This window comes from Enterobacter vonholyi, from assembly GCF_040834095.1.
GTDB classification, from domain to species: domain Bacteria; phylum Pseudomonadota; class Gammaproteobacteria; order Enterobacterales; family Enterobacteriaceae; genus Enterobacter; species Enterobacter vonholyi.
Window position 1 is genome coordinate 1,487,250 of record NZ_CP162152.1, and the last position, 57,671, is coordinate 1,544,920.

A 57,671-nucleotide genomic window follows, 5' to 3' on the forward strand; every position below is an offset into this window, starting at 1 on the left:
GCGTAATCGCCTTGCTCAACAATACGACCGTTCTCCATGACCCAGATCTGGTCCCATTCGGCAATGCCTTCCAGCTGGTGGGTGACCATCAGCGTGGTTTGCTTCCGGGAGGCAGCGTTCAGGGCCTCCATTACGCGCTGCTCGCTGTGGGCATCCAGGCTTGCTGCGGGCTCGTCCAGCAGCATCAGCTGGCATGGGTTAAGCAGCGCTCGGGCAACGGCCACGCGCTGCGCCTGCCCGACCGACAGCCCGGCGGACTGATCGCCGACCACGGTATCCACCCCTTTCGGCAGCAGAGGCAGAAATTCGCTGACCCAGGCGCGGTCGAGAACCGATTGCAGCTCATCTTCACGCGCGTCCGGGCGGGCCAGAAGCACGTTTTCACGCAGCGTAGAAGCCGGGAGCTGCGGGTTTTGTCCTACCCAACTGAGCTGTTTACGCCAGGCGTCAGGCTCGAGGTTGCGCAGTTCGGTTTTGTTGATCCGCAGTGAACCCGTGTAGGCCATAAAACCGGATAGCGCGTTCAGTAGAGAGCTTTTCCCGGAACCGCTGGTGCCAACGAGCACCACGCGTTGTCCGGCAGGTAAGGTAAAGTTCAGCGGACCGGCGAGGACTTTGCCTTCGGGCGACAGAATGGAAAAGTCCTGCGCTTCAATCGTCACCGGATCTTTAGAATTCAGCGTTACGTCACCCCGCTCCGGGTGGGCCAGCGGCGTTTCCAGAAACATTTTCAGGCTATCGGCGGCGCCAACCGCCTGCGCTTTGGCGTGATAGAAGGTTCCCAGATCGCGAAGCGGCTGGAAAAATTCCGGCGCCAGGATCAGCGCCAGGAAACCGGCAGAAAGGGTCACCGCCGTGCCGTAATGGCCAAAATCCAGCGCGCCAAGGTAGGAGAAGCCGAAGTAGACCGCCACGAGGGCAATCGACAGAGAGGTAAAGAATTCCAGTACGCCGGAAGATAAGAAGGCGAGGCGTAAGACTTCCATGGTGCGCTGACGGAAGTCCTGTGACGCCTTGCGAATATTTTCGGTTTCCGCTTCACCGCGGCCAAAAATGCGCAATGTCTCCATGCCGCGAAGACGATCGAGGAAATGGCCACTCAGGCGACCCAATGCCAGGAAGTTACGGCGGTTGGCATCCGCTGCCCCCATCCCGACCAGCGCCATAAACAGTGGGATCAGCGGGGCGGTTCCCATCAGAATCAGCGCCGCCATCCAGTTCACCGGGAAGATAGCGATAACGATCAGCAGCGGAACGAAGACGGCAAGGGCCATCTGCGGCAGATAGCGCGCGTAATAGTCGTGCATATCGTCAATCTGCTCAAGGATCAGCGTCGCCCAGCTACCGGCCGGTTTACCCTGGATCCAGGCGGGCCCGGCTTCCTGAAGCCTGTCGAGCACCTGACGGCGGATCTCGTAACGGATGTGCTGTCCGGCGTGAAAACCGACGCGCTCACGCAGCCATACCACCCAGGCGCGCAGAACAAAAATCAGGATCAGGACAATAAAGGGCAGCAGGAGCGCTTCGCGCGGGATGTTCTCCATGATCATGTGATTTAGAATGCGGGCCAGCAGCCATGCCTGGGCAACAATCAACAGACCGCTAACGAACCCCAAAAGGCGGGAAATCGTAAGCCAGCGGCGGGAAATAACGCTTTGCTGTTTCAGCCAGCGTGTTAACTCTTGTTGACGGGTTTTTTCCATTGCGTACTTTGCAGGTGACGTTATTAGAAGTTGGGCAGCGCAATGTTACAACGGGGAGACAATAAAGGCGACTTATCGCCGCCTTTATTTACGTTTGTTACTGACTTGTAAAGATTATTTACCTTGTTCAGCCAGTCCATCGAGGTAGCGTTCAGCGTCCAGCGCGGCCATACAGCCGGTGCCCGCAGAAGTAATCGCCTGACGATAAATATGGTCCATCACGTCGCCGGCCGCGAACACACCCGGGATGCTGGTCTGGGTCGCATTACCGTGAATGCCGGACTGCACTTTGATGTAGCCGTTTTCCAGCTCCAGCTGACCGTCGAAGATCGCGGTGTTCGGACTGTGACCGATCGCCACAAACAGGCCCGCCACTTCCAGCGTTTCAACGTTATCAGTGTTCTGGGTATCACGGATACGCAGACCGGCAACGCCCATCTGGTCTCCCGTCACCTCTTCCAGGGTACGGTTGGTATGCAGCACGATGTTGCCACTTGCTACTTTATCCATCAGACGTTTGATCAGGATCTTCTCCGCGCGGAAGGTTTCGCGACGGTGGATCAGGTGCACCTCAGAGGCAATGTTTGCCAGATAGAGCGCTTCTTCCACTGCGGTGTTGCCGCCGCCGATGACCGCGACTTTCTGATTACGGTAGAAGAAACCGTCGCAGGTTGCGCAGGCAGAGACGCCGCGGCCTTTGAACGCTTCTTCGGATGGCAGACCGAGGTAACGGGCAGAAGCACCCGTGGCGATGATCAGCGCGTCGCAGGTGTATTCGCCGCTGTCGCCCGTCAGGCGGAACGGACGGTTCTGCAGATCGACCTTGTTGATGTGGTCGAACAGAATTTCGGTTTCGAATTTAGCGGCATGCTCGTGCATACGTTCCATCAGCAGCGGCCCGGTCAGGTCGTTCGGGTCCCCTGGCCAGTTTTCCACTTCGGTGGTGGTGGTCAGCTGACCGCCTTTTTCCATACCGGTAATGAGTACCGGGTGCAGGTTAGCGCGTGCAGCATAGACCGCTGCGGTATATCCCGCAGGTCCAGAACCAAGGATTAGCAGCTTACTGTGTTTGGCCGTGCCCATGAGATCCCCATTGTTGTTGGCAGACATTTGGCTGGATTGTAGGGAATTTGTTGCCGTAAAAAAAGAGCGCAGCAATTTTGATATCAATCTGTGTAATAGCCATGGACGATGAATAGCGCGCGATAACCTCACGCTTTCTCGATAAAAGCGGTCGTTTCTAAGGCAATAAAATGAGGATTAATACCCTGCCGTAATGAATATCCGGCATGTTGTACTAAAAAACGATGTTTTGCTTTGACAATCCCCTGCGCTTTTGCGAAAACATTCAAGGAAGAAAAAAAACCGCGTTAACCGTATGCCGCATAGGCATGCACGTAAATGCCATTTTTACCGGGTCAGTGAAATCTACGCATGGCGTGGACAGACGCCATACGTGATGTCGGTGACAGCCTTTGGGCAACGGTCTTCTTACCAACAGAACCCGAATCCGCATCGCGTCTATTACATAATCAGGCGATGTGATGACTAACGGGTACAGGCTCTGAACAGTGATGTGCACAGGGTCCAGGCAGGAGTAGGGAAGGAATACAGAGAGACAATAATAATGGTAGATAGCAAGAAGCGCCCTGGCAAAGATCTCGACCGTATCGATCGTAACATTCTTAATGAATTGCAAAAGGATGGGCGTATTTCCAACGTCGAGCTTTCAAAACGTGTGGGACTTTCCCCGACGCCGTGCCTTGAGCGTGTGCGCCGACTGGAAAGACAGGGTTTCATTCAGGGCTACACTGCTCTGTTGAACCCGCATTATCTGGATGCCTCACTTCTGGTATTTGTTGAGATTACTCTGAATCGTGGTGCGCCGGATGTGTTTGAACAATTCAACGCCGCTGTACAAAAACTTGAAGAAATTCAAGAGTGTCATCTGGTGTCCGGTGATTTCGACTACCTGTTGAAAACCCGAGTGCCTGATATGTCCGCCTACCGTAAGCTGCTGGGGGAAACCCTGCTGCGTCTGCCAGGCGTGAACGACACCCGTACATATGTGGTGATGGAAGAGGTCAAACAGAGCAATCGTCTGGTTATTAAGACGCGCTAACACGGAACAGGTGCAAAATCAGCTTAGTTTGATTACACTCCTGTTAATCCATACAGCAACAGTGCCGGGGAGTCCCGGCGCTGTTGTCCGTTTTAGCAAAAAGGCAGGATATGCCTGATACCTGGAGAGCCTTTTTTGAGCCAGGAATACACTGAAGACAAAGAAGTCACACTATCGAAGCTAAGCAGCGGACGTCGTCTCCTCGAGGCTTTGCTGATTGTTATTGCCCTTTTTGCCGTCTGGCTGATGGCAGCCTTATTCAGTTTCAATCCTTCAGATCCCAGCTGGTCACAAACTGCATGGCATGAGCCTATCCATAATTTAGGCGGTGTCCCTGGTGCCTGGCTGGCGGATACGCTGTTTTTCATTTTCGGTGTGATGGCCTACACCCTCCCCGTTATTATCATTGGCGGCTGCTGGTTTGCGTGGCGTCATCGTCAGAACGATGATTACATCGACTATTTCGCCGTGTCGCTGCGCCTGATTGGCGCGCTGGCGCTGATCCTTACTTCGTGCGGGCTGGCGGCAATCAATGCGGATGATATCTGGTACTTCGCCTCTGGTGGTGTAATCGGCAGCTTACTCAGTTCTGCGCTACAGCCGATGCTGCACAGCAGCGGCGGCACGCTGGCGCTGCTGTGCATTTGGGCGGCCGGGCTAACGCTGTTTACTGGCTGGTCATGGGTGAGCATTGCCGAGAAAATTGGTAGTTTTATCCTCACCATTCTGACCTTCGCCAGCAACCGTACCCGCCGTGACGATACGTGGGTTGATGAAGACGAGTACGAAGATGAAGAGGAAGATGACGCGCCTGTGCAGCGTCGCGAATCTCGTCGTGCGCGTATTCTGCGCGGCGCGCTGGCGCGTCGTCAGCGTGTTGCTGAGAAATTTGCCAACCCGCTAGGTCGTAAAACCGATGCGGCGCTCTTCTCCGGTAAACGCATGGATGAAGACGAGCAGGTGGCGTATCGCGCTGCGGGTGTCGCAGTCGATCCTGACGATGTGCTCTTCTCTGGCAGCCGGGCCACACCCGGGGACTTTGACGAATACGACCCGCTGTTAAACGGTCATTCGGTCACTGAACCGGTTGCGGCAGCCGCAGCCGCGACAACCGCAGCGCAGGCGTATGCCGCGCCTGTCGACGCCGTGATGCCATCCGCGCCGGTTTCGCCGCCGGAATCCGTTATTCAGCAACCTCAGGTTGACTGGCAGACTGCTCCCGGTGTTCACACGCCGGAGCCCGTTATCGCGCCTGAACCAGAGAGCTATGTCCCTGTGCAGCAGGAGCAGTGGCAGCAGCCATATCAGCCGCCGCAGCCTGCGTATGAACCGCAAGATTACCCTCACTTTGAACAGCCTGTGGCCCAACCGTATCAGGAGTATGTGCCTGAACCGGTTGAACCTGTGCAGCCTCATGTAGCGCCGCAGCCTGAACCTGAAATCGTGGAAGAGGTGAAGCCAGCCCGTCCACCGCTGTACTATTTTGAAGAAGTCGAAGAGCGCCGCGCGCGTGAACGCGAACAGCTGGCCGCCTGGTATCAGCCTGTGCCTGAACCGGTGCAGGAGCCGGTGACGAAAGCGCCTTCTGTCCCAGTTCCACCGGTCGACTCGACACCTGTAGTTGCACCCGTAGCGGAAAGCGTGAAGCAGGCTACCGAGGCCGCTGCCGTGGCTGCACCTGTCTTTAGCCTGGCAACAGGGGGCGCGCCACGTCCTCAGGTGAAGGAGGGGATTGGTCCGCAACTGCCTCGTCCTAACCGCGTTCGCGTACCAACCCGTCGTGAACTTGCCTCTTATGGTATCAAGCTGCCTTCCCAGCGCATGGCGGAAGAGAAAGCGCGCGAGCCTGAGTACGAGGATGACGCCGATGAGATGCAGCAGGACGAGCTGGCCCGCCAGTTCGCCGCGCAGCAGAATCAACGCTACGGTGAAGAATATCAGCACGATGAACCTGTGCCTGAAGACGAAGATGACGCTGCAGAAGCGGAATTAGCGCGCCAGTTCGCCGCCACCCAGCAGCAGCGTTATTCCGGTGAACAACCGGCTGGTGCAAATCCGTTCTCACTGTCTGATTTTGAATTCTCGCCGATGAAGGATCTGGTGGATGATGGCCCGAGCGAGCCTTTATTTACCCCGAGCGTGATGCCGGAAGTTGAGCCTGTGCGCCAGCAGCCAGCACCACAGGCCTATGCACAGCCGCAACAACCTGTTCATCAGCCGTATGCGCAGCCGCAGCAGCCCGTTCAGCAGCCATATGCGCAACCGCAACAACCAGTTCAGCAACCGCAGCCGCCGCAGTTCCAGCAGCCTGCGCCTCAGCAGCAAGAGAGCCTGATTCACCCGCTGCTGATGCGTAACGGTGACAGCCGTCCGCTGCAGCGTCCAAGCACGCCGCTGCCTTCTCTGGATCTGTTAACGCCGCCGCCGTCGGAAGTGGAACCCGTCGATACCTTCGCGCTGGAGCAGATGGCGCGTCTGGTGGAAGCCCGTCTGGCCGACTTCCGTATCAAGGCTGACGTGGTGAACTACTCGCCGGGCCCTGTTATCACCCGTTTTGAACTGAACCTGGCGCCAGGCGTTAAAGCCGCGCGTATTTCTAACCTGTCCCGCGACCTGGCGCGTTCCTTGTCGACCGTTGCGGTACGTGTGGTGGAAGTGATACCGGGCAAACCTTACGTTGGTCTTGAGCTGCCGAACAAGAAACGTCAGACCGTCTACCTGCGTGAAGTGCTGGATAACACCAAATTCCGCGATAACCCATCCCCGCTGACCGTGGTGCTGGGTAAAGATATCGCTGGCGATCCGGTGGTGGCAGACCTCGCAAAAATGCCTCACCTGCTGGTCGCGGGTACTACCGGTTCCGGTAAGTCTGTCGGTGTGAACGCCATGATCCTCAGCATGCTCTATAAAGCGCAGCCGGAAGATGTGCGTTTCATCATGATCGACCCGAAAATGCTCGAACTGTCGGTCTATGAAGGTATTCCTCATCTTCTGACCGAAGTGGTCACCGACATGAAAGACGCCGCCAACGCCCTGCGCTGGAGCGTCAATGAGATGGAGCGTCGCTATAAGCTGATGTCGGCGTTGGGCGTACGTAATCTGGCCGGTTATAACGAGAAAATCGCCCAGGCTGTGCGTATGGGACGTCCGATCCCGGATCCTTACTGGAAGCCGGGTGACAGCATGGATGCCCAGCATCCGGTGCTGGAAAAACTGCCTTATATCGTCGTGCTGGTCGATGAATTCGCTGACCTGATGATGACCGTTGGTAAGAAAGTGGAAGAGTTGATTGCCCGTCTGGCGCAGAAAGCGCGTGCGGCTGGTATTCACCTTGTGCTGGCGACCCAGCGTCCTTCCGTGGACGTTATCACTGGTCTTATCAAAGCGAACATTCCGACGCGTATCGCCTTTACCGTATCAAGTAAAATTGATTCCCGTACCATTCTTGATCAGGGCGGCGCAGAGTCGCTGCTGGGAATGGGGGACATGCTCTATTCCGGCCCGAACTCCACTTCTCCGGTGCGTGTTCACGGTGCGTTTGTCCGCGACGAGGAAGTTCACGCTGTCGTGCAGGACTGGAAAGCGCGCGGTCGTCCACAATATATTGACGGCATTACCAGCGATACGGAAAGCGAAGGCGGCGGCGGTGGCTTCGACGGTGGTGAAGAGCTGGATCCGCTATTCGATCAGGCGGTTAACTTCGTTACCGAAAAACGCAAAGCGTCCATCTCAGGCGTGCAGCGTCAATTCCGCATCGGCTATAACCGCGCAGCGCGTATCATCGAGCAGATGGAAGCGCAGGGCATTGTGAGCGAGCAGGGGCATAACGGTAACCGCGAGGTGCTGGCGCCGCCGCCGTTTGATTAACCTTCAGCGTATGCAAAGAAGGGTAAATCAGCCAAAATTAAGCATTTTCTTCTGTCGCCTGCCTTCGGGCAGGTCCAGAATAGAAGACGGAAATCCCATATCGGGAAGACGTATTTTAAGGAATAACAATGAAAAAAATCGCCATCGCCTGTGCATTACTCACCAGTTTTGTTGCCAGCAGCGTCTGGGCTGATGCAGCCAGCGACCTTAAAAGCCGACTGGATAAAGTAAGCAGCTTCCACGCCAGCTTCACGCAAAAAGTGACGGACGGCAGCGGCAACGCGGTGCAGGAAGGCCAGGGAGATTTGTGGGTAAAACGCCCAAATCTGTTCAACTGGCACATGACCCAGCCGGATGAGAGCATCCTGGTGTCTGACGGTAAAACCTTATGGTTCTACAACCCGTTCGTTGAGCAGGCTACTGTGACCTGGCTGAAAGATGCCACCAGCAATACGCCGTTTATGCTGATTGCCCGTAACCAGGCCAGCGACTGGCAGCAGTACAATATTAAACAGACGGGTGACGAGTTTGTCCTGACGCCGAAAGGCAGCAACGGCAACCTGAAGCAGTTCACCATTAACGTGAGCACCAACGGTACCATTAATCAGTTCGGCGCGGTTGAGCAGGACGATCAGCGCAGCAGCTACCAGCTTAAATCTCAGCAGAACGGTGCCGTTGATGCATCGAAATTCACCTTTACCCCGCCGAAGGGCGTGACGGTGGACGACCAACGCAATAAGTAAGAGGCGTGAGTGGGCAATCTGTCGCTCGATTTTTCAGATAACGCGTTTCAACCTCTGGCCGCCCGTATGCGGCCAGAAAATTTAGCGCAGTACATCGGCCAGCAGCACCTGCTGGCTGCCGGTAAGCCATTGCCACGCGCCATTGAGGCCGGGCATCTTCACTCCATGATTCTCTGGGGGCCCCCTGGCACCGGCAAGACCACGCTTGCAGAAGTGATCGCCCGCTATGCCAACGCGGACGTTGAACGCATCTCGGCGGTGACCTCCGGCGTGAAGGAGATCCGTGAGGCGATCGAGCGTGCGCGGCAGAACCGCAATGCCGGGCGGCGCACCATCCTCTTCGTGGACGAAGTCCACCGCTTCAACAAAAGCCAGCAGGATGCCTTCCTGCCGCATATTGAAGACGGCACGATCTTCTTCATCGGCGCGACCACCGAGAATCCGTCGTTTGAACTGAACTCGGCGCTACTCTCCCGCGCGCGCGTTTATCTGCTCAAATCGCTGACTACCGAGGATATTGAAAAGGTTCTCACCCAGGCGATGGACGACAAAGCGCGCGGCTACGGCGGGCAGGATATCGTTCTGCCCGACGACACGCGTCGTGCGATCGCGGAGCTGGTCAACGGCGATGCGCGTCGGGCGCTGAATACGCTGGAAATGATGGCCGATATGGCCGAAGTCGACGATGCCGGGAAGCGGGTGCTTAAACCGGAATTGCTCACCGAAATTGCCGGGGAACGCAGCGCCCGTTTCGACAATAAAGGCGACCGTTTTTACGACCTGATCTCGGCGCTGCATAAGTCGGTACGCGGCAGCGCGCCGGATGCGGCGCTTTACTGGTACGCGCGCATTATCACTGCGGGCGGCGATCCGCTATATGTCGCGCGCCGCTGTCTGGCGATTGCGTCTGAAGATGTTGGCAATGCCGATCCTCGCGCTATGCAGGTTGCGCTGTCGGCCTGGGACTGCTTCACCCGCGTTGGACCAGCGGAGGGCGAACGTGCCATCGCGCAGGCGATTGTTTATCTGGCCTGCGCGCCGAAAAGCAACGCGGTTTATACCGCGTTTAAAGCGGCGATGTCGGATGCGCGTGAACGTCCGGACTACGATGTTCCGGTTCATTTGCGTAATGCACCGACCAAACTGATGAAAGAGATGGGGTATGGGCAGGAGTACCGCTACGCTCATGATGAACCCAATGCCTACGCCGCAGGGGAGGAATATTTCCCGCAGGAGATGGCACAAACGCGCTATTATCGCCCCACAAACAGAGGTCTTGAAGGCAAGATTGGTGAAAAGCTCACCTGGCTCGCCGGACAGGATCAAAATAGCCCTATAAAACGCTACCGTTAGTTCAATCGTTGCGGTAATGTTGGCGTAGTATCCTTGTGGCCGCAGGCTGTGGTCACATTTTCCTATTTTAATTCGATAAGCACAGGATAAGCATGCTCGATCCCAATCTGCTGCGTAATGAGCCAGACGCAGTCGCTGAAAAACTGGCACGCCGGGGCTTTAAGCTGGATGTAGATAAGCTACGCGCTCTTGAAGAGCGTCGTAAAGTACTGCAGGTACAAACTGAAAATCTGCAGGCAGAGCGTAACTCTCGATCGAAATCCATCGGCCAGGCGAAAGCGCGCGGGGAAGATATTGAGCCATTACGCCTGGAAGTGAACAAACTGGGCGAAGAACTGGATCAGGCGAAAGCTGAGCTGGACGTTCTTCAGGCCGAGATTCGTGATATTGCCCTGGCTATCCCGAATATTCCTGACGACAGCGTGCCTGTCGGCAAAGATGAAAACGACAACGTTGAAGTGAAGCGCTGGGGTACGCCTCGTGAGTTTGACTTCGAAGTACGCGATCACGTGACGCTGGGCGAAATGCACGCGGGCCTGGACTTTGCGGCAGCGGTTAAGCTGACAGGTTCTCGCTTCGTGGTGATGAAAGGCCAGATTGCCCATCTGCACCGCGCGCTGGCGCAGTTCATGCTGGATCTGCACACAGAGCAGCATGGCTACAGCGAAACCTACGTGCCGTATCTGGTCAACCACGATACGCTGTACGGTACGGGCCAGCTGCCGAAATTTGCCGGCGACCTGTTCCATACCCGCCCGCTGGACGAAGAAGCAGACAGCAGCAACTACGCGCTGATCCCAACCGCGGAAGTGCCGCTGACTAACCTCGTGCGTGATGAGATCATCGACGAAGACGATCTGCCGATCAAACTGACGGCACATTCACCGTGCTTCCGTTCTGAAGCCGGTTCTTACGGTCGCGACACGCGCGGTCTGATCCGTATGCACCAGTTCGACAAAGTTGAGATGGTGCAGATCGTTCGTCCAGAAGAATCCATGGACGCGCTGGAAGAGATGACCGGCCACGCGGAGAAGGTGCTGGAGCTGCTGGGTCTGCCGTACCGTCGTATGGCTCTGTGTACCGGTGATATGGGCTTTGGCGCCTGCAAAACCTTCGATCTGGAAGTGTGGGTGCCTGCGCAGAACACCTACCGTGAAATCTCCTCCTGCTCTAACGTCTGGGATTTCCAGGCGCGCCGCATGCAGGCACGCTGCCGCAGCAAATCTGACAAGAAAACCCGTCTGGTACATACCCTGAACGGTTCTGGTCTGGCTGTGGGTCGTACCCTGGTTGCCGTGCTGGAAAACTATCAGCAGGCAGACGGTCGTATCGAGATCCCTGAAGTGCTGCGTCCATACATGAAAGGCCAGCAGTACATCGGTTAATATTTGTCTCAAAACAAAAAAGCGCCTCAGGGCGCTTTTTTTATGCTTATGAATTGATACGACGCAATACCCCCTCCCTCTAAAGTAGTAATACTCCTCCGAATGAAAGTCAGCATAAAACGCTGATAACGAAAATATTCGTTATATATAAAACTACATAGCGGTTTGCGCCGCCTCTCTTTTCTTTGTGAGCAACCAAAGTGAGTCTCTATGAAAATCAACGCGCCTGAAGCATTAATGGCTGCCGAGGTCACTCGCCGTGGTTTGATGAAAACCACGGCCATAGGCGGCCTGGCCGTAGCCAGCAGTGCCTTCACGCTCCCCTTTACCCGACTGGCGTCGGCGGCTGATGCTCTGTCTCCGGCCACTTCCCCGGAAAAAGTGGTGTGGAGTGCCTGTACCGTCAACTGCGGTAGCCGTTGTCCGCTGCGTATGCATGTGGTGGATGGTGAAATTAAATATGTCGAAACCGACAATACCGGGGACGATAACTACGAAGGGTTACATCAGGTCCGTGCCTGCCTGCGCGGTCGCTCCATGCGTCGTCGCGTCTATAATCCTGACCGCCTGAAATACCCGATGAAGCGCGTCGGTAAGCGTGGGGAAGGGAAGTTCGAGCGGATTAGCTGGGATGAAGCCTACGATATCATTGCCACTAACATGCAGCGTTTGATTAAAGAGTACGGCAACGAATCCATCTACCTGAACTACGGTACCGGGACGCTTGGCGGCACGCTGACCCGTTCCTGGCCACCGGGTAAAACGCTGGTGGCGCGCCTGATGAACTGCTGCGGCGGTTATCTCAATCACTATGGTGACTACTCATCGGCGCAGATTGCTGCTGGCCTGAACTACACCTATGGCGGCTGGGCGGACGGAAACAGCCCGTCTGATATCGAAAATAGTAAGCTGGTGGTGCTGTTCGGCAATAACCCGGGTGAAACCCGCATGAGCGGCGGTGGGGTAACCTACTACCTCGAACAGGCCCGCGCCAAATCCAATGCCCGCATGATCATCATCGACCCACGCTACACCGACACCGGCGCCGGACGTGAAGACGAGTGGATTCCCATTCGTCCGGGGACCGACGCGGCGCTGGTCTCCGCCCTGGCGTGGGTGATGATCACAGAGAATCTTGTCGATCAGCCTTTCCTGGATAAATACTGCGTCGGCTATGACGAGAAAACTCTGCCAGCCAGCGCGCCGGCAAACGGTCACTACAAGGCGTATATTCTCGGACAGGGCAGCGACGGCGTGGCGAAAACGCCGGAGTGGGCGTCCACCATCACCGGCATCCCGGCTGAGCGTATCGTTCAGCTGGCGCGTGAAATTGGTTCAGCCAAACCGGCCTATATCAGCCAGGGCTGGGGTCCGCAGCGTCATGCGAACGGCGAAATCGCGACCCGTGCCATCTCCATGCTCTCCATTCTGACCGGCAACGTCGGCATTCACGGCGGTAACACCGGCGCGCGTGAAGGTTCATATGAAGTGCCGTTCGAACGTATGCCGACGCTGGATAACCCGGTTCAGACCAGCATCTCCATGTTTATGTGGACCGATGCGATTGAACGCGGCCCGGAAATGACCGCCCTGCGCGACGGCGTGCGCGGCAAGGACAAGCTGGACGTGCCGATCAAGATGATCTGGAACTATGCCGGTAACTGCCTCATCAACCAGCATTCAGAAATCAACCGTACCCATGAAATCCTGCAGGATGACAAGAAGTGCGAGATGATTGTGGTGATCGACTGCCACATGACCTCTTCGGCGAAATATGCCGATATCCTGCTGCCGGACTGCACCGCCTCTGAGCAGATGGATTTCGCGCTGGATGCATCCTGCGGCAACATGTCCTACGTGATTTTTACCGACCAGGCGATTAAACCGCGCTTTGAGTGCAAAACCATTTATGAGATGACCTCCGAGCTGGCGAAACGTCTTGGCGTTGAGCAGCAGTTTACCGAGGGGCGGACTCAGGAAGGGTGGATGCGCCATCTGCATGAACTCTCCCGTAAGGCCATTCCTGACCTGCCGGACTTTGACACCTTCCGCAAGCAGGGGATGTACAAACAGCGCGATCCGGAAGGGCACCACGTGGCGTACAAAGCGTTCCGTGAAGATCCGCAGGCGAACCCGCTGACCACGGCGTCGGGCAAAATCGAAATCTATTCCGAAGAGTTGGCAAAAATTGCGTCAACCTGGGAACTGCCGGAAGGGGACGTTATCGATCCACTGCCGATCTACACGCCGGGCTTTGAAAACTACAACGATCCGCTGACGGCGAAATTCCCGCTGCAGCTGACTGGCTTCCACTACAAAGCGCGTGTTCACTCTACCTACGGTAACGTCGACGTGCTGAAAGCCGCCTGCCGACAGGAGATGTGGATCAACCCGATGGATGCCAAAGCGCGAGGTATCAGCAATGGGGATCGCGTGCGGATCTTCAACGGTCGCGGCGAGGTTCACATTGAAGCCAAAGTGACGCCGCGCATGATGCCAGGCGTAGTGGCGCTGGGTGAAGGTGCCTGGTATAGCCCTGATGCAAACCGCATCGACCAGGCTGGCAGTATTAACGTACTGACCACGCAGCGTCCGTCGCCGCTGGCGAAAGGCAACCCATCCCACACAAACCTTGTCCAGGTTGAAAAGGTTTAAGGAGTAACCGATGACAACTCAGTATGGATTTTTTATTGATTCCAGCCGTTGCACCGGGTGCAAAACCTGCGAGCTGGCCTGCAAAGATTACAAAGATCTGACGCCGGACGTGAGCTTCCGTCGCATCTACGAATACGCCGGGGGCGACTGGCAGGAAGATAACGGCGTCTGGCATCAGAACGTCTTTGCGTATTACCTGTCGATTGCCTGTAACCACTGTGAAGATCCTGCCTGCACGAAGGTTTGTCCGAGCGGAGCGATGCACAAGCGCGAAGACGGCTTTGTGGTGGTGGATGAAGATGTCTGCATAGGCTGTCGCTACTGCCATATGGCCTGTCCGTACGGCGCGCCGCAGTACAATGCCGCCAAAGGTCATATGACCAAATGCGACGGTTGCCACACCCGCGTAGCGGACGGCAAAAAGCCGATTTGCGTCGAGTCCTGCCCGCTGCGCGCGCTGGACTTCGGTCCGATTGAAGAGCTGCGTCAAAAACACGGTCAGCTCGCTGCCGTGGCGCCGCTGCCGTCTGCGCACTTCACGAAGCCGAGTATTGTGATTAAACCTAACGCCAACAGCCGTCCTACAGGTGATACCACCGGCTACCTGGCAAATCCGAAGGAGGTGTGAGATGGGAAGTGGATGGCATGAATGGCCGCTGATGATCTTCACGGTCTTTGGTCAGTGCGTGGCGGGTGGTTTCATTGTGCTCGCGCTGGCGCTGTTGAAAGGTCGCCTTAATGCTGAACAGCAGCAGCGTTTAGTGTTGAGCATGTTTGGCCTGTGGGTGCTGATGGGGATTGGGTTTATCGCCTCTACGCTTCACCTGGGTTCGCCTATGCGCGCGTTTAACTCCCTGAACCGCGTGGGTGCCTCATCCCTCAGTAACGAGATTGCCAGCGGAGCAATTTTCTTTGTCGTCGGTGGGCTGGGCTGGCTGCTGGCCGCCATGAAAAAATTGCCTGCGGGTCTGCGCAGCCTGTGGCTAATCGTGACCATGGTGTTGGGCGTGGTGTTCGTGTGGATGATGGTGCGCGTCTATAACACCATCGATACCGTTCCAACCTGGTACAGCGTCTGGACGCCAATGAGCTTCTTCCTGACGATGTTTATCGGCGGACCGCTGCTGGGCTACCTGCTGCTGCGCGTGGCGGGCGTAGACGGGTGGGCAATGCGTTTGTTGCCCGCTGTTTCGCTGCTGGCGCTGGTGGTGAGTGCGATGGTCGCCCTGATGCAGGGAGCAGAACTGGCAACCATTCACAGCTCTATCCAGCAGGCTTCTGCCCTGGTACCGGACTACGGTGCTCTGATGGCCTGGCGCATCGTTCTGCTGGTCGCCGCGTTGGTATTCTGGATTGCTCCTCAGCTCAAAGGTTATCAGCCCGCGCTGCCGCTGCTGTCACTGGCTTTTGTGCTGGTACTGGCGGGTGAACTGATTGGTCGCGGCGTGTTCTACGGGTTGCATATGACTGTAGGTATGGCTATCGCAAGTTAACGTTGTATTTGGTTATATCAAGCCGGGCCTGAGTGCCCGGCTTTTTCTTTTTTCGATCATGAAATTTTTCGACTGTCGTTTTGTTTTAATTTTGCCCATTAATAAATGAAAACAGAGACATAATTAATATCTATAGCAGGCGTGGCATTAGCAGGATAAGTTTTTTAAATCGACAGGGAACATATTGTGCGAGGCGGCTAAATCAGTGGATTGACTTTGTTTTTGCCAGTGGCATGATGCGCACGAAATCTGAACTTCCTCACGGCTTTTTAATCCATGACCACCTATACCCGGCCAGTGCTGCTGTTGCTCTGTGGCTTGCTTCTGTTGACCCTGGCGATCGCAGTGTTAAATACGCTCGTCCCGCTGTGGCTTGCCCATGAAAACTTACCGACCTGGCAGGTGGGTATGGTCAGCTCGTCCTTTTTTACCGGCAACCTTCTTGGAACCCTGGTGACCGGGAGCCTGATTAAGCGCTTTGGCTTTAACCGCAGCTATTATCTGGCTTCGCTGATTTTCGCTGCCGGGTGTGCGGGGCTGGGCCTGATGGTCGGCTTCTGGAGCTGGATGGCATGGCGCTTTATCGCCGGTGTAGGCTGCGCGATGATTTGGGTAGTCGTTGAAAGTGCGCTGATGTGCAGCGGCACCTCCCGTAATCGTGGACGCCTGCTGGCAGCCTATATGATGGTTTATTACGTCGGCACCGTACTTGGGCAACTGATGGTCAGCAAGCTGCCAACCGACCTCATGAGCGTTCTGCCGTGGGTAACGGGTATGGTGCTGGTCGCGATCTTGCCTTTGCTCTTCACGCGCATCGTGAACCAGAACAGCGAACACCAGGAAGCAACCCACGTCTGGCCAATGCTCAGACTGCGTCATGCGCGTCTGGGCGTTAACGGCTGCATTATATCGGGGATTGTACTGGGCTCGCTCTATGGTCTGATGCCGCTCTATCTGAATCATCAGGGCGTCAGCGATTCCGGAATTGGCTTCTGGATGGCGGTGATGGTGAGTGCCGGGATCGTCGGGCAGTGGCCGATTGGCCGACTGGCGGACCGCTTCGGTCGTCTGCTGGTGCTGCGCGTTCAGGTTTTCGTGGTCATCATGGGATGTCTTGCCATGCTCAGCAACGCCGCAATGGCGCCTGCGCTGTTTATTCTCGGGGCCGCCGGCTTTACGCTCTATCCGGTGGCAATGGCCTGGGCCTGTGAGAAAGTTGAGCACCACCAGCTGGTGGCAATGAACCAGGCGCTGTTACTGAGCTATACCATCGGCAGCTTATTAGGGCCGACGTTTACCGCGATGCTGATGCAGAATTACTCCGACAATTTACTGTTTATCATGATTGCCAGCGTGTCGTTTATATATCTCTTAATGCTGCTGCGTAAAGCAGGTGAGCATCCAACGCCTGTGGCACATGCCTGATTAAATTAAAGCCTGTCGATGACAGGCTTTTTTGTCCCTGTCACAACTAAGAGTTTTACTTATTGTTTGTTTATTGCGCCAGGCGATAATTCATGTGAGTCCTACCACTATAAGGCAGCAATCATGTCTATTCGTCGTTTTTCCACTACCGCACTTGCCGTAGTGTTGTCTTTAACGTTTGCAACGGCTCCGGTCATGGCTAATCCTGGAAACGGGAATGGCGGTGGTCACGGAAACGGTGGCGGGCAAGGTAATGGCGGTAATCATGGTAACGGGAATTCTGGTAACTCCGGCAACCATGGAAATAAGCAAAATAGCGGACAGGATAACCCTGGAAAATCGAATAAGAGCTTCAAAAATAGCAAAGATGTCGGTAATGATGTTGATGCTCGCGTGAGCTTCGATCATGCGCGTCACCTGGCGCTGAATTATGGCTTAACGGGTTATGACTCTCTGCCTCCGGGCATCGCGAAAAACCTGGCGCGCGGTAAGCCGCTTCCTCCGGGCATTGCGAAGAAAACCGTGCCAGCCTCTATGCTGGACCAGCTTCCTTCCTACCCAGGCTATGAATGGCGCGTGGTCGGGGACGACCTGGTCTTAATTGCGCTGAGCACAGCCATTGTGACGTCCGTTATTAACGGTGTATTTAAATAGAATATAAAAAAGGCCCGGTTTTACCGGGCCTTTTCTTTAATACATGACCTTGTGGCCATACTGCTCGAGAATACCTTTCACGCGTTCCATCGTCTCTTTTTTCGGCGGCTTCACGCCATCGAGTTTGTACTCTTCGCCCATGGCCACCCATTTATGTTTACCCAGCTCGTGATAGGGCAGAAGCTCGATTTTCTCGACGTTGCCCATGTCACGGGTGAATTCCCCCAGGCGGTGCGCGGAGTCGTCGTCGTCTGACCAGCCAGGAACAACCACGTAGCGGATCCAGGTTTTGATGCCTTTGTCGGCTATGTATTTGGCAAACTCCAGCGTGCGGTGGTTTGAGACACCAACGAGGTTCTGGTGGATCTCATCGTTCATCTGTTTGAGATCGAGCATCACCAGATCGGTCACTTCAAGCAGTTCATCAATCACCGGATCGTAGCGACGTACAAAGCCATTGGTATCCAGGCAGGTATGTATGCCTTCTTTGTGGCAGGCGCGGAACCAGTCACGGACAAATTCAGCCTGAAGAATGGCTTCACCGCCGGATGCGGTGACGCCGCCACCGGACGCGTTCATAAAGTGGCGGTAAGTCACCACCTCTTTCATCAAGTCTTCAACGGTCACTTCTTTGCCGCCGTGCGTGTCCCAGGTATCGCGGTTATGGCAGTACAGGCAGCGCATCAGGCAGCCCTGGAAAAAGGTGATAAAGCGGATGCCCGGGCCATCAACGGTGCCACAGGATTCAAAGGAGTGAATACGACCAATAGTTGACATTGCGGTGATATCTCCATCATCGGCCCGTCCCGGGCCTGTGTATGCACAGCTCAAAGCCGGCTGTGTTAAGTCTGTTTTGGCTGTTATCCATTAAGTATAGATAGCGGACAAAAGAGACTGAGGTGGAGAGGGTGCTAAAAAGGCCCCACTGACGTGGAGCCTTTATTGTACGCGTTGTTAACGCGTGATTTCAGTCAATTCCACTTACATGGACTGAGTGAAAGTACGGGTGATAACGTCCTGCTGCTGTTCTTTAGTCAGGGAGTTAAAACGTACTGCGTAGCCAGATACGCGGATGGTCAGCTGAGGATATTTCTCAGGGTGTTCCATCGCGTCGAGCAGCATTTCACGGTTCATTACGTTCACGTTCAGGTGCTGACCACCTTCGATGGACGCTTCGTGGTGGAAGTAACCATCCATCAGACCCGCGAGGTTGGTTTTACGCACTTCGTCGTCTTTACCCAGCGCGTTTGGCACGATAGAGAAGGTGTAAGAGATACCATCTTTCGCGTAAGCAAACGGCAGTTTAGCGACGGAAGTCAGAGAGGCAACAGCACCTTTCTGATCACGACCGTGCATTGGGTTAGCACCTGGGCCGAATGGCGCGCCAGCACGACGACCGTCTGGGGTGTTACCGGTTTTCTTACCATACACAACGTTAGAGGTGATGGTCAGAACAGACTGAGTCGGGATAGCGTTACGGTAGGTAGTCAGTTTCTGAATTTTCTTCATGAAACGTTCTACCAGGTCAACCGCCATGTCATCAACGCGAGAGTCGTTGTTACCAAACTGAGGATATTCGCCTTCGATTTCGAAGTCGATAGCCAGACCGTCTTCGTCACGAATTGGTTTAACTTTCGCATATTTGATTGCAGACAGGGAGTCAGCAGCAACGGACAGACCAGCGATACCACACGCCATGGTGCGGATAACGTCACGGTCGTGCAGCGCCATCAGAGAGGCTTCGTAGCTGTACTTGTCGTGCATGTAGTGGATAACGTTCAGTGCAGTGACGTACTGCTTAGCCAGCCAGTCCATGAAGTGATCCATGCGGTCCATGACTTCGTCGAAGTTCAGAACGTCGCCTTTGATCGGCTCAGATTTAGGACCAACCTGCATTTTCAGTTTTTCATCAACGCCGCCGTTGATAGCGTACAGCATGGTTTTCGCCAGGTTTGCACGCGCACCGAAGAACTGCATTTGTTTACCAACAACCATTGGGCTTACGCAGCAAGCGATAGCGTAATCGTCGTTGTTGAAGTCCGGACGCATCAGGTCATCGTTCTCGTACTGCAGAGAAGAGGTATCGATGGACACTTTAGCGGCGAATTTCTTGAAGTTCAGAGGCAGTTTTTCAGACCACAGAACGGTGATGTTCGGCTCCGGAGAAGGACCCATGGTGTACAGGGTGTTCAGGAAGCGGAAGCTGTTTTTGGTAACCAGAGTACGGCCGTCAACGCCCATACCGCCGATAGATTCTGTTGCCCAGATTGGGTCACCAGAGAACAGTTCATCATATTCAGGAGTACGCAGGAAGCGAACCATACGCAGTTTCATGACCAGGTGGTCAATCATTTCCTGAGCGTCTTGCTCGGTGATTTTGCCTGCTTTCAGGTCACGTTCGATGTAAGCATCCAGGAAGGTGGATACGCGACCGAAGGACATTGCTGCGCCGTTCTGAGACTTAACTGCGGCCAGGTAGCCGAAGTAGGTCCACTGGATAGCTTCCTGAGCGTTGGTAGCAGGACCAGAGATATCGCAGCCATATTTCGCCGCCATCTCTTTGATCTGACCCAGCGCGCGGTGCTGTTCAGCGATTTCTTCACGCAGACGGATAGTCGCTTCCAGGTTTACGCCATTTTCTAGGTCAGACTGCAGGGAAACAAACTGCGCGTACTTGTCTTTCATCAGGAAGTCGATACCGTACAGCGCAACGCGACGGTAGTCACCGATGATACGGCCACGGCCATACGCATCTGGCAGACCAGTCAGAACGCCAGATTTACGGCAGTTCAGAATGTCTTTGGTGTAAACATCGAATACACCCTGGTTGTGGGTTTTGCGGTATTCGGTGAAGATTTTTTTCAGCATTGGATCCAGCTCGCGGTTATACGCTTTGCAGGAACCTTCAACCATTTTGATACCACCGAACGGGATGATTGCGCGTTTCAGTGGTGCTTCAGTCTGCAGACCAACGATTTTCTCAAGGGCTTTGTTGATGTAGCCAGCATCGTGAGAAGTGATGGTGGAAGCAACGGAGGTGTCAAAATCAACTGGCGCGTGAGTGCGGTTTTCCAGTTTAACGCCTTCCATTACGCTGTCCCACAGCTTGGTGGTCGCGTCAGTTGCGCCAGCCAGGAAGGATTCGTCACCTTCATACGGGGTATAGTTTTTCTGAATGAAGTCACGTACGTTTACTTCATTCTGCCAGTCACCTTTCGCAAAACCTTCCCAGGCTGTGGCTAACTTTTCATTAAGCTCGGACATGTAACACCTACCTTCTTAAGTGGATTTTTTATTTACTGCCTGAGAAAACCATCAATGATGATCGTCGCCACGCAGGTAAATGACCCAGTATGTCAACCCAACTAACAGACCCCCACCGATAATGTTCCCGATAGTGACAGGGATCAGGTTATCAGTAATGAAATTCATAATAGTCAGGTGAGAGAAACTTTCCGGGGATGAACCAACTGCGGTCCAGAACTCCGGGCTCGCAAAGTCGCGGATGACAATGCCCATTGGGATCATGAACATATTCGCGATACTGTGCTCAAAGCCGCTGGCAACAAACATCGCAACCGGCAGAACCATAATTAAGGCTTTGTCCATCAGGCTACGACCCGAGTAGCTCATCCATACAGCCAGGCAGACCATCAGGTTAGCGAGGATGCCGAGAGCAACGGCTTCGATAAATGTGTGGTGCATTTTGTGGTCGGCGGTTTGCAGGACGTTAAGGCCCCAGCCACCGTTGGCGGTCATGTACTCGCCAGAAAGCCACATCAACAAAACAAAGAGCAGACAGCCAACCAGGTTACCCACGTAAACATTAAGCCAGTTACGTGCCAGCTGACCCCAGGTAATTCTTCCGCTGGCCTTTGCCACGACAATCAGCACCGTTGAGGTGAAGAGGTCGGCGCCGCAGATGACGCAGAGAATCAGACCCAGTGAGAAACAAATGCCGCCAATCAGTTTGGCCATACCGAAAGGCATTCCCGCAGTACCGGTGGTGGCGGTGATGTAGAAGACGAAAGCGATAGAGATGAACACACCAGCCGTGATCGCCAGATAGAACGTCTTCATCGGGTGTTTCGTTGCTTTATAGACACCCGCTTCTTCGGCAACTTTGGCCATCGCAGCAGGGAGTAAAAGATCAAAAGGGTTGTCAGCTTTCACACTAACTCTCTCTTTATTAAGTCGGCGACGAGATACTAACAAAGCATTATAGAAGAGAAATTGATATAGATCATATCTCGCCTGGCTTATAGGCCCGCAGTGTGTATGGATTTACAGCAAATGCGGAGTAAGTATTTGATTATCCGTATAAAAATAAATTTTAAAAGTTATGAAAAGAGTTGAATTTTTTCGTTCAGCCACCTCGGATACAGTTAATTAATATGGAGTATTTACCATAAAAAGTAACAGTAAAGCCCAGGTAAATATTATTATATTTACCCATGTTTAACTTTATTATTACAATCAACAGTCATTGCCGAAGAAAATAAAAAACGGGGCAATGAAATTGCCCCGTAATATAGCCCAGACGATTGAATACGCCTACTGCTGGTAATGTTATGTGCGCTTATTTTGACCAGTAAGCGGCTTTTGCTTTCTGCAGTTTTTCGTAGGCCTTCAGCAGCGACTGGTGCGCCGGGAAGGCTTTCAGATCGCTATCAACAGCCTGCAGGCCATAGAACGGCGCTTCGCCGCTCAGGGCCGCGCTGGCTGCTTCTACAGCCTCAGCACCGTACATGCGCACGAAAGCGTTCAGGTATTGCAGCGGTTCGCGATCCTCTTCCTGTGCAAGCAGCAGCAGGGTTTGCAGGCAACGGTAATAGTTGGTGCGCTCGGCAGAGAAGACCGACTGGTTGAACTCCATGGTCCACTCGGTCCAGGCCAGGGCCTGATCCAGGTCGCCACCCGCCAGGGCCAGCATCGCTTTCAGTTCACCGATACGCAGGGTATACCAGCCGTTATCTTTACCTGTCGCCAGACCCAGGAGTTCGCGTACGCGGGTGAAGTCATCGTGGCCTTCCTCGTCCAGTTGGGCGATCAGGTTCAGATAATCTTCTTTTTCCCACTCGCTGCCAGGCAGAGCCAGCAGCGTTTCGCGCAGATGTGCACCCATGCTGTTATTCGCCAGCCACAGATCTTCTGCAGGGTAGATGTCGGACATGCCGGGAACAATAATGCGGCATGCATAGACGCCCAGGTGCTCGTAGTCGGCGATATAGACGTCCTGGTCTTCGGCTTTGAAAATCGCCATCAGCGTCGCGAACTCTTCTTCCGTTGTCCCTGCAAAGCTCCAGTCCACGAACGGATAGTCTGCGTCCTGTTTGAACATATCCCAGGAGATCAAACCGCTGGAGTCAATGAAGTGGGTTTCGAGGTTCGTATGTTCAGCCACTTCTTCATCGTCAAACGTTGGCGGTGTGAACACGTCGAGATCTTTCAGGCTACGGCCCTGCAGCAGCTCGGTGACGGTGCGTTCCAGCGCCACGCCGAAGTCAGGGTGCGCGCCAAAGGAGGCGAAACAGGTGCCGTTTGTCGGGTTGAACAGCACGACGCAGATAACCGGGTACTTGCCGCCCAGCGAGCCGTCATAGGCAAAGATTGGGAAACCTTCTGCTTCCAGCTTAGCGATGGATTCCACCACGCCCGGGTAGCGCGCCAGCACGTCGGCCGGAATTTCAGGCAGGCTAATGGATTCGGCAATGATGCGGTTTTTAATGTGGCGTTCAAAGACTTCGGAAAGGCCCTGCACGCGCGCTTCATTGCGGGTGTTACCCGCGGACATACCGTTGGACACATACAGGTTGCCGACGATGTTCATCGGGATATAGACGGTCTGCTCGTCAGACTGACGGGTAAACGGCAGGGCGCAGATCCCACGATCCTCATTGCCAGACTGCAGATCGATCAGCATGCTGGCGGTCAGTTCGTTGTCTGGATCGTAGAAGGCACGCAGGCGTGCGTCGAGAATACCTTCCGGCAGTTCGTCGTCTTCGGTCAGCGGGAACCATTTTTCATTTGGATAGTGAACGAACGGGCCGTTAGCGATGGTCTCGCCCAGCCAGAAGTCAGCGAAGAAATAGTTGGTGGACAGACGCTCAAAATACTCACCCAGCGCAGAGGCCAGTGCCGCTTTTTTTGTCGCGCCTTTACCGTTGGTAAAGCACAGGGCACAGTCTTTATCGCGAATATGCACGGACCAGACGTGAGGCACCGGATTGAGCCAGGAGGCTTCTTCGATGTTAAAACCCAGGTCGGTCAGTTTCTGCTGGAAGCGAGCGATGGAATCTTCCAGAGCGGCATCTTTGCCGGGGATAAACGTTTGAGTCATGGCGTTCACTTTTATCGTACGTAAAGCGCGCAATGATACGGGTTTTGAGTGACGGGTGCTATCTTCGGCGAAAATAAATGGCTGGGCTATGCTTAGTGGCAGTAACTGACTGTTAAGGCATAGAAAAATGAAAGCATTTGATCTCCAGCGGATGGCGTTTGATAAAGTTCCTCCTGAATTTCTGGGCGAAGTGGCGCTCCGCAGCCTGTATACCTTCGTACTTGTCTTCCTGTTTCTTAAAATCACCGGCCGTCGCGGCGTAAGGCAGATGTCGCTCTTTGAGGTGTTGATCATCCTGACGCTGGGTTCAGCGGCGGGGGATGTCGCCTTCTATGATGATGTGCCGATGGTGCCGGTGTTTATCGTTTTTGTTTCACTGGCGCTTCTTTATCGCCTTGTCATGTGGCTGATGTCGAAAAGCGAAAAGCTGGAAGATCTGCTTGAGGGGAAGCCGGTCGTTATCGTCGAGGACGGGCAGTTGGCCTGGGAAAATGTACAAAGCGCCAATATGACCGAGTTCGAGTTCTTTATGGAGCTACGACTGAATAGCGTTGAACAGCTCGGGCAGGTGCGTCTGGCGATCATGGAGACCAACGGGCAGATCAGCGTCTATTACTATTCTGACGACGAGGTGAAGCCGGGACTGTGTATCCTGCCGGATATGCTGATCGAGCGTTTCAGAACCGTACCTGAGTCAGGCGAGTATGCCTGCGTGAGATGTAGCCACGTGCTCGCGATGCAGCCGGGGGATCGTCAATTATGCCCCCGCTGTGCAAATCCGGAATGGACGAAGGTTAGCCGGGCCAAACGCATCACCTGACAGCCATTTTGTCGGTTTTGTGATGGCGAGGCGGCAGATTGTTTTGTGTGACGCGGGGCACATTTCACGGGTCATAAGTTTTAGACATTGCGGCGCGTGTCACTGAATGATAAAACCGATATCCACAGTTATAACTTATGGCTTTTAGCGTGGTGAGGGGAAATGGCTCAAGTCTTTAATTTCAGTTCAGGTCCGGCAATGTTACCGGCAGACGTGCTTAAACAGGCTCAACAGGAACTCTGTGACTGGAACGGTCTCGGTACGTCGGTGATGGAAATCAGCCACCGTGGTAAAGAGTTTATTCAGGTGGCCGAAGAGGCAGAAAAGGATTTTCGCGATCTGCTGAATATTCCCTCGAACTACAAAGTATTGTTCTGCCACGGCGGTGGACGCGGCCAGTTTGCAGGCGTTCCGCTGAATATCCTCGGTGACAAAACGACGGCTGACTACGTTGACGCGGGCTACTGGGCTGCGAGCGCCGTTAAAGAAGCGCATAAATACTGCACGCCGAATGTTATCGACGCCAAAGTGACCGTTGATGGCCTGCGCGCCGTGAAGCCAATGAGCGAGTGGCAGCTTTCTGATAACGCAGCGTATCTGCACTACTGCCCGAACGAAACCATTGACGGGATTGCCATCGACGAGACGCCAAACTTCGGCAGCGATGTCGTGGTTGCCGCCGACTTCTCCTCCACCATTCTGTCTGCGCCAATTGATGTCAGCCGCTACGGCGTTATCTATGCGGGCGCGCAGAAAAATATCGGTCCGGCCGGTTTGACTATCGTCGTCGTGCGTGAAGACCTGCTGGGTAAAGCGCATAAATCCTGCCCGTCGATTCTCGATTACACCGTGCTGAACGATAACGATTCTATGTTCAACACCCCACCAACGTTTGCCTGGTATCTTTCAGGCCTGGTCTTCAAATGGCTGAAGCAAAACGGCGGCGTGGCACAGATGGACAAGGTGAATCAGCAGAAAGCTGAACTGCTGTATGGCGTGATCGACAAAAGCGATTTCTATCGCAACGATGTGGCGAAAGCTAACCGTTCCCGCATGAACGTGCCGTTCCAGCTGGCGGACAGCAGCCTGGATAAAGTGTTCCTTGAAGAGTCCTTCGCGGCAGGCCTGCATTCGCTCAAAGGTCACCGTGTCGTTGGCGGCATGCGTGCCTCCATCTATAACGCGATGCCGCTGGAAGGCGTTAAAGCTCTGACGGATTTCATGATCGACTTCGAACGTCGCCACGGTTAATAGCGCTGTTTTCACCCCCGTAGCCTGCTGCGGGGTTTTTATTATGTTGAGTTGAGAGTTAAGTTTTCATGGAATCCCTGACGTTACAACCTATCGCGCGGGTAGATGGCACCATTAATCTGCCTGGTTCAAAAAGTGTCTCGAACCGCGCTCTGCTGCTGGCAGCACTGGCAAACGGCACCACCGTCCTTACAAACCTGCTGGACAGCGATGACGTACGCCATATGCTCAATGCGCTGAAAGCGTTGGGTGTTCATTACATTCTCTCCGACGATCGTACCCGCTGCGAAGTGACCGGCAGCGGCGGCGCGCTGCAGACGGATGAAGAGCTTGAGCTGTTTCTGGGCAACGCGGGTACCGCGATGCGTCCGCTGGCGGCGGCCCTGTGTCTTGGGCGCAACAACATTGTGCTGACCGGCGAACCTCGCATGAAAGAGCGTCCGATTGGCCATCTGGTGGATGCCCTGCGTCAGGGCGGCGCGCAGGTTGAGTATCTGGAGCAGGAAAACTATCCGCCACTGCGTCTGCGCGGTGGTTTTAACGGCGGTCACGTCGAGGTTGACGGCAGCGTCTCCAGCCAGTTCCTGACGGCACTGCTGATGACCGCGCCGCTGGCGCCGCAGGATACGGTTATTACGATTAAAGGCGAGCTGGTCTCCAAACCTTATATTGATATCACCCTGCACCTGATGAAAACCTTCGGTGTCGAGGTGGAAAACCAGTCTTATCAGCGCTTCGTGGTGCGTGGAGCGCAGCAGTACCAGTCTCCGGGCAGCTATCTGGTTGAAGGCGACGCTTCTTCGGCTTCTTACTTCCTGGCTGCGGGCGCGATCAAAGGCGGTACCGTGAAGGTCACCGGTATTGGTCGCAATAGCGTGCAGGGCGACATCCGTTTTGCGGACGTGCTGGAAAAAATGGGCGCGGTTGTGACCTGGGGTGATGACTTCATTGCCTGTACCCATGGCGATTTGAAGGCCATCGATATGGACATGAACCATATTCCGGATGCGGCGATGACCATTGCCACTGCGGCGCTGTTTGCAAAAGGCACCACCACGCTGCGTAATATCTACAACTGGCGCGTAAAAGAGACTGACCGTCTGTTCGCGATGGCGACTGAGCTGCGTAAGGTCGGCGCTGAGGTGGAAGAGGGCGAAGACTACATTCGCATCACGCCTCCTGCAAAACTGCAGGTTGCCGAGATCGGAACCTACAACGATCACCGTATGGCGATGTGCTTCTCGCTGGTGGCGTTGTCAGACACGCCTGTGACCATCCTTGACCCGAAATGTACGGCGAAAACGTTCCCGGACTACTTCGAACAGCTGGCACGCATTAGCACGCTGGCCTGATAACACCTTGCCGCATCGCCTGATGCGGCATTTCCTTACGCTTCCTGACGAACACTTCCGTTCATTTCTTCTACACTCTGCTTCAATCAATCCGTAATTTGCACGCAAAGGTAACAGTTGCGCACGTTGACGCGTATAATGCGCGGCGTTCATGTAAACGGTATGCCTTATTTAAGGAGAAAAAGATGACGGCAATTGCCCCGGTAATCACCATTGATGGGCCGAGTGGCGCAGGGAAAGGGACTCTGTGCAAAGCGATGGCGGAAGCATTGCAATGGCATCTTTTAGATTCGGGAGCAATCTATCGCGTGCTGGCTCTGGCTGCGCTACATCATCACGTGGACGTGGCGTCAGAAGAAGCGCTGGTTCCGCTGGCCGCGCATCTTGATGTGCGTTTCGTGTCGACCGATGGCAACCTGGAAGTGATCCTTGAAGGGGAAGACGTGAGCGGGGAAATCCGTACTCAGGAAGTGGCGAATGCGGCCTCTCAGGTAGCGGCCTTCCCGCGCGTTCGTGAGGCGTTGTTACGTCGTCAGCGCGCGTTTCGTGAAGCCCCGGGTTTGATCGCGGACGGACGCGATATGGGAACCGTGGTATTCCCTGATGCACCTGTGAAAATTTTCCTTGACGCCTCTTCGGAAGAACGCGCTCAGCGCCGCATGCTTCAGTTGCAGGAAAAGGGGTTTAGTGTTAACTTTGATCGCCTTTTATCCGAGATAAAAGAGCGCGATGACCGCGATCGTAACCGCGCCGTCGCTCCACTTGTTCCAGCAGAAGATGCATTAGTTCTGGATTCAACCAGTTTAACTATTGAGCAAGTGATTGAAAAAGCGCTACAATATGCGCGCCAAAAACTGGCACTCGCGTAATCGCGACCGATTTAGCAGTACCCCCGCTGCAATGGATTGACGGCGGGTATGTGAAACAACCCCATCCGGCACGGAGCCAGGTGGACGTTAATATTAACCTGAAGATTAAACATGACTGAATCTTTTGCTCAACTGTTTGAAGAATCCTTAAAAGAAATCGAAACCCGCCCGGGTTCCATCGTTCGCGGTGTTGTTGTTGCTATCGACAAAGACGTAGTACTGGTTGACGCCGGTCTGAAATCTGAGTCCGCCATTCCGGCAGAGCAGTTCAAAAACGCCCAGGGCGAGCTGGAAATCCAGGTTGGCGACGAAGTTGACGTTGCTCTGGACGCAGTAGAAGACGGCTTCGGTGAAACCCTGCTTTCTCGTGAGAAAGCGAAACGTCACGAAGCTTGGATCACGCTGGAAAAAGCTTACGAAGAAGCTGAAACTGTGGTCGGTGTTATCAACGGCAAAGTTAAAGGTGGCTTCACTGTTGAGCTGAATGGTATTCGTGCGTTCCTGCCAGGTTCTCTGGTAGACGTTCGTCCAGTCCGTGACACCCTGCACCTGGAAGGCAAAGAGCTTGAGTTCAAAGTAATCAAGCTGGACCAGAAGCGTAACAACGTTGTTGTTTCCCGTCGTGCCGTTATCGAATCTGAAAACAGCGCAGAACGCGATCAGCTGCTGGAAAACCTGCAGGAAGGCATGGAAGTCAAAGGTATCGTTAAGAACCTCACTGACTACGGCGCATTCGTTGACCTGGGCGGCGTTGATGGCCTGCTGCACATCACCGACATGGCGTGGAAACGCGTTAAGCACCCAAGCGAAATCGTGAACGTGGGCGACGAAATCACTGTTAAAGTGCTGAAGTTCGACCGCGAGCGTACTCGTGTATCCCTCGGCCTGAAACAGCTGGGCGAAGATCCATGGGTAGCTATCGCTAAGCGTTACCCAGAAGGTACTAAACTGACTGGTCGCGTAACCAACCTGACTGACTACGGCTGCTTCGTTGAAATCGAAGAAGGCGTTGAAGGTCTGGTGCACGTTTCCGAAATGGACTGGACCAACAAAAACATCCACCCATCCAAAGTTGTTAACGTTGGTGATGTAGTGGAAGTGATGGTTCTGGATATCGACGAAGAACGTCGTCGTATCTCCCTGGGCCTGAAACAGTGCAAAAACAACCCATGGCAGCAGTTCGCGGAAACCCACAACAAAGGCGACCGTGTTGAAGGTAAAATCAAGTCTATCACTGACTTCGGTATCTTCATCGGCCTGGACGGCGGCATCGATGGCCTGGTTCACCTGTCTGACATCTCCTGGAACGTTGCAGGCGAAGAAGCAGTTCGTGAATACAAAAAAGGCGACGAAATCGCTGCAGTTGTTCTGCAGGTTGACGCAGAGCGTGAGCGTATCTCCCTGGGCGTTAAACAGCTCGCAGAAGATCCGTTCAACAACTGGGTTGCACTGAACAAGAAAGGCGCAATCGTAAACGGTAAAGTAACTGCAGTTGACGCTAAAGGCGCAACCGTAGAACTGGCTGACGGCGTTGAGGGTTACCTGCGCGCTTCTGAAGCTTCCCGTGACCGCGTTGAAGATGCCACTCTGGTTCTGAACGTAGGCGACGACGTTGAAGCTAAGTTCACCGGTGTTGACCGTAAGAACCGTGCAATCAGCCTGTCTGTTCGTGCTAAAGACGAAGCTGATGAGAAAGATGCAATCGCAACTGTTAACAAACAGGAAGATGCAAACTTCTCTAACAACGCAATGGCTGAAGCTTTCAAAGCAGCTAAAGGCGAGTAATATCAGGTTCTCAGCATCATTTGCGCTGTAACGCATTTACAGCGTGAAGGATGAGGAGCAAACTTGACAGATTGCAGGATTCGTCCTGTAATCAATAACAAAGGGCGGCTACGGCCGCCCTTGTTTAATGAGCTGTTCAGCTAATTGGTTTGAAAGGAACCGGAGGAATCATGACCAAGTCAGAATTGATTGAAAGACTTGCCAGTCAGCAACCGCATATCCCTGCCAAGGCAGTGGAAGATGCCGTAAAAGAGATGCTGGAGCATATGGCCTCCACTCTTGCCCAGGGCGAGCGCATTGAAATCCGCGGTTTCGGTAGTTTTTCTCTGCACTATCGTGCTCCACGTACCGGGCGTAACCCGAAAACTGGCGATAAAGTCGAGCTGGAAGGTAAGTACGTTCCACACTTTAAGCCGGGTAAAGAACTGCGCGATCGCGCCAATATTTACGGTAACTGAGTTTAGCCAGCCGGTTAAACTGGGTTCGAAAGAAAGCACCTGCGGGTGCTTTTTTTGTGTCTGTCGCTTTTATTCTGAAGATGTCCCGCATTTTCAGTTTCGTTTTCTGTAAGCCGATAAAAACAACACAGCGCGCGCTGCAAAACGCATTTTTCTCATCTGACATTTCGCACTGCTTGCATACATACTGCCGCTCTGAAACAGGGAGGTAGCAATGGGAGTTCCCACGCTTAGTATCTGCGCCATTCTGGCGATAGCCCCGTTACTCTGGTTACCTGAACTGCCATCACCTTACACCGTGTGGGTCATGGTGGCTGGCGGGATAGTGCTTGCTGCATGGCAAAACCATCGAGTGAAGTATGCTGGTATTACGCTGTTATTTTTGCGTGGGGCATTCTGGCCGCGCAGGAGAGCGTCTGGCCGATGCAGCATTTAACCACGGGGGCTGTGCAGGCTGAGGTAGAACTCACATCGACCGACGGCGCTACTCTGCATCAGGGAAACATTCGCAGCATTGATGGCAAGCGCTGGTGGGCTTCAACCGGCGTAACGCTGTATGGCAACTATCTGCCACAGAAAGCGTGTGCCGGTCAGCGCTGGACCATGACGCTCAGGCTCAGGCCTGCCCATGGCGAACTGAACGACGGCGGTTATGATTCTCAGCGCAGCGCCTTTGCCCAACATCAAACGCTGAGTGGGCGCTTCACCCGTGCTGAACTCGTCGATGGGCGCTGCAGCCTGCGAGCGCAATACCTGATGTCACTGCAAAACCGACTTTCTGCTTACCGCTGGGGTGCGGTTATCCTCGGACTTGGGATGGGTGAACGTCTGGATGTTCCCCGGGAAATAAAAGACCTGATGCGTGAAACCGGGACGCTGCATTTGATGGCGATTTCGGGCCTGCATATCGCGCTGGCGGCATCCCTCGTCTGGTTACTTGCACGTGGACTCCAGTTTTTATTACCCAGCCATCGGGTCTACTGGCAAATGCCTCTCCTGGCTGGGTTATGCTTTGCCGCCTTCTATGCCTGGCTTACCGGTCTGCAACCTCCTGCGCTACGAACGGTCATCGCGCTTGCTGTGCTTGCAATGTTGCGGATCGCTGCCCGCCAATGGTCTCCCTGGCAGGTATGGGGATGCTGTATCGCAGCGATCCTGATAAGCGATCCCTTAGCCGTACTTTCGCAGAGTCTTGCCCTGTCTGCATTTGCCGTCGCCGCGCTGATTTTCTGGTTTCAGTGGCTGCCTCTTCCTGACTGGCAACGGGCTCGACGTATACGGCCGCTGCTGAACCTGCTCTCTCTGCAGGTCGGTATGCTGATGCTGCTGATGCCGTTACAGGTTCTGATTTTCCATGGCTTCAGCTTCACCTCACTGGTCGCGAATCTCTTTGCCGTTCCTCTGGTGACGTTTGTCTCCGTACCGCTGATCCTGCTCGGCATGCTGCTTCATCTGCTGCCGCTGGAAGCACTGGAAAGCGTTGTCTGGTTTGCAGCCGATAAGTCACTTGCGGGGCTATTCTGGCTCCTCATGCGCCTGCCTGATGGCTGGCAGAGTGTAGATCAACGCTGGCAGTACATGACACTACTGCCCTGGCTTATCATCATTGGCTGGCGTTTACGTGCCTGGAAAACCCTTCCCGCCGTTATTTTTGCAGGAAGTGTCTTACTGACATTTCCTCTCTGGAGAACGGAAAAAAGCGAGAGCTGGACGGTACATATGCTGGATGTGGGGCAGGGGCTGGCAATAGTCATTGAACGGCAGGGGAAAGCCATTCTCTATGATACCGGGCTCGCCTGGCCGGGCGGGGACAGCGGACAGCGGTTAATTATCCCGTGGCTTCGCTGGCATCACCTGCGGCCTGAAGGCGTTATTCTCAGTCATGAGCACCTCGACCATGCGGGAGGCCTCGCATCGTTGCAAAAAGCATGGCCTGACCTGTGGGTAAGAAGCCCATTGCGCCTGGCGGGGCATCACCCCTGTTTTCGCGGGGAGAGATGGAGGTGGCAGGGACTCTCCTTCACCGTACACTGGCCCCCTGAAAATTACCCGGCTCAGGGAAACAACCATTCCTGCGTGGTAAAAATCGACGACGGTGAGCAGAGTGTTCTGCTAACAGGAGATATTGAAGCGCAGGCGGAACAGGCTATGCTTAGCCATTACTGGCGTTATCTGACCTCTACCCTCATACAGGTGCCCCATCATGGCAGCATTACTTCTTCTTCCTTGCCGCTGGTACAGCGGGTGGAAGGTAGAATCGCCCTGGATTCAGCGGCCCGCTATAACGCATGGCGATTCCCGTCAGCAAAAGTTGTCCGACGCTATCGAAAAGAGGGGTATATCTGGCACGATACCCCTCATTCTGGACAAATATCGGTGACATTCTCGCAACATCACTGGCAAATCCGGCGCTTGCGAGAGCAATTTTTACCCGTTTGGTATCATCAGTGGTTTGGCGCGCCCGTCGATAACGGGTAGAATATGCGGCTATTTCAACGAATGCTGGTTTTTTGAATGCATAACGACAAAGATCTCTCCACGTGGCAAACCTTCCGCCGTCTCTGGCCGATGATTGCGCCCTTTAAAACAGGCCTGATCGTGGCGGGAGTAGCGTTAATCCTCAACGCAGCCAGCGATACTTTTATGCTATCGCTTCTCAAACCGTTACTGGACGACGGTTTTGGTAAAACGGATCGCTCAGTGCTGCTGTGGATGCCTCTGGTGGTTATCGGACTGATGATCTTACGCGGTATCACCAGCTACATCTCCAGCTACTGCATTTCCTGGGTATCCGGGAAAGTGGTGATGACCATGCGCCGTCGCCTGTTCAGCCACATGATGGGCATGCCGGTCTCGTTCTTTGACAAGCAGTCTACCGGGACGCTGCTGTCGCGTATTACCTACGACTCCGAGCAGGTTGCCTCCTCGTCCTCAAGCGCACTGATCACCGTTGTGCGTGAGGGCGCGTCAATCATCGGCCTGTTCGTGATGATGTTCTATTACAGCTGGCAGCTGTCGCTCATCCTTATCGTTCTGGCGCCGGTAGTTTCTATTGCCATCCGCGTCGTCTCAAAGCGCTTCCGCAATATTAGTAAGAATATGCAGAACACGATGGGGCAGGTGACCACTAGCGCGGAACAGATGCTGAAAGGGCATAAGGAAGTGTTGATCTTCGGCGGTCAGGAAGTCGAAACAAAACGCTTTGATAAAGTCAGCAACAAAATGCGTCTTCAGGGGATGAAAATGGTCTCAGCCTCTTCCATCTCTGACCCGATTATTCAGCTGATTGCGTCACTGGCGCTGGCATTCGTCCTGTATGCGGCAAGCTTCCCAAGCGTCATGGAGACGCTGACGGCGGGTACCATCACCGTGGTCTTCTCCTCAATGATTGCCCTGATGCGTCCGCTGAAATCCCTGACAAACGTCAACGCCCAGTTCCAGCGTGGGATGGCGGCCTGTCAGACCCTGTTCAGCATTCTGGATTCCGAGCAGGAAAAAGATGAAGGTAAGCGCGTCATTGAGCGTGCAAACGGCGACGTTGAGTTTCGTAATGTGACCTTTACCTACCCTGGCCGCGAAACACCGGCCCTGCGTAATATCAACCTCTCCATTCCGGCGGGTAAAACCGTGGCTCTGGTAGGCCGTTCCGGCTCGGGTAAATCGACCATTGCCAGTCTGATCACCCGCTTTTACGATATTAACGAAGGTGAGATCCTGTTAGACGGGCATGACCTGCGGGAGTATACCCTTCAGTCGCTGCGTAACCAGGTTGCTCTGGTTTCTCAGAACGTGCATCTGTTTAACGATACGGTCGCCAACAACATCGCTTACGCGCGCACTGATGAGTACAGCCGCGAGCAGATTGAGAACGCCGCGCGTATGGCCTACGCAATGGACTTTATCAATAAGATGGATAACGGCCTGGATACCATCATCGGCGAGAACGGGGTACTGCTCTCCGGTGGTCAGCGTCAGCGTATTGCCATTGCGCGTGCTCTACTGCGCGATAGCCCGATTCTGATTCTGGACGAAGCGACCTCTGCGCTGGATACGGAATCTGAACGTGCTATTCAGTCTGCGCTGGATGAGCTGCAAAAGAACCGTACCTCGCTGGTGATTGCACACCGTCTGTCGACTATCGAGCAGGCTGACGAAATCGTCGTGGTTGAGGACGGTATCATTGTTGAACGCGGAAGCCATGCTGACCTGCTGGAGCACCGCGGCGTTTACGCCCAGCTTCATAAGATGCAGTTTGGCGAATGATTGCACGCATTTGGTCCGGTGAGAACCCGCTGTGGCTGCTGCTTTTGCCGCTATCCTGGCTATACGGCCTGGTAAGCGGCATTATCCGTCTGCTTTACCGTCTGGGGCTGAAGCGTGCCTGGCGCGCGCCGGTGCCGGTTGTGGTTGTCGGTAATCTTACGGCAGGCGGCAACGGTAAAACGCCGGTGGTGATCTGGCTGGTGGAGCAATTGCAAAAACGCGGCATCCGCCCCGGCGTGGTGTCGCGTGGGTATGGTGGTAAAGCGGCGCACTACCCATTGCTGCTGTCGGCGGAAACCACGACCGCAGAAGCGGGTGATGAGCCAGTATTGATTTTCCAGCGTACCGGCGCGCCAGTTGCGGTCTCCCCGGTACGCAGCGACGCCGTGCAGGCCCTGCTTGCTAAACACGCGGCACAAATCATCATCACTGACGACGGCCTGCAGCATTACGCTCTGGCGCGTGATAAAGAGATTGTGGTCATCGACGGGGTTCGCCGCTTCGGTAACGGCTGGTGGCTGCCGGCCGGGCCCATGCGCGAACGTGCTTCGCGTCTTAAGTCCGTTGATGCGGTGATTGTGAACGGCGGTGAGGCAAACGCGGGTGAAATCCCCATGCACCTGCAGCCGGGTCTGGCGGTCAACCTGGCGACGGGTGAACGCCGGTCGGTTGCTGAGCTACCTTCACCGGTGGCGATGGCGGGAATTGGTCATCCCCCGCGCTTCTTCGCGACGCTGGAGCAGTGTGGTGCCCGGCTTGAAAAACGCGTTCCGCTGGCCGACCACCAGGCGCTGGTGGAAGGGCAGGTTGACGCCCTGACTGTGCCCGGACAGTCGCTGATCATGACCGAAAAAGATGCGGTAAAATGCCGTGCCTTTGCGAAAGATAACTGGTGGTATCTGCCGGTTGACGCTGAACTCAGCGGCGAGCAGCCGGAACACTTGCTCCAGGAACTGATTGCGTTGGTGCAGTAAAGGCTTACGCGGTTCCGGTGGCGCTTAGACTGACAGGAAAACGCATGTCATTACCGCAACTCTCGCTTTCAGCCGCACGTCATTTACACCTTGCCGCGCAGGGGCTGCTCAAAAAGCCCCGCCGCCGCGCACAGCCTGCCGATATTCTCTCTACCGTCCAGCGCATGTCGCTGCTTCAAATCGACACCATTAACATTGTGGCCCGTAGCCCTTACCTGGTCCTGTTTAGTCGACTGGGGAATTATCCTTCGCAGTGGCTGGATGAAGCGCTAAGCAAGGGGGAGTTAATGGAGTACTGGGCGCACGAAGCCTGTTTTCTGCCCCGCAGCGATTTTGCCCTGGTTCGTCACCGCATGCTCGCGCCGGAAAAGATGGGCTGGAAATACCGACAGGCGTGGATGCAGGAACATGCGGCTGAAATTGAGCAGCTCATCGCGCATATTCAGGAAAACGGTCCCGTCCGCTCTGCCGATTTTGAACACCCTCGCAAGGGCACCAGCGGCTGGTGGGAGTGGAAGCCGCACAAACGTCATCTCGAAGGGCTGTTCACCTCAGGTAAAGTCATGGTGATTGAGCGGCGTAATTTTCAGCGCGTCTACGACCTGACGCATCGCGTGATGCCGCACTGGGACGACGAGCGTGACCTGCTTACCCAGGAGACTGCCGAGGCCATCATGCTGGAGAACAGCGCCCGCAGCCTGGGGATTTTCCGCCCCCAATGGCTGGCAGACTATTACCGCCTTCGCCAGCCCGCGCTGAAACCGCTGCTGGACATCTGGCAACGCGAACAGCGCATCATCCCCGTCACGGTGGAAACGCTGGGCGAAATGTGGCTGCATGCGGATCTCCTCCCGCTACTGCCTCTGGCCCTGGAGGGGAAACTTCAGGCAACCCACAGTGCGGTGCTGTCGCCTTTCGACCCGGTCGTCTGGGACAGAAAACGCGCCGAGCAGCTGTTCGATTTTAGCTACCGGCTGGAATGTTATACCCCGGCTCCAAAGCGCCAGTACGGCTATTTTGTTTTACCGCTGCTGCACAAGGGGCAACTGGTCGGGCGTATGGATGCCAAAATGCACCGCAAGACCGGAACGCTTGAAATCATTGCGCTTTATCTGCAAGAAGGCGTCAGGGTGACGGCGAGCCTGGAAAAAGGGTTAACGTCCGCCATTAGCGAATTCGCGCGCTGGCAGGGTGCCCGCGACGTGACGCTGGGCCGGGTACCTGATGGATTGTTTACATCCTGTCGAAGTGGCTGGGAAACAGGCACGCCCTGAAAAGGGAATGTGTTAAGCTTTAGCGATTACCCATACGGAGGAACTATGGATCACCGTTTACTTGAAATTATTGCCTGCCCGGTATGCAACGGCAAACTCTACTACAGCCAGGACAAACAGGAGCTGATCTGCAAGCTGGACAGCCTGGCTTTCCCGCTGCGTGACGGCATTCCGGTACTGCTGGAAAATGAAGCCCGCTCCCTGGTAGCAGAAGAGAGCAAACCATGAGTTTTGTTGTCATTATCCCTGCGCGTTATGCCTCAACCCGTCTGCCGGGTAAACCGCTGGTGGATATCAACGGCAAGCCGATGATTGTGCATGTTCTTGAACGCGCGCGTGAATCCGGTGCCGATCGCGTGATTGTTGCAACCGATCATCCTGACGTCGCCCGTGCGGTTGAGGCAGCAGGCGGTGAGGTATGCATGACCCGCGTCGATCACCAGTCCGGCACCGAACGTCTGGCGGAAGTGGTTGAGAAATGTGGTTTCAGTGATGATACGGTCATCGTAAACGTGCAGGGTGACGAGCCGATGATCCCGGCGGTGATTATCCGTCAGGTGGCCGAAAACCTGGCCCAGCGTCAGGTCGGAATGGCCACGCTGGCGGTACCCATTCACCACGCTGAAGAGGCATTCAATCCGAATGCGGTGAAGGTCGTCATGGATGCGGAAGGCTATGCGCTCTATTTCTCCCGAGCTACGATTCCGTGGGATCGCGATCGCTTTGCGCTTTCTAAAGAGACCATCGGTGATACCTTCCTGCGTCATATTGGGATCTACGGCTATCGCGCCGGCTTTATTCGCCGCTATGTGGCCTGGGCGCCGAGCCCGCTGGAGCATATCGAAATGCTGGAGCAGCTTCGCGTGCTCTGGTATGGCGAGAAAATTCACGTTGCCGTTGCTGAGGAAGTTCCCGGCACGGGCGTAGACACCCCTGAAGATCTTGAGCGCGTTCGAGCCGAATTGCGTTAATCTTACCGGCATCTCTCCGCAGTGAGGGATGCACTCTCCGCTTTATTTTTCACTTTCTTTTTCCTGATTGATCTCTTCCGGGTGACATCTTCATTAAGGACGCTCATTATAAAAGCAGTAGTCTTAATGGGGGTAATCTCATATGGAACAGCTGCGTGCCGAACTTAGCCATCTGCTGGGTGAGAAATTAAGCCGGGTAGAATGCGTGAGTGAAAAGGCCGATACCGCGCTTTGGTCATTGTATGACAGTCAGGGCAACCCAATGCCGCTGATGGCCAGAAGTTTCACCTCGCCGGGAGTAGCCAGGCAGCTTGCATGGAAAATGTCGATGCTGGCGCGGGAGGGGACCGTCCGTATGCCGACGGTGTACGGCGTGATGACCCACGAGGAACACCCCGGCCCGGACGTGCTGCTGATTGAGCGTTTACGCGGTGTGTCCGTTGAAGCGCCTGCGCGCACGCCGGAACGCTGGGAGCAGTTAAAAGACCAGATTGTCGAGGCGCTGCTGGCCTGGCACCGTCAGGATAGCCGCGGACTTGTTGGTCCGGTCGACAGCACTCAGGAAAACCTGTGGCCGCAGTGGTACCGCCAGCGGGTGGAAGTGCTCTGGGGGACGCTTAACCAGTTCAACAATACCGGTTTAACCATGCAGGACAAACGTATTCTGTTTCGCACCCGCGAGTGCCTACCGGCACTGTTCGACGGCTTTAATGACAACTGCGTTTTGATCCACGGTAATTTCACCCTGCGCAGCATGCTCAAAGATGCCCGCAGCGATCAGCTTCTGGCGATGCTCGGGCCGGGGATCATGCTCTGGGCTCCGCGCGAATATGAGCTCTTCAGGCTCAGCGACAGCGGGGCGGCGGAAGGTTTACTGTGGCATTACCTTCAGCGCGCCCCTGTTGCGGAAGCATTTCTCTGGCGGCGCTGGCTCTACCTGCTCTGGGACGAAGTCGCGCAGCTGGTGAACACCGGACGTTTTAATCGCGCAAACTTCGATCTGGCAACAAAATCACTGTTGCCCTGGCTCGCCTGACGATCCTTTCAGCCACTGCCAGAGGCGTCCAAGCGTCTCATAGCCGACGCGGTCGCTATGCATCAGCCACGCCGGGGAGGGGATAGCCCGCTCCCACGGGTTGAGCGGCGCGTCGACTGCCATCTGGTTTGCCGGCGCGGGAAGCGGGTGCAGGCCTTGCTTCTCAAAGAAAATCATCGCGCGCGGCAGGTGTGAGGCGGAGGTCACCAGTAAGAACGGGGCATCGCCAATTGCCTGCTTCACAGCGGCAGCCTCTTCTTCGGTATCTTTTGGGCTGTCGAGAGTGATTATTGAAGAACGCGGTACGCCGAGCGATTCCGCGACCCTGGCGCCCGCTTCAGCCGTGCTCACCGGGTTCGTTTTGGCCGCCGCGCCGGTGAAGATCATTCTTGATCCCGGATTCGCCAGCCAGAGGCGAATACCTTCGTTCAGCCGCGGCAGGCTGTTGTTGATCAGGTTTGAACTGGGGGCCCAGTCAGGATCCCAGGTATATCCGCCGCCCAGCACCACGATGTACGCCACTTTCTGCTTTCCCTGCCATGTCGGGTACTTGTTTTCGATGGGGCGTAGCAGACCATCCGCGACCGGTTGCAGGCTTAGCAGCAGCAAGACTAACCAGCCGAGCGTGATAAGCGTTTTGCCACTTTTCTGAAAGCGACTGAACCACACCAGCGCCAGCCCCAGCGCGATGATGATGAGCAGCAGCGGAAGGGGAAGCATCATCCCTCCAATGTATTTCTTAAGGGTAAAAAGCATCCTTTTTGGTTCCTTTTTTGACCATATAGCAGGTGATTACCCGTGATATTACACCAGAGAGGTTCATTCTCCGCGCGGGTGTGACAAAATAGCGGTTTTGCAGTTAGCGAGTGGAACTCTCCCAATGCGGGATCGCAATTTTGATGACATCGCGGAAAAGTTTTCGCGCAACATTTATGGCACCACGAAAGGGCAGCTCCGTCAGACGATCCTCTGGCAGGATCTGGACACCATTCTGGCTACGTTCGGTGGTCAAACGTTGCGCGTGCTGGACGCCGGTGGCGGTGAAGGCCAGACGGCCATAAAAATGGCTGAACGCGGTCATCACGTCACGCTTTGCGATCTTTCTGCTGAAATGGTCGCCCGGGCGACGCGTGCGGCAGAAGAGAAAGGTGTGAGCGACAACATGCATTTCATACAATGCGCCGCTCAGGATATCGCACAGCATTTGGAAACCCAGGTTGATCTGATATTGTTTCATGCGGTGCTGGAGTGGGTTGCCGATCCGCAAAGCGTGTTACAAACCCTGTGGTCGATGTTGCGCCCGGGCGGCACGCTGTCGCTGATGTTCTACAATGCTAACGGCTTTCTGATGCACAACATGGTTGCAGGAAACTTCGACTATGTTCAGGTCGGGATGCCCAAAAAGAAAAAGCGCACGCTTTCCCCGGACTATCCGCGCGATCCACAGCAGGTTTATGGCTGGCTGGAAGCGATTGGCTGGCAGATAGTCGGGAAGACGGGCGTCAGGGTGTTTCATGATTATCTGCGTGAAAAACACAAACAGCGTGACTGTTTTGACACCTTAACAGAATTAGAAACGCGGTATTGCCGTCAGGAGCCTTTTATCAGCCTTGGCCGCTATATTCACGTCACCGCGCACAAGCCGCAGATGCAAGGATAACCTATGAGTGAATTTTCCCAGACAGTCCCCGAACTGGTTGCCTGGGCCAGGAAAAACGATTTCTCCATCTCGCTGCCGGTAGACAGACTCTCTTTCCTGCTGGCGGTTGCCACGCTGAACGGCGAACGGCTGGATGGTGAAATGAGCGAGGGTGAACTGGTGGATGCGTTCCGCCATGTCAGTGATGCGTTTGAGCAAACCAGCGAAACCATTAGCGTGCGTGCCAACAACGCAATCAACGATATGGTGCGTCAACGTCTGCTGAACCGCTTTACCAGCGAGCAGGCGGAAGGAAACGCCATCTATCGTCTGACGCCACTGGGCATCGGCATCACCGATTATTATATCCGCCAGCGTGAATTTTCCACGCTGCGTCTTTCCATGCAGCTCTCGATCGTGGCGGGTGAGCTTAAGCGCGCCGCCGACGCAGCGGATGAAAACGGTGACGAATTCCACTGGCACCGTAACGTCTACGCGCCGCTGAAATATTCGGTGGCCGAGATTTTCGACAGTATCGATCTCACCCAGCGCCTGATGGACGAGCAGCAGCAGCAGGTGAAAGACGATATCGCACAGCTGCTGAATAAAGACTGGCGAGCGGCCATCTCCAGCTGTGAACTTCTGCTGTCAGAAACTTCCGGCACGCTGCGTGAGCTCCAGGATACGCTGGAAGCCGCAGGGGATAAGCTTCAGGCGAACCTTCTGCGCATCCAGGATGCGACCCTGGCGCACGACGATCTGCACTTTATTGACCGTCTGGTGTTCGACCTGCAGAGCAAACTCGACCGTATTATCAGCTGGGGCCAGCAGTCGATCGACCTGTGGATCGGCTATGACCGACACGTGCATAAATTTATCCGTACCGCGATCGATATGGATAAAAACCGCGTCTTTGCTCAGCGTCTGCGTCAGTCGGTACAGACCTATTTCGATGCGCCGTGGGCGTTGACCTACGCCAATGCCGATCGTCTGCTGGATATGCGTGACGAAGAGATGGCGCTGCGCGATGAAGAGGTGACCGGTGAACTGCCGCCGGATCTGGAATACGAAGAATTTAACGAAATTCGCGAGCAGCTTGCGGCGATGATCGAAGAACAGCTCGCGGTCTACAAAACCAGACAAGCTCCGCTGGATCTTGGACTCGTGGTGCGCGACTATCTGGCGCAATATCCTCGTGCGCGCCACTTCGACGTTGCCCGCATTGTGGTAGACCAGGCGGTGCGCCTGGGTATCGCGCAAGCAGATTTCACCGGACTGCCGCCGAAGTGGCAGCCAATTAACGATTACGGAGCCAAGGTACAGGCGCATGTCATTGACAAATATTGAACAAGTGATGCCGGTTAAGCTGGCACAGGCGCTGGCGAATCCGTTATTTCCGGCGCTGGACAGCCAGCTGCGTGCCGGTCGTCACATTGGCTTAGACGAGCTGGATAATCACGCCTTTTTGATGGACTTCCAGGAGTACCTGGAAGAATTTTACGCGCGCTACAACGTGGAGCTTATCCGAGCGCCGGAAGGGTTTTTCTACCTGCGCCCGCGCTCCACGACGCTGATTCCGCGTTCCGTGCTCTCCGAGCTGGATATGATGGTCGGCAAAATTCTTTGCTACCTCTACCTCAGCCCGGAACGTCTTGCGAATGAAGGGATCTTCACCCAGCAGGAACTTTACGACGAGCTGTTGACGCTGGCAGATGAGAGCAAGCTGCTCAAGCTGGTGAACAACCGTTCCACGGGTTCGGATCTTGACCGTCAGAAATTACAGGAAAAGGTTCGCTCTTCCCTGAACCGTCTGCGTCGTCTGGGAATGGTCTGGTTTATGGGCCATGACAGCAGCAAATTCCGCATTACGGAATCTGTCTTCCGCTTCGGCGCCGACGTGCGTGCGGGCGATGACGCGCGTGAAGCGCAGCTTCGCATGATCCGTGACGGTGAAGCGATGCCGGTGGAAAACCATTTGCAGCTCAATGATGAGCATGAAGAGAATCTGCCGGATAGCGGGGAGGAAGAGTAATGATTGAACGCGGTAAATTTCGCTCACTGACGCTGATTAACTGGAACGGCTTCTTTGCCCGAACGTTCGATCTGGATGAGCTGGTCACGACGCTCTCCGGCGGTAACGGGGCGGGTAAATCCACCACCATGGCGGCCTTTGTCACGGCGCTGATCCCTGACCTGACGCTGCTTCACTTCCGTAACACCACCGAAGCGGGGGCAACAAGCGGCTCCCGTGATAAAGGTCTGCACGGTAAGCTGAAGGCCGGCGTCTGTTATTCGGTTCTGGACGTCATTAACTCCCGCCATCAGCGTGTAGTCGTGGGCGTGCGCCTGCAGCAGGTCGCCGGCCGCGACCGTAAAGTGGATATCAAGCCGTTTGCGATTCAGGGCTTGCCGACCTCCGTGCAGCCGACGGCGCTGCTGACGGAAACTCTGAACGAACGCCAGGCGCGCGTGCTAACGCTGCAGGAGCTGAAAGATAAGCTCGAAGCGATCGAAGGCGTGCAGTTCAAGCAGTTCAACTCGATTACCGACTACCACTCGCTCATGTTCGATCTGGGCGTGGTGGCGCGTCGTCTGCGCACGGCATCAGACCGAAGCAAATACTATCGCCTGATTGAAGCGTCTCTGTACGGCGGTATCTCCAGCGCGATTACCCGCTCCCTGCGCGACTACCTGCTGCCGGAAAACAGCGGGGTGCGTAAGGCCTTCCAGGATATGGAAGCGGCGCTGCGTGAAAACCGTATGACGCTGGAAGCGATACGCGTTACCCAGTCCGATCGTGACCTGTTTAAACACCTGATCAGCGAAGCCACCAACTACGTGGCGGCGGACTACATGCGCCACGCCAACGAGCGCCGCGTCCACCTCGATCAGGCATTAGAATACCGTCGCGAGCTGTTTACCTCCCGTAAACAGCTGGTGGCCGAGCAGTACAAGCACGTCGAAATGGCGCGCGAACTCGGTGAGCACAACGGTGCCGAGGGCGACCTTGAAGCCGACTACCAGGCCGCCAGCGACCACCTGAACCTGGTGCAAACTGCGCTCCGTCAGCAGGAAAAAATCGAGCGCTATGAAGCGGACCTCGACGAGCTGCAGATCCGTCTCGAAGAGCAAAATGAAGTGGTGGCCGAAGCCGCCGACATGCAGGAAGAGAACGAAGCCCGCGCCGAAGCCGCCGAGCTGGAAGTGGATGAGCTGAAAAGCCAGCTTGCCGATTACCAGCAGGCGCTGGACGTGCAGCAGACGCGCGCGATTCAGTACACCCAGGCACTGCAGGCATTGCAGCGCGCGAAAGAGCTGTGCCATCTGCCTGACCTGACGCCGGAAAGCGCCGACGAGTGGCTGGATACCTTCCAGGCCAAAGAGCAGGAAGCCACCGAAAAACTGCTGTCCCTCGAACAGAAAATGAGCGTCGCGCAAACGGCGCACAGCCAGTTTGAGCAGGCTTATCAGTTAGTCGTTGCGATTAACGGCCCGCTGGCGCGTAGCGAAGCCTGGGACGTTGCCCGTGAGCTGCTGCGCGACGGCGTGAACCAGCGCCATCTGGCCGAGCAGGTTCAGCCGCTGCGTATGCGTCTGAACGAGCTGGAGCAGCGCCTGCGCGAGCAGCAGGAAGCCGAGCGTCTGCTGGCGGAATTCTGCAAGCGTCAGGGAAAAAATTACGATTTTGACGAGCTTGAGGCCCTGCATCAGGAACTTGAGGCGCGTATCGCTGCGCTTTCAGACACGGTCTCCAGCGCCAGCGAACAGCGTATGACTCTGCGTCAGGAGCTGGAGCAGCTTCAGTCCCGTTCGAAGACGCTTCTGGAGCGGGCGCCGGTCTGGCTGGCGGCTCAAAGCAGCCTGAACCAGCTCAGCGAACAGTGCGGCGAGCAGTTCGAATCCAGTCAGGAAGTGACAGAATACCTGCAGCAGCTGCTGGAGCGCGAGCGCGAAGCCATTGTTGAGCGTGATGAAGTGGGCGCGCGCAAGCGTGACGTCGACGAAGAAATTGAACGCTTAAGCCAGCCGGGCGGGTCAGAAGATCCGCGCCTGAATGCACTCGCCGAGCGTTTTGGCGGCGTGCTGCTGTCCGAGATTTATGACGATGTAGGTCTTGATGATGCCCCGTACTTCTCCGCGCTGTACGGTCCATCCCGCAACGCGATAGTGGTCCCGGATCTGTCGCTGATTTCTGAGCAGCTTGCCGGCCTGGAAGATTGTCCGGAAGATCTCTACCTGATCGAAGGGGATCCGCAGTCGTTCGATGACAGCGTATTCAGCGTCGACGAGTTGGAAAAAGCGGTGGTGGTGAAAATCGCCGACCGTCAGTGGCGTTATTCCCGCTTCCCTGAGCTGCCGCTGTTTGGCCGCGCCGCGCGCGAAAGCCGCATCGAAAGCCTGCACGCCGAGCGTGAAACGCTGTCTGAACGTTTTGCGACCCTGTCGTTTGACGTGCAGAAAACCCAGCGCCTGCACCAGGCGTTCAGCCGCTTTATCGGCAGCCATCTCGCCGTGGCATTTGACGCGGATCCGGAAGCCGAAATCCGCAAGCTCAATACCCGCCGTGGCGAGCTTGAACGTGCGATTGCCAGCCATGAAAGCGACAACCAGCAGAGCCGCGTCCAGTTCGAGCAGGCGAAAGAGGGCGTCGCGGCCCTTAACCGTATTCTGCCGCGCCTGAATCTGCTGGCGGATGACACGCTGGCCGATCGCGTGGACGAGATCCAGGAGCGTCTGGATGAAGCGCAGGAAGCCGCGCGCTTCGTGCAGCAGCACGGCAATCAGCTGGCGAAGCTCGAGCCGGTAGTCTCTGTCCTGCAGAGCGACCCGGAACAGTTTGAGCAGTTAAAAGAAGATTATGCCTGGTCGCAGCAGGTGCAGCGCGAGGCGCGTCAGCAGGCGTTTGCCCTGACGGAGGTGGTGCAGCGTCGCGCCCACTTCGGCTACTCCGATTCGGCGGAAATGCTGAGCGGTAACAGTGACCTGAACGAAAAGCTGCGTCAGCGCCTTGAGCAGGCTGAAGCGGAACGTACTCGCGCCCGCGAAGCAATGCGCAGCCACTCCGCTCAGCTGAACCAGTACAACCAGGTGCTGGCCTCGCTGAAAAGCTCCTTCGACACCAAGAAAGAGCTGTTAAACGATCTGCAGAAAGAGCTTCAGGACATCGGCGTTCGTGCCGACAGCGGGGCAGAAGAGCGCGCGCGTATCCGTCGTGACGAACTGCATTCGCAGCTCAGCAATAACCGTGCGCGTCGTAATCAGCTGGAAAAAGCGCTGACCTTCTGCGAAGCCGAAATGGATAACCTGACCCGTCGCCTGCGCAAGCTGGAACGCGATTATCATGAAATGCGTGAGCAGGTCGTGACCGCCAAGGCGGGTTGGTGCGCGGTGATGCGCATGGTGAAAGATAATAACGTTGAGCGTCGTCTGCACCGTCGTGAGCTGGCATATCTCTCCGCCGATGAGCTGCGTTCCATGTCGGATAAGGCGTTGGGTGCTCTGCGTCTGGCGGTGGCGGATAACGAACACCTGCGCGATGTCCTGCGCATGTCAGAGGATCCGAAACGTCCTGAACGTAAAATCCAGTTCTTCGTGGCGGTTTACCAGCACCTGCGCGAGCGTATTCGCCAGGACATCATCCGTACTGACGATCCGGTCGAAGCCATCGAACAGATGGAAATCGAGCTGGGCCGTCTGACGGAAGAGCTGACCTCCCGCGAGCAGAAGCTGGCAATCAGCTCCCGCAGCGTAGCGAACATTATTCGTAAAACCATTCAGCGCGAGCAGAACCGTATCCGCCAGCTCAACCAGGGGCTGCAGAGCGTGTCGTTTGGTCAGGTGAACAGCGTGCGCCTCAACGTTAACGTGCGTGAAGCGCATGCCACCCTGCTGGAAGTGCTTTCTGAGCAGCACGAGCAGCATCAGGATCTGTTTAACAGTAACCGTCTGACCTTCTCCGAAGCGCTGGCGAAGCTCTATCAGCGCCTGAACCCGCAGATTGATATGGGGCAGCGTACGCCGCAAACCATCGGTGAAGAGCTGCTGGACTACCGTAACTATCTGGAAATGGAAGTTGAGGTAAACCGTGGCTCAGACGGCTGGCTGCGTGCGGAATCCGGAGCGCTCTCTACCGGTGAAGCGATCGGTACCGGTATGTCAATTCTGGTGATGGTGGTACAGAGCTGGGAAGACGAAGCGCGCCGCCTGCGCGGCAAAGACATCTCCCCATGCCGACTGCTGTTCCTTGATGAGGCTGCGCGTCTTGATGCGCGCTCCATTGCCACGCTTTTTGAGCTTTGCGAACGTCTCGATATGCAGCTCATCATTGCGGCACCGGAGAACATCAGTCCCGAAAAAGGGACAACCTACAAGCTGGTGCGTAAAGTGTTCCAGAACAGCGAACACGTTCACGTTGTTGGGCTGCGTGGCTTTGCGCCGCAGCCGCCAGAATCATTGCCTGAAACCACGGCGGACGCTTCCTGAAGCGTCTTCTGACCCGAAGCGGCGCCCTGGCGCCGCTTTTTTTTAAACTTAACTTGTGCTTAGGGCTGCGTTATCTTTAAACTTCTTTACATAAGGTAAGGCAACAGCTTAGCCGTCTACCTATAATGAAAGAAAGCCCCAACGTGATGGGCATGTCGTGAAAACAGGGGGCAAGGGATGTTGCTTAAGAAAGAATGTGGTCGTCAGCTGTCGGCGCTAAGTTTATGCCTGGCAGTGATGTTTGCTCCACTGTTAACCGCCCAGGCCGACGAGCCTGAAATTGTGCCGACTGACAGCTCGGCAACGACGGGCGCGCAGCCAACGTCGTTGTCCCAGCCTCTGGAGCAGTCTCCGGCAACGGCTATCATGGCCGGTATTAAGCCGCTGCCGGAAGGCATCGACGCCGAATCGCTCAGCCAGCAGCTGCAGTCGGGGCTGCCGTCCGGGTACGCGCCTGTCTATCTCAATCAGCTCACGCTCCTTTATGCTGCCCGCGATATGAAACCGATGTGGGAAAACCGCGATGCCGTTCGCGCCTTCCAGCAGCAGCTGGCGGAGGTCGCGATTGCAGGGTTTCAGCCGCAGTTTACAAAATGGGTTGAGCTGTTAACCGATCCTGCCGTCACCGGGCAGGCGCGGGACGTGGTGCTTTCCGATGCCATGATGGGCTACCTGCAGTTCGTGGCGGGTATTCCGGTCAACGGCAACCGTTGGCTTTACAGCGATAAGCCGTACAAGCTGGCGACGCCGGCACTGTCGGTGATTAACCAATGGCAGTTAGCGCTGGATAACGGCGAACTGCCGCGCTTTATCGCCAGCCTCGCACCGGCGCACCCACAATATGCCACTCTGCACCAGTCGCTCCTCGCGCTGGTGGGTGACTCGCGCCCATGGCCTCAGATGCGCGGCACCGCGACGCTGCGTCCGGGGCAGTGGAGCAGCGATGTGCCTGCTCTGCGCGAGATCCTGACTCGCTCCGGTCTTCTTGATGGCGGGCCACATATTGCGTTGCCAGGCGACGATCCGCAAAATGCGGCGGTCAGCCCGTCAGCTCCCGTGAAGGAGAAAAAAGCGATTGCCGTCAGCAATAAACCCGCAGCATACGATCGCGAGCTGGTTGCGGCAGTGAAGCAATTCCAGACCGCACAGGGGCTGGGGGCCGATGGCGTCATTGGCCAGACGACGCGAGACTGGCTGAACGTATCGCCTGCGCAGCGGGCAGGGGTGCTGGCGCTCAATATCCAGCGTTTGCGCCTGCTGCCGGGAACACTCTCTACCGGAATTATGGTTAACATTCCGGCTTATTCCCTGGTCTATTATCAGGACGGTAGCGAAAAACTGGCGTCGCGCGTGATTGTCGGACGTCCGGATCGTAAAACACCGATGATGAGCAGCGCGCTGAATAACGTGGTGGTTAACCCACCGTGGAACGTGCCGCCGACGCTGGCGAGAAAAGACATTCTGCCGAAGGTCTGGAACGATCCGGGGTATCTGGAACGTCATGGCTATACGGTGATGCGCGGATGGAACAGTAAAGAGGCCATCGATCCTTATATGGTCGACTGGTCGACAATTACGGCTTCTAATCTGCCGTTCCGTTTCCAGCAGGCACCCGGGGCGCATAACTCTTTAGGGCGCTACAAATTCAATATGCCGAGTTCAGACGCTATCTATCTGCACGATACGCCGAACCACAACCTGTTCCAGAAAGATACTCGCGCGCTGAGTTCTGGCTGCGTACGCGTGAACAAAGCCTCGGAGCTGGCCAATATGCTATTGCAGGATGCGGGCTGGAACGATACGCGCATTTCCGATGCCCTGAAGCAGGGGGATACGCGTTACGTTAATATTCGACACAACATTCCGGTCAATCTCTACTATCTGACGGCGTTTGTTGGCGAAGACGGGCGTACTCAGTACCGTACAGATATTTACAATTATGATCTCACCGCGCGATCCGGCGCACAAATTTTGCCAAAAGCGGAACAATTAATCAGGTAAATGAAGCAGTTCGGGAAAAATGATTGTCGTAAGTTAGGGTGAATAAGGGGCAATATCGCTGTAAGCCGCGTATTCACTGGGGTTGGGCGCCTTGACGTACCCGGTTTTGCCAGTTAAGGTGCCCTTCGTGCGCTAAGCATATTACGATTTCTTTTACCTGTAGACCTGATTATCATGGACAAATTTGACGCTAATCGCCGCAAACTGCTGGCGTTAGGTGGTGTTGCGCTTGGCGCAGCGGCCATCTTGCCGACGCCAGCATTTGCCACCCTCTCGACACCTCGTCCGCGAGTTTTAACGCTCAACAACCTGCATACCGGTGAGTCGCTAAAAGCGGAGTTTTTCGATGGCAGAGGCTATATTCAGGATGAATTAGCAAGACTTAACCATTTTTTCCGTGATTTCCGCGCGAATAAAATAAAAGCCATCGATCCAGGACTGTTTGATCAGCTTTTCCGCCTTCAGGGCCTGCTGGGCACCAGCAAGCCGGTTCAGCTCATTTCTGGCTATCGCTCGATTGATACCAATAATGAACTTCGCGCCCACAGTCGCGGGGTAGCGAAAAAAAGCTATCACACGAAGGGACAGGCAATGGATTTCCATATTGAAGGCGTTTCGTTAGCCAATATTCGCAAAGCTGCGTTATCTATGCGCGCAGGTGGTGTAGGATATTACCCCAGCAGCAACTTTGTGCATATTGATACCGGTCCGGTTCGGCACTGGTAATAACGAAACACAGGAGCAGTATGAACTATCGTATTATTCCGGTTACCGCGTTCTCCCAGAATTGTTCTCTCATCTGGTGCGAACAGACTAAACTGGCCGCGCTTGTCGATCCCGGCGGTGACGCTGAGAAGATCAAGCAGGAAGTCGCCGACAGCGGCGTGACGCTCATGCAGATTTTACTGACGCATGGTCACCTCGACCATGTGGGTGCAGCGGCTGAACTGGCTGAACACTACGGCGTGCCGATAGTCGGTCCGGAAAAAGAAGATGAGTTCTGGCTGCAGGGGTTACCCGCCCAAAGCCGCATGTTTGGCCTGGATGAGTGTCAACCACTGACGCCCGATCGCTGGCTGAACGAAGGAGAGCGCGTTAGCATAGGGAATGTGACTTTACAGGTGTTGCATTGTCCTGGGCATACGCCGGGCCATATCGTCTTCTTTGATGACCAGTCCCGTCTGCTGATTTCCGGCGATGTGATTTTCAAAGGTGGCGTAGGACGCAGCGATTTTCCGCGCGGTGACCACGGTCAACTGATTCAGTCGATTAAACAGAAGTTATTGCCGCTTGGTGATGATGTAACGTTTATCCCTGGACACGGTCCGATGTCGACGCTGGGCTATGAACGGCTCCATAACCCGTTCCTTCAGGATGAAATGCCTGTCTGGTAACCCGAATAAAAAAAGCCTGCGTAACGCAGGCTTTTTTATGGGCGCAAATTACAGTACGGCGACAATCGCTTCGCACAGTGGCGCCATGTTGTCAGGCGTCATGCCTGCAACGTTCACGCGGCCAGAGGCCACGGCGTACACGCCAAACTCTTCACGCAGACGCAGAACCTGCTCTTTGGTCAGGCCGCTGAATGAGAACATACCGTTCTGTTTGATGATAAAGCTGAAGTCGCGATCCGCGCCTTTCTCAGCCAGGGTGTTCACAAACAGCAGGCGCATGCGCTGGATGCGCTGACGCATATCGTTCAGCTCTTGTTCCCAGATAGCGCGCAGCGCATCGTTGCTCAGGATAGTCGCAACAACAGACGCACCGTGTGCCGGTGGGTTAGAGTAGTTAGCGCGGATAACCGATTTCATCTGGCTGAACGCACGATCGACGGTCTCTTCGTTAGCGGCAACCAGCGTACAGGCACCCACGCGCTCATTGTACAGACCGAAGTTCTTGGAGTAGGAGCTTGCGACAATCAGCTCCTGGTGCACGGCTGCGAACGCGCGCAGGCCTTCGGCATCTTCTTCCAGGCCACGGGCGAAGCCCTGGTAGGCAAAATCAAACAGCGGCAGCCAGCCTTTCTCTACGGACAGCTTCGCCAGGTGTTGCCACTGCTCAAGCGTCGGGTCGATACCGGTTGGGTTGTGGCAGCAGCCGTGGAACAGCACCACGTCACCTGCCTGCGCCTCGCTCAGGCTCGCCAGCAGGCCGTCAAAGTCGAGAGAGTGGTTTGCCGCGTCGTAGTAGGCGTATTCACGCACTTCCAGACCCGCAGAGTTAAACACGCTCTTGTGGTTAGGCCAGCTTGGGTTGCTTACCCAAACGCGCTTAACAGAGGTGTTTTTCGCAAGGAAATCCGCCGCCACGCGCAGCGCACCGGTACCGCCTGGGGTCTGTGCTGTGCGGGCACGTTTGTCACTCACAATTGCACTGCCTTTACCGAACAGCAGCTCCTGGGTGCAGCGACCAAATTCAGGGATACCATCAATACCGAGGTAGTTTTTGGTGGTTTCGTTTTCCAGCAGATACTGCTCAGCTTTCTTAACGCTGGTCAGTACCGGAGTTTTGCCGGTTTCATCTTTATATACACCAATACCCAGGTTGATTTTGCCAGGGCGGTCGTCGGCACGAAACAGATCGGCCAGGCCCAGAATCGGGTCGGCAGGAGCGGCGGTAATGTTCTCAAACATGACGAAGTTCCATTGTGATTACAGAAGTGAAATCCGCTATCAGGTTAACGGTAGATTTACAAAATGCCAACCGTTTGCGACGAAAAGCGTGCGGCTTTTCAAAAGTCGCCATTATTTTCTGTCAGGCATAAAAAAACAGGGCCGAAGCCCTGTTCATTAAGCATATAACAAAGTGGTGTACTGATTAGAACTGGTAGGTTACGCCAACGGTAGCCTGGTTGTCAGAGCCAACCCAGCTGGTGGACGCATCTTTGTCGTCCAGCAGGTTGAAGCGGTAGTCACCGTACACGTTGAAGTTCTTGTTGAAGTAGTAAGTCGCACCAGTGGTGATGTATTTCGCCAGGTCACGGTCGCCGATGCCGTTCAGGTCTTTACCTTTGGACTGAACGTAAGAAACGGAAGGACGCAGGCCGAAGTCGAACTGGTACTGAGCGATAACTTCGAAGTTCTGAGTCTTGTTAGCAATGTTATAAACATTACCATCATCATTCGGAACATAGTTTTCGCCGCTGTTACCCAGGCGGCTCATGTTGCGAGTCTCTGCATAAACGGTCGCGAGGTAGATGTTGTTTGCGTCGTATTTCGCGCCAACAGCCCAGGATTCAGCTTTATCGCCTTTACCATCTTTTTTCTGCTCAAGCGTACGGTTAGCGGTGCTGTAGGCACCGATCAGACCGAAGCCTTCACCGAACTCGTAACCCAGTGACAGGCCAACGCCGTCGCCGTTTGCTTCATTCAGGTTTTTACGATCGTTTTTACCCTGGTATTGAACGCCAAAGTTCAGACCATCAACCAGACCGAAGAAGTTGTTGTTACGGTAGGTCAGCAGTCCAGTAGAACGGCTGGTCATGTAGTTATCAACATAACCGCCACCCCAGGTTTCGCCAGAGAAGGATGGAGCCATATCGGTGTAGGATTCTACGTCATACACGATACCGTAGTTACGACCGTAGTCCAGAGAACCCGCGTCAGCGATTTTCAGGCCAGCGAAAGCCAGACGAGTTACGTTAGTCTGGTCACCTTCAGCTGCACCGGCGCGTGCACGGTATTCCCACTGGCCGTAACCGGTCAGCTGATCATTAATCTGAGTTTCGCCTTTGAAGCCGATCTGGCCATAAGAAGAGTCAGCGTTTTTGTGTACGCCAGAAGTGGTGAAGCCGTGTTCACCCACAACTTTACCGTAGAAGTCCAGCTTGTTGCCGTTCTTGTTATAGATTTCTGCAGCGTTAGCTGCACCGGCTACCAGCAGGGCAGGGATTACCACTGCCAGAATATTGCGCTTCATCATTATTTATTACCCTCATTGGTTTTTTTATGACACTCGCCACTGCCGTCAATAAATTCTGTCAATAAATATTTCCGGAACTATTGATGAGAGTTAGGTGTCTTTATGTATCTGACAGGCATCTTTCCATTCGCCGAAGCGTTTCGCTAGCCTGAAAGTGCTACAATTCTCAAGATTGAGTAACAGAAAGAAAATATGTGTAACTAAATATTTATTTTTGGGAACTTTGTGAACCACCTCAAACTTCAGAGTGCCCTGGCGAATTAAACAACAGAGCATATCCTATATATATGAATTCCTTATGATTAATTTGGATAAAGGCAATTCATATAAACAGACGCTAAACGACCCGTTTTTTCTTATGACTCCTGAAAGCCTTCTGGATGGCTGTGAAAATGGTTGAAATTTGTGCTATTGCCCGATGGTGAAATAATCGCAATAAGAATAGGGTTTATTTTTTGTGGCTGGATGTTTCGCGGAAACAAAACGTAACAGGTAGTGGTTGTGACGGGGCGAAGGTTTAAAGACGCTGACTTTAAGCTGACGAAAACTGACAATACAGAATAAAATAATGGCCAGCATCTGCTGGCCATTTTAGTCTTTTAGCGATTAGAAGCTGGCGTTACGTGGAGTACGTGGGAACGGAATCACGTCGCGTACGTTCTGAACACCGGTCACGTAGGCAATCAGACGCTCGAAGCCCAGACCAAAACCGGCGTGCGGTACGGTACCGTAACGGCGTAGATCGCGGTACCAGCTGTAATCAGCTGGGTTGAGCCCCATCTCTTCCATACGCGCGTCCAGCACGTCAAGACGCTCTTCACGCTGAGAGCCACCGATGATTTCACCAATGCCCGGCGCCAGGACGTCCATCGCTGCCACGGTTTTACCGTCTTCGTTAAGGCGCATATAGAAGGCCTTAATGTCTTTCGGGTAGTTTTTAACGACAACCGGCGCTTTGAAATGCTTCTCGGCCAGATAGCGCTCGTGCTCAGACGCCAGGTCTACGCCCCAGTAAACCGGGTTCTCGAACTTCTCACCGCATTTCTCGAGGATCGCCACCGCGTCGGTGTAGTCCACCTGCGCAAAGTCGGCTGAGACAAAACGCTCCAGACGCGCTACTGCATCGCTGTCTACGCGTTCTGCAAAGAATTTCATGTCGTCAGGACGCTCTTCCAGCACCGCTTTGAAGACGTACTTGAGCATCGCTTCCGCCAGGCCCGCAACATCGTCCAGGTCGGCGAACGCCACTTCCGGCTCCAGCATCCAGAATTCCGCCAGGTGACGGCTGGTGTTGGAGTTTTCTGCGCGGAAGGTAGGGCCGAAGGTGTAGATCTTAGACAGCGCACAGGCGTACGTTTCGCCGTTGAGCTGACCGGAAACGGTCAGGAAGGCCTCTTTACCAAAGAAGTCTTTGTCATAGTCCACTTTACCTTCCGGCGTGCGCGGCAGGTTTTCGAGATCCAGCGTTGAGACACGGAACATCTCACCGGCACCTTCTGTGTCGGACGCGGTAATCAGCGGGGTCGACACCCAGAAGTAACCCTGTTCATCGAAGAAACGATGCAGCGCCTGCGCCAGCGTATGACGCACGCGCGCCACCGCACCAATCAGGTTGGTACGCGGACGCAGGTGGGCCACTTCACGCAGATATTCGATGCTGTGACGTTTAGCCGCCATCGGATAGGTATCCGGATCTTCAACCCAGCCGGTGACTTCAATGGCAGAAGCCTGAATTTCGAAGCTCTGGCCCTGACCCGGTGATGCTACAACCACGCCGGTGACAATAACGGAACAGCCCGTTGTCAGGTGCAGAACGTCATCATTGTAATTGGGCAGAGAATTATTAATGACGGCCTGTACAGGATCAAAGCAGGAACCGTCATAGACGGCGAGGAAGGAGATGCCAGCTTTAGAATCTCGGCGGGTACGCACCCATCCGCGCACGGTGACTTCCTGGTCAACGGCGACACGGCCCTGGAGTACGTCGGCTACAGGCACAACGCTCATAATATTCTCTCTGTTAATAGTCGGAAAAAATAAACACTTGTCCACCCTTATGGGGGGATATCTATGTTACCTGCCATCCGCTATCAGACAAGTAAATTTCGCAGTCAAAAGAGAAGAATTGAGAAATAAATAAGGGAAGGGAGCCATAAAGGCTCCCATAAGCGCTTAACTGGCTTTTTTAATCAAGGGGAGATCGAACGCTTTGCGCAATGCGCGGACAAACGCTTTGTCATGGCAGATGGTTTTACCCGGACTGTCGGAGAGTTTCGCCACCGGCTTGCCGTTACATTCCACCAGCTTTATCACGATATTCAGAGGTTTTACCTGAGGAATGTCGCAGGTCAACCGGGTACCAATCCCGAAACTCAGGTTCACTCTGGTGTTGAAATGACGATAGAGTTCGACCGCTTTCGCCAGGTCGAGATTATCCGAGAAGACGAGCACTTTGCTCATCGGGTCAATGCCAAGTTTCTCGTAATGGGCAATCGCTTTCTCGCCCCACTCGATCGGATCCCCTGAATCGTGGCGTAACCCCTGATATCGCTCTGCAAATTCAGGTCCAAAGTCGCGAAGGAAGGCATCCATCGTAATGCAGTCGGTGAGGGCGATCCCGAGTTGATTCGGGTACTCCTCAAGCCATGCGGCCAGCGCCGCGCGCTGGCTGTTGGCCAGGTCAGGGCTGATCTGCTGATGCGCCTGGAACCACTCGTGCGCCTGGGTACCCATTGGCGTCAGGTTGAGGCGACGGGCCAGATCGTAGTTACTGGTGCCCACGAACCACGGCTCCTGCTGCAGACGTTTAACGATGGCCTCCTGTACGTCGCGCGAAAAACGGCGCCGCGTACCAAAGTCCATCAGGCGGAAGCGGGACATGTCCAGCCCTGCGGTCAGCGTGGAGAAGGCTGCGAGTTTGTTTTCCAGCGCGGCGACCGCCTGCTCGACGCCTTTTTCCGGCGAACGGTAGCGGTGAGCCAGTTCACTGATCACCGCCAGAAGCGGCACTTCCCACATGATCACTTCCCGCCACGGACCTTCAAGGCGAATATCCAGCTTGCCGTTATCGTTAAGCACGGTGACCTGCTCCGGCTTATAGCGGAAATCGCGCAGCCAGTTCAGGTAGTCGGCTTTGAAGAAAGGCAGGCCAGAAAGCCACTGATATTCCTCGTCCTGCAGCGTCAGATGCTGCATAGCATCGACCTGTTCACGAATGGCGTCTGCGTAGATACCGAGCAAGTCGTCGCCACGACAGCGGAATTCCGCCGCGACGTGAACGTCATAGTAGTGGTGGAAAACGGCTTGCTGCATATGCAGTTTATACGCGTCGGTATCCAGCAACGTATGCAGAACTGGAGAAGCGAATTGAGTCATAGGTGCGCAGTAGCATCCTCTCACAGGAGCGTTTAGTACAATAAACAACTCCGGAGTATACCTTGTTTAGTGATTTATTGAACCCCGATCACAACATAAGCGCGTTTTATGGTCGAGGGCATTTTGTGCCCCGTGTTATACAAATGTAGCAAAAAAAGGTTTTGCCCCTGAAAAGATGAACATTCTGCATAGCGCGATTTGCGCAACAGGAATATATTGAAACGTTACTCGACAAACGATGCATAAGGTTTTCTATGACACAACAGCCACAAGCCAAATACCGCCACGACTACCGTGCGCCGGATTACCTGATTAGCGAAATCGATCTGACTTTTGACCTGGATGCCACAAAAACCGTTGTCACGGCGGTGAGTCAAGTGACGCGCCACAGCGCAACCGCCGTTCCGCTGCGTCTGGATGGCGAAGACCTGACGCTGGTCTCCCTGCATATCAATGATGAAGCCTGGTCGGACTATAAAGAAGAAAACAACCAACTGGTCATCGACAACCTGCCGGAACAGTTTACGCTGCGCATCGTGAATGAAATCAGCCCGGCCGCCAATACCGCGCTGGAAGGGCTTTACCAGTCTGGCGTGGCGCTGTGTACCCAGTGTGAAGCGGAAGGGTTCCGCCACATTACCTGGTATCTCGATCGCCCGGACGTCCTGGCGCGCTTCACCACCAAAATCATCGCCGATAAAACCCTGTATCCCTTCCTGCTCTCCAACGGCAACCGCGTAGGTGAAGGCGAGCTGGAGAATGGCCGTCACTGGGTTCAGTGGCAGGATCCGTTCCCGAAACCGTGCTACCTGTTTGCGCTGGTGGCGGGGGACTTCGACGTGCTGCGTGACACCTTCAAAACGCGCTCAGGCCGCGAGGTGGCGCTGGAGCTGTTCGTAGACCGCGGTAACCTTGACCGCGCGCCGTGGGCGATGACCTCGCTCATCAACTCCATGAAGTGGGACGAAGAGCGCTTCGGCCTCGAATATGACCTCGACATCTATATGATCGTCGCCGTTGATTTCTTCAACATGGGCGCAATGGAGAATAAAGGCCTCAACGTCTTTAACTCCAAATACGTGCTGGCGCGCACCGATACCGCTACCGATAAAGATTATCTCGATATCGAACGCGTCATCGGCCACGAATATTTCCACAACTGGACCGGTAACCGCGTCACCTGTCGCGACTGGTTCCAGCTGAGCCTGAAAGAGGGCCTGACCGTCTTCCGCGATCAGGAGTTCAGCTCCGATCTGGGTTCACGCGCGGTGAACCGCATCAACAACGTGCGTACCATGCGCGGCCTGCAGTTTGCGGAAGATGCCAGCCCAATGGCGCACCCGATCCGCCCGGATAAAGTCATCGAAATGAACAACTTCTATACCCTGACGGTGTACGAGAAGGGTGCAGAAATTATCCGCATGATCCACACCCTGCTGGGTGAAGAGAACTTCCAGAA

The 57,671-nt window shown here is 55.0% G+C and carries 41 protein-coding genes and 1 pseudogene (2 of these 42 cut by a window edge); 31 read left to right on the forward strand and 11 right to left on the reverse strand.

The window, feature by feature from the left end:
* Both cydD and trxB read right to left on the reverse strand, forming a co-directional pair.
* Positions 1-1,703, reverse strand: partial view of a cysteine/glutathione ABC transporter permease/ATP-binding protein CydD gene (cydD, locus tag AB3N39_RS07010; RefSeq protein ID WP_367897171.1) — the 5' portion only. Its footprint begins 64 nt before the window's first position; the window shows 1,703 of its 1,767 coding nt (coding positions 1-1,703); the start codon lies at positions 1,701-1,703; its stop codon lies off the left edge, out of view.
* 114 nt (positions 1,704-1,817) lie between these two features.
* Positions 1,818-2,786: a thioredoxin-disulfide reductase gene (gene trxB, locus AB3N39_RS07015; RefSeq protein ID WP_032638969.1), complete on the reverse strand. Its 969-nt coding sequence runs from the start codon at positions 2,784-2,786 to the stop codon at positions 1,818-1,820.
* A gap of 544 nt (positions 2,787-3,330) precedes the next feature.
* Here trxB and lrp point away from each other — a divergent pair.
* The 10 genes from lrp to AB3N39_RS07065 all read left to right on the forward strand — a co-directional run bounded on the left by lrp (position 3,331) and on the right by AB3N39_RS07065 (position 17,400).
* Positions 3,331-3,825 carry a leucine-responsive transcriptional regulator Lrp gene (gene lrp / locus AB3N39_RS07020; protein WP_000228469.1) on the forward strand — a complete coding sequence of 165 codons (495 nt, stop codon included), beginning with the start codon at positions 3,331-3,333 and terminating at the stop codon, positions 3,823-3,825.
* Between the two features lie 135 nt (positions 3,826-3,960).
* Positions 3,961-7,692, forward strand: a complete 3,732-nt coding sequence (gene ftsK, locus AB3N39_RS07025) for a DNA translocase FtsK (RefSeq protein ID WP_133294090.1) — start codon at positions 3,961-3,963, stop codon at positions 7,690-7,692.
* A gap of 128 nt (positions 7,693-7,820) precedes the next feature.
* Positions 7,821-8,435 carry an outer membrane lipoprotein chaperone LolA gene (lolA, locus tag AB3N39_RS07030; protein ID WP_367897172.1) on the forward strand — a complete coding sequence of 205 codons (615 nt, stop codon included), beginning with the start codon at positions 7,821-7,823 and terminating at the stop codon, positions 8,433-8,435.
* Between the two features lie 9 nt (positions 8,436-8,444).
* Positions 8,445-9,788, forward strand: coding sequence for a replication-associated recombination protein RarA (rarA, locus tag AB3N39_RS07035; protein WP_111963921.1), 1,344 nt, complete (start codon positions 8,445-8,447; stop codon positions 9,786-9,788).
* 92 nt (positions 9,789-9,880) lie between these two features.
* Positions 9,881-11,173, forward strand: coding sequence for a serine--tRNA ligase (gene serS / locus AB3N39_RS07040; protein WP_008499983.1), 1,293 nt, complete (start codon positions 9,881-9,883; stop codon positions 11,171-11,173).
* A 210-nt stretch (positions 11,174-11,383) separates the two neighbouring features.
* The gene (gene dmsA / locus AB3N39_RS07045; RefSeq protein WP_133294092.1) at positions 11,384-13,828 is read left to right on the forward strand and encodes a dimethylsulfoxide reductase subunit A; all 2,445 of its coding nucleotides are present in this window, start codon (positions 11,384-11,386) and stop codon (positions 13,826-13,828) included.
* 10 nt (positions 13,829-13,838) lie between these two features.
* Positions 13,839-14,456, forward strand: coding sequence for a DMSO/selenate family reductase complex B subunit (locus tag AB3N39_RS07050; protein WP_021240882.1), 618 nt, complete (start codon positions 13,839-13,841; stop codon positions 14,454-14,456).
* 1 nt (position 14,457) lies between these two features.
* Positions 14,458-15,321: a dimethyl sulfoxide reductase anchor subunit family protein gene (locus AB3N39_RS07055; RefSeq protein WP_133294093.1), complete on the forward strand. Its 864-nt coding sequence runs from the start codon at positions 14,458-14,460 to the stop codon at positions 15,319-15,321.
* Positions 15,322-15,597: 276 nt separating this feature from the next.
* Complete coding sequence (locus tag AB3N39_RS07060; RefSeq protein WP_133294094.1) at positions 15,598-16,746, forward strand: MFS transporter; 1,149 nt, start codon at positions 15,598-15,600, stop codon at positions 16,744-16,746.
* 123 nt (positions 16,747-16,869) lie between these two features.
* A complete protein-coding gene (locus tag AB3N39_RS07065) occupies positions 16,870-17,400 on the forward strand; it encodes an anti-virulence regulator CigR family protein (protein WP_111963925.1) in 531 nt (176 codons plus the stop codon).
* Between the two features lie 36 nt (positions 17,401-17,436).
* Here AB3N39_RS07065 and pflA read toward each other — a convergent pair whose 3' ends face one another.
* The 4 genes from pflA to ycaO all read right to left on the reverse strand — a co-directional run bounded on the left by pflA (position 17,437) and on the right by ycaO (position 23,740).
* On the reverse strand, positions 17,437-18,177 hold the full coding sequence (gene pflA, locus AB3N39_RS07070; protein ID WP_045630022.1) for a pyruvate formate lyase 1-activating protein: 741 nt from the start codon (positions 18,175-18,177) through the stop codon (positions 17,437-17,439).
* A gap of 204 nt (positions 18,178-18,381) precedes the next feature.
* Entirely contained in the window at positions 18,382-20,664 is a 2,283-nt protein-coding gene (gene pflB / locus AB3N39_RS07075; RefSeq protein ID WP_023310992.1) for a formate C-acetyltransferase, read from the reverse strand.
* 51 nt (positions 20,665-20,715) lie between these two features.
* Positions 20,716-21,573: a formate transporter FocA gene (focA, locus tag AB3N39_RS07080; protein WP_008499974.1), complete on the reverse strand. Its 858-nt coding sequence runs from the start codon at positions 21,571-21,573 to the stop codon at positions 20,716-20,718.
* A gap of 406 nt (positions 21,574-21,979) precedes the next feature.
* Positions 21,980-23,740, reverse strand: a complete 1,761-nt coding sequence (ycaO, locus tag AB3N39_RS07085) for a 30S ribosomal protein S12 methylthiotransferase accessory factor YcaO (protein WP_136194620.1) — start codon at positions 23,738-23,740, stop codon at positions 21,980-21,982.
* 127 nt (positions 23,741-23,867) lie between these two features.
* On the opposite strand from ycaO, the gene AB3N39_RS07090 reads away from it, so the two are divergent.
* The 13 genes and pseudogenes from AB3N39_RS07090 to AB3N39_RS07150 all read left to right on the forward strand — a co-directional run bounded on the left by AB3N39_RS07090 (position 23,868) and on the right by AB3N39_RS07150 (position 38,793).
* A complete protein-coding gene (locus AB3N39_RS07090; RefSeq protein ID WP_111964569.1) occupies positions 23,868-24,560 on the forward strand; it encodes a DUF421 domain-containing protein in 693 nt (230 codons plus the stop codon).
* Between the two features lie 162 nt (positions 24,561-24,722).
* A complete protein-coding gene (gene serC / locus AB3N39_RS07095; protein WP_143344890.1) occupies positions 24,723-25,811 on the forward strand; it encodes a 3-phosphoserine/phosphohydroxythreonine transaminase in 1,089 nt (362 codons plus the stop codon).
* A 68-nt stretch (positions 25,812-25,879) separates the two neighbouring features.
* Positions 25,880-27,163, forward strand: a complete 1,284-nt coding sequence (gene aroA, locus AB3N39_RS07100; protein ID WP_111964567.1) for a 3-phosphoshikimate 1-carboxyvinyltransferase — start codon at positions 25,880-25,882, stop codon at positions 27,161-27,163.
* Positions 27,164-27,348: 185 nt separating this feature from the next.
* Positions 27,349-28,032, forward strand: coding sequence for a (d)CMP kinase (gene cmk / locus AB3N39_RS07105; protein ID WP_024907794.1), 684 nt, complete (start codon positions 27,349-27,351; stop codon positions 28,030-28,032).
* Positions 28,033-28,143: 111 nt separating this feature from the next.
* Positions 28,144-29,817: a 30S ribosomal protein S1 gene (gene rpsA, locus AB3N39_RS07110; RefSeq protein ID WP_008499966.1), complete on the forward strand. Its 1,674-nt coding sequence runs from the start codon at positions 28,144-28,146 to the stop codon at positions 29,815-29,817.
* 170 nt (positions 29,818-29,987) lie between these two features.
* Positions 29,988-30,275 (forward strand): integration host factor subunit beta, encoded by a 288-nt coding sequence (ihfB, locus tag AB3N39_RS07115; RefSeq protein WP_008499965.1) that lies wholly within the window; start codon positions 29,988-29,990, stop codon positions 30,273-30,275.
* Positions 30,276-30,489: 214 nt separating this feature from the next.
* Positions 30,490-32,753: pseudogene (locus tag AB3N39_RS07120) on the forward strand (ComEC family protein).
* A 36-nt stretch (positions 32,754-32,789) separates the two neighbouring features.
* Positions 32,790-34,538: a lipid A ABC transporter ATP-binding protein/permease MsbA gene (gene msbA, locus AB3N39_RS07125; protein ID WP_111964565.1), complete on the forward strand. Its 1,749-nt coding sequence runs from the start codon at positions 32,790-32,792 to the stop codon at positions 34,536-34,538.
* Positions 34,535-35,512: a tetraacyldisaccharide 4'-kinase gene (gene lpxK / locus AB3N39_RS07130; protein WP_367897173.1), complete on the forward strand. Its 978-nt coding sequence runs from the start codon at positions 34,535-34,537 to the stop codon at positions 35,510-35,512. Before msbA ends, lpxK begins: the two co-directional genes overlap by 4 nt.
* Before the next feature lie 44 nt (positions 35,513-35,556).
* Positions 35,557-36,786 (forward strand): winged helix-turn-helix domain-containing protein, encoded by a 1,230-nt coding sequence (locus AB3N39_RS07135; protein WP_367897174.1) that lies wholly within the window; start codon positions 35,557-35,559, stop codon positions 36,784-36,786.
* 45 nt (positions 36,787-36,831) lie between these two features.
* Positions 36,832-37,014, forward strand: a complete 183-nt coding sequence (ycaR, locus tag AB3N39_RS07140; RefSeq protein ID WP_006174474.1) for a protein YcaR — start codon at positions 36,832-36,834, stop codon at positions 37,012-37,014.
* Positions 37,011-37,757, forward strand: a complete 747-nt coding sequence (kdsB, locus tag AB3N39_RS07145) for a 3-deoxy-manno-octulosonate cytidylyltransferase (RefSeq protein ID WP_367897175.1) — start codon at positions 37,011-37,013, stop codon at positions 37,755-37,757. Before ycaR ends, kdsB begins: the two co-directional genes overlap by 4 nt.
* A gap of 142 nt (positions 37,758-37,899) precedes the next feature.
* Entirely contained in the window at positions 37,900-38,793 is an 894-nt protein-coding gene (locus AB3N39_RS07150) for a YcbJ family phosphotransferase (protein WP_111964561.1), read from the forward strand.
* On the opposite strand, the gene elyC is transcribed toward AB3N39_RS07150, so the two are convergent.
* Entirely contained in the window at positions 38,770-39,549 is a 780-nt protein-coding gene (gene elyC / locus AB3N39_RS07155) for an envelope biogenesis factor ElyC (protein ID WP_063408037.1), read from the reverse strand. The two genes, AB3N39_RS07150 and elyC, sit on opposite strands and share 24 nt — an antisense overlap.
* Positions 39,550-39,673: 124 nt before the next feature.
* Here elyC and cmoM point away from each other — a divergent pair, with 124 nt between their 5' ends.
* The 7 genes from cmoM (at position 39,674) to AB3N39_RS07190 (ending at position 50,310) form a co-directional block, all read left to right on the forward strand.
* Positions 39,674-40,453 (forward strand): tRNA uridine 5-oxyacetic acid(34) methyltransferase CmoM, encoded by a 780-nt coding sequence (gene cmoM, locus AB3N39_RS07160; protein WP_023311004.1) that lies wholly within the window; start codon positions 39,674-39,676, stop codon positions 40,451-40,453.
* 3 nt (positions 40,454-40,456) lie between these two features.
* Positions 40,457-41,779, forward strand: coding sequence for a chromosome partition protein MukF (gene mukF / locus AB3N39_RS07165; protein WP_041910621.1), 1,323 nt, complete (start codon positions 40,457-40,459; stop codon positions 41,777-41,779).
* Positions 41,760-42,464: a chromosome partition protein MukE gene (gene mukE, locus AB3N39_RS07170; RefSeq protein ID WP_008499954.1), complete on the forward strand. Its 705-nt coding sequence runs from the start codon at positions 41,760-41,762 to the stop codon at positions 42,462-42,464. Before mukF ends, mukE begins: the two co-directional genes overlap by 20 nt.
* Positions 42,464-46,915, forward strand: a complete 4,452-nt coding sequence (gene mukB, locus AB3N39_RS07175; RefSeq protein ID WP_133294105.1) for a chromosome partition protein MukB — start codon at positions 42,464-42,466, stop codon at positions 46,913-46,915. Before mukE ends, mukB begins: the two co-directional genes overlap by 1 nt.
* Before the next feature lie 177 nt (positions 46,916-47,092).
* On the forward strand, positions 47,093-48,916 hold the full coding sequence (ldtD, locus tag AB3N39_RS07180) for a L,D-transpeptidase (protein WP_367897176.1): 1,824 nt from the start codon (positions 47,093-47,095) through the stop codon (positions 48,914-48,916).
* Positions 48,917-49,090: 174 nt separating this feature from the next.
* Entirely contained in the window at positions 49,091-49,642 is a 552-nt protein-coding gene (locus tag AB3N39_RS07185) for a YcbK family protein (protein ID WP_032639289.1), read from the forward strand.
* A gap of 20 nt (positions 49,643-49,662) precedes the next feature.
* Entirely contained in the window at positions 49,663-50,310 is a 648-nt protein-coding gene (locus AB3N39_RS07190) for an MBL fold metallo-hydrolase (protein WP_008499950.1), read from the forward strand.
* Positions 50,311-50,358: 48 nt separating this feature from the next.
* Here the strand turns inward: AB3N39_RS07190 and aspC are convergent, their stop codons facing one another.
* The 4 genes from aspC to pncB all read right to left on the reverse strand — a co-directional run bounded on the left by aspC (position 50,359) and on the right by pncB (position 56,212).
* A complete protein-coding gene (aspC, locus tag AB3N39_RS07195; protein ID WP_033145106.1) occupies positions 50,359-51,549 on the reverse strand; it encodes an aspartate transaminase in 1,191 nt (396 codons plus the stop codon).
* A 184-nt stretch (positions 51,550-51,733) separates the two neighbouring features.
* Positions 51,734-52,837 carry a porin gene (locus AB3N39_RS07200; protein WP_047651295.1) on the reverse strand — a complete coding sequence of 368 codons (1,104 nt, stop codon included), beginning with the start codon at positions 52,835-52,837 and terminating at the stop codon, positions 51,734-51,736.
* Positions 52,838-53,443: 606 nt separating this feature from the next.
* Positions 53,444-54,844 carry an asparagine--tRNA ligase gene (gene asnS / locus AB3N39_RS07205; protein ID WP_111964555.1) on the reverse strand — a complete coding sequence of 467 codons (1,401 nt, stop codon included), beginning with the start codon at positions 54,842-54,844 and terminating at the stop codon, positions 53,444-53,446.
* Between the two features lie 165 nt (positions 54,845-55,009).
* Positions 55,010-56,212 (reverse strand): nicotinate phosphoribosyltransferase, encoded by a 1,203-nt coding sequence (gene pncB, locus AB3N39_RS07210; RefSeq protein WP_133294106.1) that lies wholly within the window; start codon positions 56,210-56,212, stop codon positions 55,010-55,012.
* Between the two features lie 254 nt (positions 56,213-56,466).
* Between pncB and pepN the strand changes: the two genes are divergently transcribed.
* On the forward strand, positions 56,467-57,671 hold the 5' portion of the coding sequence (gene pepN / locus AB3N39_RS07215) for an aminopeptidase N (protein ID WP_115874643.1). It continues 1,408 nt past the right edge of the window; only the first 1,205 of its 2,613 coding nucleotides appear in the window; the start codon lies at positions 56,467-56,469; its stop codon lies beyond the right edge, outside the window.

Excerpts from the sequence above, each read along its gene's own strand:
- trxB (WP_032638969.1), bottom strand. The coding sequence starts at position 2,786 with ATGGGCACGGCCAAACACAGTAAGCTGCTAATCCTTGGTTCTGGACCT.
- lrp (WP_000228469.1), top strand. The coding sequence starts at position 3,331 with ATGGTAGATAGCAAGAAGCGCCCTGGCAAAGATCTCGACCGTATCGAT.
- lolA (WP_367897172.1), top strand. The coding sequence starts at position 7,821 with ATGAAAAAAATCGCCATCGCCTGTGCATTACTCACCAGTTTTGTTGCC.
- serS (WP_008499983.1), top strand. The coding sequence starts at position 9,881 with ATGCTCGATCCCAATCTGCTGCGTAATGAGCCAGACGCAGTCGCTGAA.
- dmsA (WP_133294092.1), top strand. The coding sequence starts at position 11,384 with ATGAAAATCAACGCGCCTGAAGCATTAATGGCTGCCGAGGTCACTCGC.
- AB3N39_RS07050 (WP_021240882.1), top strand. The coding sequence starts at position 13,839 with ATGACAACTCAGTATGGATTTTTTATTGATTCCAGCCGTTGCACCGGG.
- AB3N39_RS07055 (WP_133294093.1), top strand. The coding sequence starts at position 14,458 with ATGGGAAGTGGATGGCATGAATGGCCGCTGATGATCTTCACGGTCTTT.
- AB3N39_RS07060 (WP_133294094.1), top strand. The coding sequence starts at position 15,598 with ATGACCACCTATACCCGGCCAGTGCTGCTGTTGCTCTGTGGCTTGCTT.
- AB3N39_RS07065 (WP_111963925.1), top strand. The coding sequence starts at position 16,870 with ATGTCTATTCGTCGTTTTTCCACTACCGCACTTGCCGTAGTGTTGTCT.
- pflA (WP_045630022.1), bottom strand. The coding sequence starts at position 18,177 with ATGTCAACTATTGGTCGTATTCACTCCTTTGAATCCTGTGGCACCGTT.
- pflB (WP_023310992.1), bottom strand. The coding sequence starts at position 20,664 with ATGTCCGAGCTTAATGAAAAGTTAGCCACAGCCTGGGAAGGTTTTGCG.
- ycaO (WP_136194620.1), bottom strand. The coding sequence starts at position 23,740 with ATGACTCAAACGTTTATCCCCGGCAAAGATGCCGCTCTGGAAGATTCC.
- AB3N39_RS07090 (WP_111964569.1), top strand. The coding sequence starts at position 23,868 with ATGAAAGCATTTGATCTCCAGCGGATGGCGTTTGATAAAGTTCCTCCT.
- serC (WP_143344890.1), top strand. The coding sequence starts at position 24,723 with ATGGCTCAAGTCTTTAATTTCAGTTCAGGTCCGGCAATGTTACCGGCA.
- aroA (WP_111964567.1), top strand. The coding sequence starts at position 25,880 with ATGGAATCCCTGACGTTACAACCTATCGCGCGGGTAGATGGCACCATT.
- cmk (WP_024907794.1), top strand. The coding sequence starts at position 27,349 with ATGACGGCAATTGCCCCGGTAATCACCATTGATGGGCCGAGTGGCGCA.
- rpsA (WP_008499966.1), top strand. The coding sequence starts at position 28,144 with ATGACTGAATCTTTTGCTCAACTGTTTGAAGAATCCTTAAAAGAAATC.
- ihfB (WP_008499965.1), top strand. The coding sequence starts at position 29,988 with ATGACCAAGTCAGAATTGATTGAAAGACTTGCCAGTCAGCAACCGCAT.
- msbA (WP_111964565.1), top strand. The coding sequence starts at position 32,790 with ATGCATAACGACAAAGATCTCTCCACGTGGCAAACCTTCCGCCGTCTC.
- lpxK (WP_367897173.1), top strand. The coding sequence starts at position 34,535 with ATGATTGCACGCATTTGGTCCGGTGAGAACCCGCTGTGGCTGCTGCTT.
- AB3N39_RS07135 (WP_367897174.1), top strand. The coding sequence starts at position 35,557 with ATGTCATTACCGCAACTCTCGCTTTCAGCCGCACGTCATTTACACCTT.
- ycaR (WP_006174474.1), top strand. The coding sequence starts at position 36,832 with ATGGATCACCGTTTACTTGAAATTATTGCCTGCCCGGTATGCAACGGC.
- kdsB (WP_367897175.1), top strand. The coding sequence starts at position 37,011 with ATGAGTTTTGTTGTCATTATCCCTGCGCGTTATGCCTCAACCCGTCTG.
- AB3N39_RS07150 (WP_111964561.1), top strand. The coding sequence starts at position 37,900 with ATGGAACAGCTGCGTGCCGAACTTAGCCATCTGCTGGGTGAGAAATTA.
- elyC (WP_063408037.1), bottom strand. The coding sequence starts at position 39,549 with ATGCTTTTTACCCTTAAGAAATACATTGGAGGGATGATGCTTCCCCTT.
- cmoM (WP_023311004.1), top strand. The coding sequence starts at position 39,674 with ATGCGGGATCGCAATTTTGATGACATCGCGGAAAAGTTTTCGCGCAAC.
- mukF (WP_041910621.1), top strand. The coding sequence starts at position 40,457 with ATGAGTGAATTTTCCCAGACAGTCCCCGAACTGGTTGCCTGGGCCAGG.
- mukE (WP_008499954.1), top strand. The coding sequence starts at position 41,760 with ATGTCATTGACAAATATTGAACAAGTGATGCCGGTTAAGCTGGCACAG.
- mukB (WP_133294105.1), top strand. The coding sequence starts at position 42,464 with ATGATTGAACGCGGTAAATTTCGCTCACTGACGCTGATTAACTGGAAC.
- ldtD (WP_367897176.1), top strand. The coding sequence starts at position 47,093 with ATGTTGCTTAAGAAAGAATGTGGTCGTCAGCTGTCGGCGCTAAGTTTA.
- AB3N39_RS07185 (WP_032639289.1), top strand. The coding sequence starts at position 49,091 with ATGGACAAATTTGACGCTAATCGCCGCAAACTGCTGGCGTTAGGTGGT.
- AB3N39_RS07190 (WP_008499950.1), top strand. The coding sequence starts at position 49,663 with ATGAACTATCGTATTATTCCGGTTACCGCGTTCTCCCAGAATTGTTCT.
- aspC (WP_033145106.1), bottom strand. The coding sequence starts at position 51,549 with ATGTTTGAGAACATTACCGCCGCTCCTGCCGACCCGATTCTGGGCCTG.
- AB3N39_RS07200 (WP_047651295.1), bottom strand. The coding sequence starts at position 52,837 with ATGATGAAGCGCAATATTCTGGCAGTGGTAATCCCTGCCCTGCTGGTA.
- asnS (WP_111964555.1), bottom strand. The coding sequence starts at position 54,844 with ATGAGCGTTGTGCCTGTAGCCGACGTACTCCAGGGCCGTGTCGCCGTT.
- pncB (WP_133294106.1), bottom strand. The coding sequence starts at position 56,212 with ATGACTCAATTCGCTTCTCCAGTTCTGCATACGTTGCTGGATACCGAC.